Source organism: Ferrovibrio sp., from assembly GCF_046297595.1.
Classification (GTDB): domain Bacteria; phylum Pseudomonadota; class Alphaproteobacteria; order Ferrovibrionales; family Ferrovibrionaceae; genus Ferrovibrio.
In genome coordinates this window covers 57,672-113,074 of sequence record NZ_JBKBHT010000004.1, presented here as the reverse complement: position 1 = coordinate 113,074, position 55,403 = coordinate 57,672, and the positions used below count along the sequence as shown (strand labels likewise).

54 protein-coding genes (2 of these 54 cut by a window edge) are annotated in these 55,403 nt (G+C 62.5%); 22 read left to right on the top strand and 32 right to left on the bottom strand.

Going from position 1 to position 55,403, the window contains the following annotated elements; translation table 11 throughout:
* The 6 genes in view from ACK4FJ_RS12485 to ACK4FJ_RS12460 are tightly spaced (at most 23 nt apart) and all read left to right on the top strand, a layout consistent with a single transcriptional unit that may run on beyond the window.
* On the top strand, positions 1-309 hold the final stretch of the coding sequence (locus tag ACK4FJ_RS12485) for a C4-dicarboxylate TRAP transporter substrate-binding protein (protein WP_409766948.1). Its footprint begins 762 nt before the window's first position; the window shows 309 of its 1,071 coding nt (coding positions 763-1,071); the start codon falls outside the window, past its left edge; the stop codon is at positions 307-309.
* A gap of 23 nt (positions 310-332) precedes the next feature.
* Positions 333-827 carry a TRAP transporter small permease subunit gene (locus ACK4FJ_RS12480; RefSeq protein ID WP_409766945.1) on the top strand — a complete coding sequence of 165 codons (495 nt, stop codon included), beginning with the start codon at positions 333-335 and terminating at the stop codon, positions 825-827.
* Positions 824-2,137 (top strand): TRAP transporter large permease, encoded by a 1,314-nt coding sequence (locus tag ACK4FJ_RS12475; RefSeq protein ID WP_409766943.1) that lies wholly within the window; start codon positions 824-826, stop codon positions 2,135-2,137. Before ACK4FJ_RS12480 ends, ACK4FJ_RS12475 begins: the two co-directional genes overlap by 4 nt.
* A 1-nt stretch (position 2,138) precedes the next feature.
* Entirely contained in the window at positions 2,139-3,170 is a 1,032-nt protein-coding gene (locus tag ACK4FJ_RS12470; RefSeq protein WP_409766941.1) for an SMP-30/gluconolactonase/LRE family protein, read from the top strand.
* Complete coding sequence (locus tag ACK4FJ_RS12465; RefSeq protein WP_409766939.1) at positions 3,167-3,745, top strand: cupin domain-containing protein; 579 nt, start codon at positions 3,167-3,169, stop codon at positions 3,743-3,745. The genes ACK4FJ_RS12470 and ACK4FJ_RS12465 overlap by 4 nt, the downstream gene beginning before the upstream one ends.
* A gap of 17 nt (positions 3,746-3,762) precedes the next feature.
* Positions 3,763-5,748 (top strand): acetoacetate--CoA ligase, encoded by a 1,986-nt coding sequence (locus tag ACK4FJ_RS12460; RefSeq protein WP_409766937.1) that lies wholly within the window; start codon positions 3,763-3,765, stop codon positions 5,746-5,748.
* Here the strand turns inward: ACK4FJ_RS12460 and ACK4FJ_RS12455 are convergent.
* Complete coding sequence (locus tag ACK4FJ_RS12455) at positions 5,745-6,653, bottom strand: DMT family transporter (protein WP_409766935.1); 909 nt, start codon at positions 6,651-6,653, stop codon at positions 5,745-5,747. The genes ACK4FJ_RS12460 and ACK4FJ_RS12455 overlap by 4 nt on opposite strands.
* Positions 6,654-6,797: 144 nt before the next feature.
* On the opposite strand from ACK4FJ_RS12455, the gene ACK4FJ_RS12450 reads away from it, so the two are divergent.
* The gene (locus tag ACK4FJ_RS12450) at positions 6,798-9,044 is read left to right on the top strand and encodes a molybdopterin cofactor-binding domain-containing protein (RefSeq protein WP_409766933.1); all 2,247 of its coding nucleotides are present in this window, start codon (positions 6,798-6,800) and stop codon (positions 9,042-9,044) included.
* Here the strand turns inward: ACK4FJ_RS12450 and ACK4FJ_RS12445 are convergent.
* The 6 genes from ACK4FJ_RS12445 to ACK4FJ_RS12420 form a co-directional block, all read right to left on the bottom strand.
* Positions 9,041-9,418 carry a DUF1850 domain-containing protein gene (locus ACK4FJ_RS12445; RefSeq protein ID WP_409766931.1) on the bottom strand — a complete coding sequence of 126 codons (378 nt, stop codon included), beginning with the start codon at positions 9,416-9,418 and terminating at the stop codon, positions 9,041-9,043. The genes ACK4FJ_RS12450 and ACK4FJ_RS12445 overlap by 4 nt on opposite strands.
* Before the next feature lie 13 nt (positions 9,419-9,431).
* A complete protein-coding gene (locus tag ACK4FJ_RS12440) occupies positions 9,432-11,501 on the bottom strand; it encodes a TRAP transporter permease (RefSeq protein ID WP_409766929.1) in 2,070 nt (689 codons plus the stop codon).
* 81 nt (positions 11,502-11,582) lie between these two features.
* Positions 11,583-12,545: a TAXI family TRAP transporter solute-binding subunit gene (locus ACK4FJ_RS12435; RefSeq protein ID WP_409766926.1), complete on the bottom strand. Its 963-nt coding sequence runs from the start codon at positions 12,543-12,545 to the stop codon at positions 11,583-11,585.
* 48 nt (positions 12,546-12,593) lie between these two features.
* Positions 12,594-14,435, bottom strand: a complete 1,842-nt coding sequence (locus ACK4FJ_RS12430) for a glycoside hydrolase (protein WP_409766924.1) — start codon at positions 14,433-14,435, stop codon at positions 12,594-12,596.
* A 50-nt stretch (positions 14,436-14,485) separates the two neighbouring features.
* Entirely contained in the window at positions 14,486-17,125 is a 2,640-nt protein-coding gene (locus ACK4FJ_RS12425; RefSeq protein ID WP_409766922.1) for a glycosyltransferase, read from the bottom strand.
* A gap of 189 nt (positions 17,126-17,314) precedes the next feature.
* Entirely contained in the window at positions 17,315-17,800 is a 486-nt protein-coding gene (locus ACK4FJ_RS12420) for an Lrp/AsnC family transcriptional regulator (RefSeq protein ID WP_409766920.1), read from the bottom strand.
* A 128-nt stretch (positions 17,801-17,928) separates the two neighbouring features.
* On the opposite strand from ACK4FJ_RS12420, the gene ACK4FJ_RS12415 reads away from it, so the two are divergent.
* Genes ACK4FJ_RS12415 through ACK4FJ_RS12405 form a run of 3 tightly spaced genes read left to right on the top strand, consistent with a single transcriptional unit; the run spans position 17,929 to position 20,493 of the window.
* Entirely contained in the window at positions 17,929-18,903 is a 975-nt protein-coding gene (locus tag ACK4FJ_RS12415) for a DMT family transporter (RefSeq protein WP_409766918.1), read from the top strand.
* 11 nt (positions 18,904-18,914) lie between these two features.
* Positions 18,915-19,292 carry a VOC family protein gene (locus ACK4FJ_RS12410; RefSeq protein ID WP_409766916.1) on the top strand — a complete coding sequence of 126 codons (378 nt, stop codon included), beginning with the start codon at positions 18,915-18,917 and terminating at the stop codon, positions 19,290-19,292.
* 7 nt (positions 19,293-19,299) lie between these two features.
* Complete coding sequence (locus ACK4FJ_RS12405; RefSeq protein WP_409766914.1) at positions 19,300-20,493, top strand: pyridoxal phosphate-dependent aminotransferase; 1,194 nt, start codon at positions 19,300-19,302, stop codon at positions 20,491-20,493.
* Position 20,494: 1 nt separating this feature from the next.
* Here ACK4FJ_RS12405 and ACK4FJ_RS12400 read toward each other — a convergent pair whose 3' ends face one another.
* The gene (locus tag ACK4FJ_RS12400) at positions 20,495-21,688 is read right to left on the bottom strand and encodes a class I SAM-dependent rRNA methyltransferase (RefSeq protein ID WP_409766912.1); all 1,194 of its coding nucleotides are present in this window, start codon (positions 21,686-21,688) and stop codon (positions 20,495-20,497) included.
* Between the two features lie 75 nt (positions 21,689-21,763).
* On the opposite strand from ACK4FJ_RS12400, the gene ACK4FJ_RS12395 reads away from it, so the two are divergent.
* The 3 genes from ACK4FJ_RS12395 (at position 21,764) to ACK4FJ_RS12385 (ending at position 23,613) form a co-directional block, all read left to right on the top strand.
* Positions 21,764-22,174 (top strand): HIT family protein, encoded by a 411-nt coding sequence (locus tag ACK4FJ_RS12395; RefSeq protein WP_409766910.1) that lies wholly within the window; start codon positions 21,764-21,766, stop codon positions 22,172-22,174.
* A 17-nt stretch (positions 22,175-22,191) separates the two neighbouring features.
* Positions 22,192-22,485 (top strand): SemiSWEET family sugar transporter, encoded by a 294-nt coding sequence (locus tag ACK4FJ_RS12390; RefSeq protein ID WP_409766908.1) that lies wholly within the window; start codon positions 22,192-22,194, stop codon positions 22,483-22,485.
* Between the two features lie 96 nt (positions 22,486-22,581).
* The gene (locus ACK4FJ_RS12385) at positions 22,582-23,613 is read left to right on the top strand and encodes a TAXI family TRAP transporter solute-binding subunit (RefSeq protein WP_409766906.1); all 1,032 of its coding nucleotides are present in this window, start codon (positions 22,582-22,584) and stop codon (positions 23,611-23,613) included.
* Here the strand turns inward: ACK4FJ_RS12385 and ACK4FJ_RS12380 are convergent, their stop codons facing one another.
* Positions 23,614-24,276, bottom strand: coding sequence for a glutathione S-transferase family protein (locus tag ACK4FJ_RS12380; RefSeq protein ID WP_409766904.1), 663 nt, complete (start codon positions 24,274-24,276; stop codon positions 23,614-23,616).
* A 109-nt stretch (positions 24,277-24,385) separates the two neighbouring features.
* Between ACK4FJ_RS12380 and ACK4FJ_RS12375 the strand changes: the two genes are divergently transcribed.
* Positions 24,386-25,759 carry a leucyl aminopeptidase family protein gene (locus ACK4FJ_RS12375; protein WP_409766902.1) on the top strand — a complete coding sequence of 458 codons (1,374 nt, stop codon included), beginning with the start codon at positions 24,386-24,388 and terminating at the stop codon, positions 25,757-25,759.
* 114 nt (positions 25,760-25,873) lie between these two features.
* A complete protein-coding gene (locus tag ACK4FJ_RS12370; protein WP_409766900.1) occupies positions 25,874-26,065 on the top strand; it encodes a hypothetical protein in 192 nt (63 codons plus the stop codon).
* Here the strand turns inward: ACK4FJ_RS12370 and ACK4FJ_RS12365 are convergent, their stop codons facing one another.
* Positions 26,066-26,524 (bottom strand): TfoX/Sxy family protein, encoded by a 459-nt coding sequence (locus ACK4FJ_RS12365; protein WP_409766898.1) that lies wholly within the window; start codon positions 26,522-26,524, stop codon positions 26,066-26,068.
* Between the two features lie 304 nt (positions 26,525-26,828).
* Complete coding sequence (locus ACK4FJ_RS12360) at positions 26,829-27,596, bottom strand: GGDEF domain-containing protein (protein WP_409766896.1); 768 nt, start codon at positions 27,594-27,596, stop codon at positions 26,829-26,831.
* Positions 27,597-27,780: 184 nt separating this feature from the next.
* Between ACK4FJ_RS12360 and purE the strand changes: the two genes are divergently transcribed.
* The 3 genes from purE to ACK4FJ_RS12345 all read left to right on the top strand — a co-directional run bounded on the left by purE (position 27,781) and on the right by ACK4FJ_RS12345 (position 29,935).
* Positions 27,781-28,290 (top strand): 5-(carboxyamino)imidazole ribonucleotide mutase, encoded by a 510-nt coding sequence (gene purE / locus ACK4FJ_RS12355; RefSeq protein ID WP_409766894.1) that lies wholly within the window; start codon positions 27,781-27,783, stop codon positions 28,288-28,290.
* 1 nt (position 28,291) lies between these two features.
* Entirely contained in the window at positions 28,292-29,377 is a 1,086-nt protein-coding gene (locus tag ACK4FJ_RS12350) for a 5-(carboxyamino)imidazole ribonucleotide synthase (protein WP_409766892.1), read from the top strand.
* Positions 29,378-29,521: 144 nt separating this feature from the next.
* Positions 29,522-29,935 (top strand): hypothetical protein, encoded by a 414-nt coding sequence (locus tag ACK4FJ_RS12345; protein ID WP_409766890.1) that lies wholly within the window; start codon positions 29,522-29,524, stop codon positions 29,933-29,935.
* Between the two features lie 9 nt (positions 29,936-29,944).
* Here ACK4FJ_RS12345 and ACK4FJ_RS12340 read toward each other — a convergent pair whose 3' ends face one another.
* Together ACK4FJ_RS12340 and def are read right to left on the bottom strand one after the other, a co-directional pair.
* Positions 29,945-30,592 carry a COQ9 family protein gene (locus tag ACK4FJ_RS12340; protein ID WP_409766888.1) on the bottom strand — a complete coding sequence of 216 codons (648 nt, stop codon included), beginning with the start codon at positions 30,590-30,592 and terminating at the stop codon, positions 29,945-29,947.
* The gene (def, locus tag ACK4FJ_RS12335) at positions 30,592-31,125 is read right to left on the bottom strand and encodes a peptide deformylase (protein WP_409766886.1); all 534 of its coding nucleotides are present in this window, start codon (positions 31,123-31,125) and stop codon (positions 30,592-30,594) included. The genes ACK4FJ_RS12340 and def overlap by 1 nt, the downstream gene beginning before the upstream one ends.
* Positions 31,126-31,341: 216 nt before the next feature.
* Here def and rpsU point away from each other — a divergent pair, with 216 nt between their 5' ends.
* The gene (rpsU, locus tag ACK4FJ_RS12330; RefSeq protein WP_144069020.1) at positions 31,342-31,548 is read left to right on the top strand and encodes a 30S ribosomal protein S21; all 207 of its coding nucleotides are present in this window, start codon (positions 31,342-31,344) and stop codon (positions 31,546-31,548) included.
* Positions 31,549-31,659: 111 nt separating this feature from the next.
* Complete coding sequence (locus tag ACK4FJ_RS12325; protein WP_409766884.1) at positions 31,660-33,321, top strand: PAS-domain containing protein; 1,662 nt, start codon at positions 31,660-31,662, stop codon at positions 33,319-33,321.
* On the opposite strand, the gene ACK4FJ_RS12320 is transcribed toward ACK4FJ_RS12325, so the two are convergent.
* The 16 genes from ACK4FJ_RS12320 to ACK4FJ_RS12245 form a co-directional block, all read right to left on the bottom strand.
* Complete coding sequence (locus ACK4FJ_RS12320; RefSeq protein WP_409766881.1) at positions 33,310-34,524, bottom strand: cytochrome-c peroxidase; 1,215 nt, start codon at positions 34,522-34,524, stop codon at positions 33,310-33,312. The genes ACK4FJ_RS12325 and ACK4FJ_RS12320 overlap by 12 nt on opposite strands.
* Entirely contained in the window at positions 34,521-34,922 is a 402-nt protein-coding gene (locus ACK4FJ_RS12315) for a hypothetical protein (protein ID WP_409766878.1), read from the bottom strand. Before ACK4FJ_RS12315 ends, ACK4FJ_RS12320 begins: the two co-directional genes overlap by 4 nt.
* An 8-nt stretch (positions 34,923-34,930) precedes the next feature.
* Positions 34,931-35,776, bottom strand: coding sequence for an amidohydrolase family protein (locus ACK4FJ_RS12310; RefSeq protein WP_409766876.1), 846 nt, complete (start codon positions 35,774-35,776; stop codon positions 34,931-34,933).
* A gap of 112 nt (positions 35,777-35,888) precedes the next feature.
* Complete coding sequence (locus ACK4FJ_RS12305; protein ID WP_409766874.1) at positions 35,889-37,094, bottom strand: acyl-CoA dehydrogenase family protein; 1,206 nt, start codon at positions 37,092-37,094, stop codon at positions 35,889-35,891.
* Positions 37,095-37,480: 386 nt separating this feature from the next.
* Positions 37,481-38,071: an HD-GYP domain-containing protein gene (locus ACK4FJ_RS12300; protein WP_409766872.1), complete on the bottom strand. Its 591-nt coding sequence runs from the start codon at positions 38,069-38,071 to the stop codon at positions 37,481-37,483.
* A gap of 6 nt (positions 38,072-38,077) precedes the next feature.
* Positions 38,078-39,301 carry a methyl-accepting chemotaxis protein gene (locus ACK4FJ_RS12295; protein ID WP_409766870.1) on the bottom strand — a complete coding sequence of 408 codons (1,224 nt, stop codon included), beginning with the start codon at positions 39,299-39,301 and terminating at the stop codon, positions 38,078-38,080.
* Between the two features lie 14 nt (positions 39,302-39,315).
* Positions 39,316-39,885, bottom strand: a complete 570-nt coding sequence (locus ACK4FJ_RS12290; protein ID WP_409766868.1) for a PAS domain-containing protein — start codon at positions 39,883-39,885, stop codon at positions 39,316-39,318.
* Positions 39,885-42,968: an efflux RND transporter permease subunit gene (locus ACK4FJ_RS12285; protein WP_409766866.1), complete on the bottom strand. Its 3,084-nt coding sequence runs from the start codon at positions 42,966-42,968 to the stop codon at positions 39,885-39,887. The genes ACK4FJ_RS12290 and ACK4FJ_RS12285 overlap by 1 nt, the downstream gene beginning before the upstream one ends.
* Entirely contained in the window at positions 42,965-44,053 is a 1,089-nt protein-coding gene (locus tag ACK4FJ_RS12280; RefSeq protein WP_409766864.1) for an efflux RND transporter periplasmic adaptor subunit, read from the bottom strand. The genes ACK4FJ_RS12285 and ACK4FJ_RS12280 overlap by 4 nt, the downstream gene beginning before the upstream one ends.
* Positions 44,050-45,174, bottom strand: a complete 1,125-nt coding sequence (locus ACK4FJ_RS12275) for an efflux RND transporter periplasmic adaptor subunit (RefSeq protein WP_409766862.1) — start codon at positions 45,172-45,174, stop codon at positions 44,050-44,052. Before ACK4FJ_RS12275 ends, ACK4FJ_RS12280 begins: the two co-directional genes overlap by 4 nt.
* Before the next feature lie 15 nt (positions 45,175-45,189).
* Entirely contained in the window at positions 45,190-45,834 is a 645-nt protein-coding gene (locus ACK4FJ_RS12270) for a TetR/AcrR family transcriptional regulator (protein WP_409766860.1), read from the bottom strand.
* A 283-nt stretch (positions 45,835-46,117) separates the two neighbouring features.
* Positions 46,118-46,654 carry a PAS domain-containing protein gene (locus tag ACK4FJ_RS12265; protein WP_409766858.1) on the bottom strand — a complete coding sequence of 179 codons (537 nt, stop codon included), beginning with the start codon at positions 46,652-46,654 and terminating at the stop codon, positions 46,118-46,120.
* A gap of 323 nt (positions 46,655-46,977) precedes the next feature.
* Positions 46,978-47,457, bottom strand: coding sequence for a PAS domain-containing protein (locus ACK4FJ_RS12260; protein ID WP_409766856.1), 480 nt, complete (start codon positions 47,455-47,457; stop codon positions 46,978-46,980).
* A gap of 7 nt (positions 47,458-47,464) precedes the next feature.
* Positions 47,465-48,832, bottom strand: a complete 1,368-nt coding sequence (locus ACK4FJ_RS12255; protein ID WP_409766854.1) for a methyl-accepting chemotaxis protein — start codon at positions 48,830-48,832, stop codon at positions 47,465-47,467.
* Between the two features lie 22 nt (positions 48,833-48,854).
* Positions 48,855-49,388, bottom strand: coding sequence for a PAS domain-containing protein (locus ACK4FJ_RS12250; RefSeq protein ID WP_409766852.1), 534 nt, complete (start codon positions 49,386-49,388; stop codon positions 48,855-48,857).
* 75 nt (positions 49,389-49,463) lie between these two features.
* On the bottom strand, positions 49,464-50,477 hold the full coding sequence (locus tag ACK4FJ_RS12245; protein ID WP_409766850.1) for an alcohol dehydrogenase catalytic domain-containing protein: 1,014 nt from the start codon (positions 50,475-50,477) through the stop codon (positions 49,464-49,466).
* A 186-nt stretch (positions 50,478-50,663) separates the two neighbouring features.
* On the opposite strand from ACK4FJ_RS12245, the gene ACK4FJ_RS12240 reads away from it, so the two are divergent.
* On the top strand, positions 50,664-51,347 hold the full coding sequence (locus ACK4FJ_RS12240; RefSeq protein WP_409766849.1) for a TetR/AcrR family transcriptional regulator: 684 nt from the start codon (positions 50,664-50,666) through the stop codon (positions 51,345-51,347).
* Positions 51,348-51,744: 397 nt separating this feature from the next.
* Here the strand turns inward: ACK4FJ_RS12240 and ACK4FJ_RS12235 are convergent, their stop codons facing one another.
* On the bottom strand, positions 51,745-51,993 hold the full coding sequence (locus tag ACK4FJ_RS12235) for a hypothetical protein (protein ID WP_409766847.1): 249 nt from the start codon (positions 51,991-51,993) through the stop codon (positions 51,745-51,747).
* Positions 51,994-52,081: 88 nt separating this feature from the next.
* Here ACK4FJ_RS12235 and ACK4FJ_RS12230 point away from each other — a divergent pair, with 88 nt between their 5' ends.
* Entirely contained in the window at positions 52,082-52,780 is a 699-nt protein-coding gene (locus tag ACK4FJ_RS12230; protein ID WP_409766845.1) for a TniQ family protein, read from the top strand.
* Between the two features lie 334 nt (positions 52,781-53,114).
* Here ACK4FJ_RS12230 and ACK4FJ_RS12225 read toward each other — a convergent pair whose 3' ends face one another.
* A complete protein-coding gene (locus ACK4FJ_RS12225) occupies positions 53,115-54,377 on the bottom strand; it encodes a hypothetical protein (protein ID WP_409766843.1) in 1,263 nt (420 codons plus the stop codon).
* A gap of 484 nt (positions 54,378-54,861) precedes the next feature.
* On the bottom strand, positions 54,862-55,403 hold the 3' end of the coding sequence (locus ACK4FJ_RS12220; RefSeq protein ID WP_409766841.1) for an AAA family ATPase. 559 nt of this gene lie beyond the right edge of the window; 542 of the gene's 1,101 nt are visible here — the last part of the coding sequence; the start codon falls outside the window, past its right edge; the stop codon is at positions 54,862-54,864.

Sequence of the window (55,403 nt, the reverse complement as noted above, 5' to 3'; positions counted from 1 at the left end):
GACAAGCTGCCCAAGGATGCACAGAAGATCGTCATGGAAGTCGGCGCGGAATACGACGCCAAGTTCGCCGCCACGCTCACCGCCACCTCGGCCACGCTGATGCAGAAGATGGTGGAAGGCGGCGCCAAGGTTCGTGAACTGAGTCCTGCGGAGCGCAAGCAGTGGGCCGCCGTGCTGCCCAACGTGGCGCTGCCCTGGGCCAAGGACCTCGACTCCAAGGGCCTGCCGGGTACCCAGGTGCTGAATGCCTTCGTTGCCGAGATCCGCGCCGCCGGCGTGCAGTTCCCGCGCGACTGGAGCAAAGAGTAATCCGCTTAATCGGTGGTGCCGCGATGTATGCCCGTCTGCTGGGGGTGATGAACGCCCTCGGCACCGTGTGGATTTTTCTCCTCATGGTGCTGATCAACTCCGACATCCTGGGGCGGGAGTTGTTTTCCAGTCCCGTGCGCGGCACCACCGAATTGCTGTCCCTATCCATCGTCGGCATCGTGTTCCTGCAGCTTGGCCATGCCCTCATGGTCGGCCGCATGACACGATCCGACATGGTGATCGAAACGCTGCTGGTGAAAAATCCGCGTTTCGGCCGCGCCCTCCAGGGTCTGTTCGCCCTGCTCGGCGCGGTATTCCTCGCCATCATCTTCTGGGGCAGCATCGCGCCATTCAATGAGGCCATCGAGATCGGTGAATATGTCGGCGCCGCCGGCGATTTCACCGCGCCCACCTGGCCGATCCGGCTACTGATCTTGATCGGCTCGGCCGCCACCGGCCTGCAATACCTGATCATGGCCTGGCAGGATTTCCGTTTCGTTTTTACAGGTGATCAATGACCGGCCTGGAGATTGGCTTCCTCACCCTGGCCGGCATGCTGCTGCTGATCTGGCTCGGCCTGCATGTCGCGGTCGCACTCGGCCTCACCTCCTTCGTCGGCGTCTGGCTGCTGAAAGGCAGTCCCGATGTCGCCATGTCGATGCTGGCCCAGGGCGCCTCGGATTCGATCGCCAGCCACATCTTCGGCGTGGTGCCGCTGTTCGTGCTGATGGGCTTCCTGGTCTCCATCGCCGATATCGGCAAGGACGCTTTTGAAGTCGCCAACCAGGGTCTGCGCCGGCTGCGCGGTGGCCTGGGCATTGCCACCGTGGCCGCCAATGCCGTGTTTGCGGCCATCACCGGCATCTCCATCGCCTCGGCCGCCGTCTTCACCCGGGTCGCCGTGCCCGAGATGCTGCGTTACGGCTACAAACCCGGTTTCGCCACCGGCGTGGTGGCCGGCTCTTCCGTGCTGGGCATGCTGATCCCGCCCAGCCTGCTGATGATCCTCTACGGCTTCCTGGCCGAGGTCTCGGTCGGCAGCATGTTCATGGCCGGCGTGGTACCGGGGCTGCTGCTGGCCCTCACCTATGCCGTCGGCATCATGCTGATGGCCCGCTTCTGGCCCAGTTACGTGGGCGGCCGCGCGGAAGGCGATGCGGCGGGCGAAACCCTGATGGGCGGCGCCGAGATGGCCGCCAAGCTGCTGCCGATCCTGCTCCTGATCGCCGTGGTGCTGGGCGGCATCTATGCCGGCTTCTTCACCGCCACCGATGCCGGCGCGGTGGGCGCCGCCGGCGCGCTGCTGATCGCGCTGTGGAAACGCAAACTGGACCCGAAGAAATTCTGGCAGGTGCTGGTCGAAACCGGCCATGTCACCGTCGCCGTTTCCTTCCTGATCATCGGCGCCAGCCTGTACACCCGCATGCTGGCGCTCTCCGGCGTGCCGCAATTCCTGGTCGCGGAGATCAGCGCTGCCGGACTCGGCCCCTTCGCCTTCCTGGCCGTCTATATCCTGCTGATCGTCATCCTCGGCTGCTTCATCGATTCCAGCTCGATCCTGCTGATCGTGCTGCCGCTGATGCTGCCGATCGCCAGCGGCTTCGACATGAGCCTGATCTGGTTCGGCATCATCACTATCGTGGCCGTCGAGATCGGCCTGCTGACGCCGCCCTTCGGGTTAAGCGTCTTTGTCATCAAAAGCACGCTGAACGATTCACGGATCACCCTGCGCACCATCTTCGTCGGCACCCTGCCATTTGCCGCGATCATGCTGCTGACCCTGATCGTGCTGGTGCTTTTCCCCAAACTCACCCTTGCCCTGGTGTGACATGCCCACCGTCAATCCGCTGAAAGGATTCCGCCTCACCCGTGATGACCTGAGCTTCATCGGCCACGACCTGCAGCGGCCGGAATGCATCCTGGCCGAACCCGATGGCACGCTGTGGTCGGCCGATGCCCGCGGCGGCGTGATGCGCATAGCCCCCGACGGCAGTCAGCGCCTGATCGCCCAGCAGGCCGACAGCCACTTCGCCGGCACGTCCGACTTGGCCAAACGCTTCACCGAGGGCACGCTGCCCAACGGCCTGGCCTTCGCCCGCAATGGCGACATCCTGATCTCGAATTTCGGCACCGACCGGCTGGAAGTGATGGACCGCGAGGGCCGCAGCCGCGTGCTGTATGACAGCATCGACGGACGGCCCATCGGCAAGGTCAATTTTGTGCTGCGCGATTCCAAAGACCGCATCTGGCTCACCGTCTCCACCCGCATCAAGAACTGGATGGAGGCCATACGGCCCGGCATCGACGATGGTTTCATCGCCCTGGCCGATGAGCGCGGTCTGCGCATCGTGGCCGACGGCCTGCATTTCACCAACGAAATCCGCTTCGATGCCCGCGAGGAATATCTCTACGCCGTGGAAACCTGCGGCCGCCGCATCACCCGCTTCCGCGCTGCTCCTGACGGCAGCCTGGGAAACCGCGAGGTTTTTGGCACCGGCGATTTCGGCCCGGCCGGCTTTCCCGATGGCTGCGCCTTCGACTCCTATGGCAATCTCTGGGTCACCCTGGTGATGGCGGAAAAACTGATCGCGCTCACACCCGAGGGCGAGATGCTGACCTTGTTCGATGACGGCAACCCGCAGGCCATTGCCGCGCTGGAAGCCGCCTATCAGGCCGGCAAGGCCACACCCGATCTGATGATGGCGACCCGCAGCAGCGTCACGCCCTGGATCGCCAGCGTCACTTTCGGCGGCCCCGATCTGCGCAATGCCTATATCGGCACCCTGTTCGGCACCAACATCCCGTGGTTCCGCAGCCCGGTTGCCGGCCTGCCCATGGTGCACTGGAAGGACCGCCCATGAACCGCACACCCCGCCGCATCGTCACCGGTCATGATGCCAACGGAAAATCCGTCGTCACCATGGATACCGCCATGCAGCCGACCCTGGAAAAGCCCGAGATCGGCGTCGCCTTCTACGAAATCTGGAACACCGCCGGCAGCCCGGTGCGCGTCGATAATGGCGCCGACCCGACGTCTCGCCCGCTGCAGATCGAGCCACCCAAACAGGGCAGCATCATCCGCTTCGTCGATTTCGGTCCGAAACAGGCCGCCCGCCCACCGATGACGCGCGAGATGGCGGAAGCCGCCTTCGCCCTGGTCGGTTCGGCCCATGCCGCGACCTGGAAACCCGACAGCCCGCATCCGATGATGCACCGCACGGAATCGGTGGATTACGGCATCGTGGTGTTCGGCGAGATCGTGCTGGTACTCGACGACGGCTCGCGCACGCATCTGAAGGCCGGCGACGTGGTGGTGCAGCGCGGCACCGACCATGCCTGGGAAAATCCGTCCGAGATCAATCCGGCACGCATGGCCTTCATCCTGCTGGATGGTGCATTTTCTCCCGAGATCGCTAAGCTGATCGAAAAGGCTTGAGAATCCCCGGAGGAAACATGAGCGCGAGCGACGCCCCAGCCCTGTTATGGTCCCCCTCGGCCGAACGGATCGGCCGCAGCCGGCTGCGCCATTACATGGTCTGGCTGAAGCGCGATCGCGGCCGCGATTTCGCCGATTACGACGCATTGTGGCGCTGGTCGGTCAGCGACCTGGAAGGCTTCTGGGCCTCGCTGTGGGATTATTTCGAAATCAGGGCGCACAAGCCCTATACGAAAATCCTGGGCAAACGCGAGATGCCCGGCGCGGAATGGTTCACCGGCGCCGAGGTGAATTTCGTCGACCAGGTGCTGCGGCACGAGACCGATGCGCGGCCGGCCATTCTTTATGCCTCGGAAACGCAGCCGCTACGGCAGATGTCCTGGCGCGAACTGCGCGAAAAGGTCGGCAGCATGGCTGCCTATCTGCGTGGCCGGGGCATCGGCCGCGGCGACCGCGTGGTGGCTTATGCGCCGAACACGCCGGAAACCATCATCGCCTTCCTCGCCACCGCCAGCATCGGCGCGATCTGGTCGGTCTGCTCGCCCGACATGGGCCTGAATGCGGTACTCGACCGCTTTCGCCAGATCGAACCCAGGGCGCTGTTTGCCGTGCCGTCCTGCGACTATAACGGCAAGCATCATGACAAGGGCGACGTTCTGGCCGAGATGGTCGCCGCCCTGCCCAGCCTGAGCGACCTGATCCTGATGCCGGGCAGCACGAGCCAGCTAGTACCCGCCAATGTGCAAACCGGCAGCTGGGCCTCCATCGTTGCCAGGCCCGCCGAACTGAAAGTCGAACCCGTGCCCTTCGACCATCCGCTCTGGGTGGTCTATTCCTCTGGCACTACCGGCCTGCCCAAGCCGATCGTGCATGGCCATGGCGGCATCCTGATGGTCATCATGGCGATGATGGCCCTGCATAACGACATCGGCCCCGACGATGTCTTCCACTGGTATTCCAGCACCGGCTGGATCATGTGGAACGCCCAGGTCTCGGGTCTGCTGGTCGGCGCCACCATAGCGCTGTATGACGGCGCGCCCAGTTATCCGGACTGGACCACGCTCTGGCGTTTTGTCGGCGAGACGAAAGCCACCTTCTTCGGCGCTGGCGCCGCCTTTTACGCCAATTGCCAGAAAGCCGGCGTGAAGCCACGGCAGATCGCCGACCTGTCGCATCTGCGCAGCGTCGGCTCGACCGGCTCGCCATTGTCGAAAGAGTCTTACGCCTGGATTTACGGTGAACTCGGCCAGGATGTCTGGCTCACCTCGATTTCCGGCGGCACCGATTTCGCCGGTGCCTTCGTGGCCGGCTGCGTCATGCTGCCGGTCTATGCCGGCGAGATGCAGGTGCGCTGCCTCGGCGCCGACATCCAGGCTTATGACGACCAGGGCAAGCCGCTGGATAACGAAGTGGGCGAACTGGTCTGCGTCTCGCCCATTCCGTCGATGCCGCTGTTCCTGTGGAACGACAAGGACGGCCAGCGCTATCGCGACAGCTATTTCGACATGTATCCCGGGGTCTGGCGCCATGGCGACTGGATCCGGATCACGCCACGTGGCGGCGCGGTGATCTATGGCCGTTCGGATGCCACCATCAACCGCTATGGCCTGCGGCTGGGCACGGCGGAAATCTATCGCGCGGTCGAGGAACTGCCGGAAATCCTCGACAGCCTGGTGATCGACCTCGAATATCTGGGCCGCGATTCCTACATGCCGCTGTTCGTGGTGCTGCGCCCGGGAATCACGCTGGATGCCGCGCTGAAGGATCGTATCAACCAGGCGATCCGCAAGGCGGTGTCGGCACGCTTCGTGCCGAACGATATCTTCCAGGTGGCGGAAGTGCCGCGAACATTGTCGGGCAAGAAACTGGAAGTGCCGGTGAAGAAGATCCTGCTCGGCCAGCCGGCCGAAAAGGTCTCCAATCCTGGCACCATGGCCAATCCCGGCAGCCTGGCCTGGTTCGTCGATTTCGCGGCGAAGCGCGCGGCCAGTTCGGCGGCCTAACCGGCCTTGATCTGCGCGCGGCGCGCCAGCAGGATACCGCCCAGCACCACCACGCCACCCGCGACCTGCAGCGGCTGCAAGCCCTCGCCCAGCCAGAGCCAGCCGAAGAAGGCGGCAGCCACCGGCTGGATCAGCACCACCAGCGAGGAAAACGATGCCGGCAGGTGGCCCAGCGCATAGGCGATCAGGCTCTGGCCCAGGGCATGGCTGATCCAGGCCAGGCCGAACAGAATGGCCCAGCCGGTCAGCGTCGGCGGCAGCAGGCCCTCGCCCATCACCCATACCATCGGCAGCAGAGCCAGGCCGCTGACTAGGCTGGACCACAGCATCAGTTGCTGCGTGCTGTGCCGGCCGCGCAGCTTGGCTACCGCGATCATGTATGCGCCATAGAAGATGGCAGTGGTGAAGGCGAGCATGTCGCCGAACACATAATCGCCGCCAAGCTGGAAGCTGGCGCCGACCAGCATCAGCGCGCCGCAGATCGACACCAGCAGGGCAACCAGGAAGGATGGCGTGATCTTCTCGCGCAGGACCAGCCAGGCCCCCAGCGTCACGATCACCGGCGCGAAGTTGCTCAGCAGCGTGGCATTGGCCACCGTGGTGTACTGGATCGACAGGTGCCAGAAGAACAGGTCTCCGGCGAACAGCAGGCCGGGAATCAGGATCAGGCCCAACGGCGGCAGGCCCGGTGTGTCCATGCTTTTTGCACTGGCGGGCCGGAACTGCCAGAACAGCCAGAGCGGCGGCACGGCCAGGATGGTGCGATAGAAGCCGGTCGCCGTCGGCCCCACTTCCGACAGGCGCACGAAAATTGGCGAAAAGGCGATGGCAAGCGCGCCGATCACCAGCCCGGCCAGGGCAAGGCGCTGGCCGCGGGTGACCACTTTGACAGACGGGGACGACATGGCGAACGGTATCGTTATGAATGATGCACCGGCTTAGCCCTGCCGCGGCGGAAACACAACCGCGACAATGTCCGCAGATTGCATCTTTGCGTATGTCATGGCTGGCCTGTATCCTGTCCCGGTCCGTCGCCCCGGGAGATGCCGATGCCTTCCGCACGCTCCGAGAACCGTGCCGCTTCATTCTCGCCCACCCGTCGCGGTTTGCTGCGTGGCGCCGGGCTGACGGCGGGCGGACTGCTGATCGGGATGTCGCTGCCGCCCGTGGCGCGCGGCCAGACCGCGGTATCGGTTCCCCTGGTCGCCCGCCTCAATGCCTGGCTGCATATCGGCCGCGACGACCGCATCACATTCCTGATCGACCGTTCCGAGATGGGCCAGGGCGCCCATACCGGGCTGGCCACCCTGCTGGCCGAAGAACTGAACGTCGATCCGCTGAAGGTGATCATCCGCAATGCGCCGGCCGACAAGGCCTACCGCAACGTCTACATGATCAAGAGCATGTTGAGCGGCGGCAAGGCCGAAAGCCTGAGCGGCCTGCCGCTCTGGGGCCTGGAACAGCTCGGCCGCCTGATCGGCCAGCAGGTGACCGGCGGTTCGACATCGATCCGCGGCGGCTTCGACAGCCTGCGCCGCGCCGGTGCCGAAGCCCGGCTGCGTCTGGTGCAGGCTGCCGCCGAGCGCTGGGGCGTAGCGCCTGCCGAATGCGAGTCCGCCGACGGCATGGTGCGGCATCCATCCAGCAACCGCAGCCTCAGCTACGGCGCGCTGGCCGATGCTGCCTCCGCGCTGGATGTGCCCGACAATGTCGCGCTCAAGCCGCGCGCGGACTGGCGCTTGATCGGCCGGCATGATCGCCGCGTGGATACGTTTGAAAAGATCAATGGCGCCGCCGATTTCGGCCTCGATGTGCGCGAGCCCGATCAATTGTTCGCTGCCATTCGCTGGGCGCCGGCTTTCGGCGCCACGCTGAAATCGCTCGACGACAAAGCTGCGCTGGCCCGGCCGGGCGTGCGCGCCGTGGTGCCGCTGGCTGACGGCTTCGCCGTGGTGGCCGACAACACCTGGCGTGCCATGCAGGCCTGCGATGCCGTGACGGCGGAATGGACCCGGCCGGAGGTGGATGGCGGCTTCGACGATGCCATGCTCTGGCGCCGGCTGAATTCGATGGTCGACACCGAAGGCAAGGAAGCGCATAAGGCTGGCGATGTCGACAAGGCTCTGGGCGCGGCAGCCACCGTGATCAGCGCCGATTACCGTTTGCCTTTCCTGGCGCATGCCACCATGGAACCGATGAATGCCACCGTGCGCATCGGCCCCGATGGCGTCGATGTCTGGGCGCCGACCCAGGCCCAGACCATGGCGCAGAAGGCGGCCGCCGCGGCGACCGGCGTGTCGGAAGACCGCGTACGCATCCACACCACCTATCTGGGCGGCGGTTTCGGCCGGCGCGCCGAAGCCGATTTCGTTGCCGTTGCCGCCGCCGTGGCCAAGGCGGTGACCGGCAAATCGGTACAAGTGATGTGGCCACGCGAGCAGGACATGCGGCGCGATTTCTACCGCCCCGCCGCCCTGCACCGGGTGAAGCTGGGCCTCGATGCCCAGGGCCGGCTGGTGGCGTGGAAACACGCGCTGGCATCGCCCTCGATCATGAAGCGCATCTTCGCCGCCGCCACCTGGCTGGGCCCGGACGAGACCGCCATCGAAGGCTGTCTGGACGGAACCTATGCCATTCCCAATACGGCGGTGAAATACGTTGCCGTCGACACACCGGTTCCGGTCGGCTTCTGGCGTTCGGTCGGTCATTCGCATTCCGCCTTCGTGAAGGAAAGCCTGATCGACGAGGCCGCCCATGCCACGAAACAGGATCCGCTCGAATACCGCCTGCAATTGCTCGCCAGCCGGCCGCGCCATCGTCGCGTGCTGGAACTGGCCGCGACAAAAGCCGGCTGGGCCTCGGCGCTGAACGAGGGCCAGGGCCGCGGCATCGCCCTGCATGAAAGCTTCGGCAGTATCGTCGCCATGGTCGCGCAGGTGGCCATCCGCGATGGCAATCTGGCCATCGAGCGCATCACCGTCGCCGCCGATGCCGGCACGGTGGTCAATCCTGCCATCGTGAAGGCGCAGCTTTCCGGCGGCGCCATATTCGGCCTGACCGCGGCTCTGCATGGCAGCATCACTCTGAAGGATGCCGCCGTGCAGGAAGGCAATTTCGATACCTATCGCATGCTGCAGATGGCCGACACGCCGCCTGTCGAGGTCCATCTGGTGGACAGCGACGCGCCGCCCGGCGGCATCGGCGAGCCCGGCGTGCCGCCGGTGGCGCCAGCGCTGACCAATGCGATCTTCGCCGCCAGCGGCAAACGCCTGCGCGCCCTGCCGGTCAGCCTCTAGGGACAGGGCTTGAGTTTCGCGTCCTGATCCGGCGCGCTGCCCGGAAAATAACTGCCAACCGCGCGGCAGGCGCCGTCGATGCAGATATGCCAGTCGCTGCCGGTGAAGCCGGAGCGGGTCAGGATCATTTCCGGCTGCGGCGGTCGCTGCGGCCGCCAGACCCAGAAACCATTCTCCAGCACGGCATTCTCGCCCGGCTCCATGCCCGCGCCGCTGCCCTGCACGGCGGCACGTTCCAGCCGCAATCCTTCGGGCGTGGCGCGCCAGGTCTCGCGCCACTCGGTCTTCTGCACGCTGTGGGTCCAGCGCAGCTCTGCCATGTCGGCGCCGAGCGCGACAATTGCCGCTCCCAGCGCCAGGCAGAGCCCCGTCATCGCGTACCCGCCATCAGGCGGCCGCCTTGCTCCGCCTGGTCTTCCACCAGTGGAAAGCCAGGAAGCCGACGGTAAGCGCAGCGGCGACCTCGTCGGTGACCGGCAGGGCCACCACGAACATGAAGGCCGCCACCGTGGCCCAGATGCGCTCCGGCCAGTTCATGGGGCCAATCAGCCAGGCGCTGGCCGCCCCACCCCACAGGGCCACGGCGATCACTGCCTTCACCAGTACATAGGCGGTGTCATACCATTCGCCGCCCTGCAGCATCAGCGCCGGCGTATAGACCGCCATGAAGGGCACCACATAGCCGGCAATGCCGATCTTGGTTGCCGTGAAGGCGATCTTCATGTGGCTTTCCTTGGCGATTGACGACGCGGCCAGGGCGGCGAGCGCCACCGGCGGCGTCAGGTCGGCCATGATGCCGAAGTAGAACACGAACATGTGCGCGACCAGGATCGGCACGCCCATCTCGGTCAGCACCGGCGCGGCCATGGCGCTGGTGATGATGTAGTTCGGAATGGTGGGAATGCCGGTTCCCAGGATGATGCAGGTCACCATGGTCATCACCAGGGCCAGCAGCAGATTGTCGCCGGCCACGGCCAGGATGCCGCGCGCCAGCTCGTTGGCCAGGCCCGTCATCTGCGAGATGCCGACCAGGATACCGACCAGCGCGCAGGCCATGCCGACGCCGAGCGCGCCTTTGGCGGCATCGGCGAAGCTGAGCATCAGCATCTTCTGGGTCTCGCGGCCGCCCTTGGTGAACCAGGTGAGCGCCACCAGCAGGCCGATCATCACCACAGCCAGGCTTTCGATGCGCAGGCCCGAGAACCGGTACAGCACGGCGGCACAGACACCGAGGCCGAGCCAGAACAGGACGCGGTACCACATCACCTTCATCTGCCCGCTGGCCTGCTGGCCGAGGATCAGCACGGCAGTCAGGGCCATGCCCATGGTGCCGGCGAAAAGCGGCGTGAAGCCGGAGAACAGCAGGTAGACCAGCACGGCCAGCGGCAGCAGCAGGTACCAGCGGGTGAACAGTGCCTGCAGCGCGTTCGGGCATTCTTCCTTCGGCAGGCCCAGCAGATTGGCGCGGCCGGCTTCCAGATGGACCATCCAGAACGCCGAGAAGAAATACAGCAGCGCGGGAATCACCGCCGCCAGCGCGACTTCGGAATAAGGTATGCCGATGGTCTCGGCCATGATGAAGGCCACGGCGCCCATCACCGGCGGCATGATCTGGCCACCCATCGAGGCGCAGGCCTCCACCGCGCCGGCGAAGCGCGGGCGATAGCCGAACCGCATCATCAGCTTGATGGTGAACTGGCCGGTGGTCAGCACGTTGGCGACGCCGGAGCCGTTGATGGTGCCCATCAGGCCCGACGAGATCACCGCCACCTTGGCCGGCCCGCCTTTCTGGTGGCCCACCGTGCCGAGCGCCAGGTCGTTGAACAGGTTGATCATGCCGGCGCGCTCAAGCAGGGCACCGAACAGGATGAACAGGAAGATGAAGGTGGCGGAGACAAAGGTCGGCGTGCCGAGGATGCCCTCGGTGCCGAAATAGAGCGTGTCGATCACCTGCTCGAAATCGAACCCGCGATGGACCAGGAAGCCGGGCAGGTCACGGCCGAACAGGGCATAGGGAATGAACAGGGCGCAGAGCAGCGGCAGTTCCCAGCCCATGATCCGGCGCGCGCCTTCCAGCACCAGCAGGGTGGTGATGGCGCCGATCACCAGGTCGACGGTGTTGGGATCGCCCGCCCGCAGGATCAGGTCGGTCTCGAAAATCCAGTGATAGAAGGCAATGGCGAAACCGGTCAGCGCCAGCACCCAGTCATACCAGGGCGCGCGGTCGGCATAGCTGCCGCGCTTGGCGCGGAACAGCAGGAAGGTCAGCAGCAGCAGGAAACCGACATGCACGCTGCGCAGAACGATCGACGAGATCGGGCTGAAACCCGCCGTGATGATCTGAAAAAAGGAGAAGACGATGGCGAACAGGATCACCGCGCGCCCCTGCCAGCCGGCCAGGGCCGCGCCATGTCCGGGATTCTCGCGATCGGCGATCGTTGCTGTCTCGTTACTCATTCGACTTCCCCTCGGCTTCTCAAAAAAACGCCGGCGCCTATCGATGATCGGCGCCGGCGTGCACTCATTCGCGGTCGCTGCTTACTTCAGCAGCCCCGCTTCCTTGTAGTACTTCTCCGCACCCGGATGCAGCGGCACCGGCGGGTTGGCGGCCATCTTGGCCTTCACGATGCCCTTGGCGGCGGAATGCGCCGCATAGAGCTGGTCCAGGCCCTCGACCATCGACTTGGTCATCTTGTAGGCGAGATCGTTGCTGACCTTGTTGGTGGTGACGAAGTAGTTGCCCACAGCGGCGGCCGGCACGGCGGCATCCTGGCCCTTGTAGGTGCCTGCCGGGATCGTGTCGGTCAGATAGGCCGGATCGCCGATCTTCTTCACCACATCGGCCGGAACCGGCACGATGACGATGTCGATCGAGTTGGCGAGGTCGCGGATCGAGGCGACGCCCAGGCCGGCCGACTGCAGCGTGACGTCGATCTGGCGGTTCTTCATCAGGTCGACCGATTCACCGAAGCCGAGATACTCGACCTTAGCGAAATCCTTGTAGGTCAGGCCGGCGGCACCGAGCACGGCGCGGGCATTGATCTCGGTGCCCGATTTCGGCGCGCCGACGGAGATACGCTTGCCCTTCAGGTCGGCGAGCGTCTTGATGCCCGAATCCTTGCTGGCGACGATCTGGATGTAGTTGTTGTAGGCGGCGGCAATCACCCGCAGCGATGTCAGCTTCTGCGGGAAGCCGGCTTCGGCGTCGCCCTTCCAGGCATTCGACAGCGTGTCGCCCAGCGTCAGCGCGATTTCGCCCTTGCTGGTATTGAGCAGGTTGAGATTCTCGACGCTGGCCTTGGTCGGCTGCACCTGCACCTTGGCGTTCGGAATCGCCTTGGTGTAGACGTTCGACAGCGCAACACCGATCGGATAATAGGCGCCCGAGGTGCCGCCAGTCAGAATGTTGACGAAATCCTGCGCCTTGGCCGAGCCCGCGGCGACGGCAAGGGACAGGGACAGCGCCGCAGCGGCGACAAATGTCCGGCGGGTATGGCTCATAAGGTTCCTCCCAGAACTTACGTTACGTCAAACGGGTGAGCGTCGGTTTTACCGGCTGGGAGGGGATAGGGCAATTGCTTTGTCCGCCGGGCCGGCCCCGGATCCGGCAGCGTTTCCGGCCATGCTGCGGCCCATCAACAGGTTACCCAGCAGCGGCACCGTGTAGAGGACCATGATGGCACACCAGTATATTGCCTCGCGGTTGTGCAACGTTTCGATCAGGAGCACCAGTACTGGCAGGCTCAGCAGCAGGAAGACCAGCACCGCCTCCCAGCCCATCCGCAATCCAGAGTCAGATGCCGCATAAGGGCGCGCGAAGCCTGCGGCCAGGGCGAACCTCACCAGGCCGCCGTCACGCCCGCCACTGAGCAGGCGCAGCATGAGAAAGCCAGCAATCGGCAGCAGGAAATAGTCGATCGGAAAATCCCGGTAGCGGCCGGCGACGACCAGCATGATGCCGTGATAGACGGCCCAGAGCGCCAGCACGCCGTAAAGCCATTCCGCCAGCCGCGCGCGCTGCAGCGCCGCGAAGCTGGCGAGCGTGTCGGCGTCGGCCCGCGCACGGCCGAATCCGAATTGAAGCGGCCCGAAACGGCGCAGCTCGGCAAGGCTGTGGCCCAGGCTGCGCAAAGGTGTCGCTGATCCGCGCCCAGCCAGACGATCGAGCAGCTCGGCAAACAGCAGGGCGGCGAACACGCCCTGCATCGCGGCCAGCACCGCGAATTCGATCAGGTGGCGCGGTGAATAATTGTATTCCAGGCCATGCTCGATGGCGGCGCCCAGCAGGGCGCCAAGCCCCTGCGCGAACAGCACGGCAGTCAGCATCGCACGCGGCGGCAGGGCCGCCAGCTGCTGCGCGCGCACCACCATCAGGATCAGGCCAATCAACAGCGACAGGCCGGCGAATAGCGGCCATTGCGGCAGGTTGGATACCTTGCCGCCGATCTCGAATTTTGGCTGCCGCACTTCGTCCAGCACGCCCCAGGCCGCGCCGACGGTGCCCTCCAGGCGTTCCTTCCATGGCTGGTCGAAAGCCTCGACCAGGTTGTAGGAAAGATTCTCGCGTTCGGCCAATTGCAGAAAGTCGGTGATGAAGCCGGCGGCCTCGATGGGCGACGGGATAGCCTCGCGGCGCGAACGGCCCTGGCTGGGCCAGCCTACTTCGCCGATCACCACCGGCTTGCCCGGCAGCCTGGCCTGCACGGTGCGATAGACATCCATGATATGCGGCATGGAATGGGCGACACCGATCGGCATGTCTTCCCAATAGGGCAGGAAATGCACGGTGACGAAATCGACCTCGTCCAGCAGCTGCGGGAAGCGCAGCCAGAATTCCCACACATCGGCATAGGTCACGGGCTGCTTCACGGCCGCCTTCACCTTGCGAATCTGCGCGATCAGCTGATCGACCGTGAGGTCCTTGCGCAGCAGAACCTCGTTGCCGACGATCACCGACTTGATGGTATCGGGATACTGGTTGGCCAGCTTGATGCCCGCCTCCACCTCGGCCGCATTGATATCTGCTTCGCGGCCAAGCCAGATGCCCTGCATCACCTGCAGCCCGTACTTGCCCGCCTTTGCCGGTACGACTTCCAGCCCTTCGCGTGCCGTATAGGTCCGCACGCCGCGGGTGATGCCCTGCAGGCTGGCCAGATCCTCTTCCACCTGTTCGGCGGAAGGATAAACTTTATTCAGCGGCCCCTGCCCGCGCCGGAATGGCGCAAAGGACAGGCTTTCGATCATGCCGATCTTGGGTCCGGCGGGATCGTGCCCCACCTGCACCGGCCGGTTCGGCAGCCACCAGGCCAGAATGGTGAGGCCCGCCGCCAATACGACGCTCAACAGCAGCAGCAGGAAGCGGGTGGCCGGCTTCGGTGTCGGCGCATGCATGTCTGGATCCGTTACGCTAGAGAACAGCCGAGATCATAACCATGGCCCGATCATTGGGCTGGCGTGCCTTCGGCGGGTGTGGCGGCAGCGGTCGTATTCTGGACCGGTGCGGTTGCCCCCTTGCTGGGGGGCTTCGGCGCGGTGCTGATTCCCGCCAGAACCAGCGAAGCCCAGTACGGCACGGACTGCGCCCACATCACGATGGCCCAGAGCCGCGCCTCGGGATCCTCGCCGCCCTGGAAATTCCACATGCCGATGCCGGCCAGCACCAGCAGAACCGCCAGCAGCACCTCTTCCTGCGCCATGATCAGCGCCTGCACGAAAGCGGCCTGGTCCTCGTGTTTGGGCGTGCGGATGAAGGGCAGCTTGGAGGTGAATAAGCCATACAGCATCGCCTTGGCGATGGTGTAGGTCAGCGCCAGACCGGCAAGGCCGGCGCCCAGGCGTTGGCGCAGGGTGCAGGGCACGCGGATTTTATAAAGCCAGAGGAACTGCGCCAGCTTGGCGCCGAACACCGCCACCACCGGCAGCAGGAACAGGGCCAGCGGCAGCTCGAAATATTTCGGCAGCACCAGCACGCCCACCGTCCAGACCAGTGAGGCGATGGCGAAGACCAGACCCAGCGCATCGGCGAACCACGGCATCCAGCCCGTGATGAAGTGATACCGCTGCATCGGATCGAGCTTGCGTTCGTCGCCCGGCAGCATGTCGCGCCAGTGCCGCTTGATGATCTGCACCGCGCCATACGCCCAGCGGAAACGCTGGCTCTTGTAACCGCCGAAACTGTCTGGGGTCAGGCCGTAGCCGAAGCGGCGGTCGGTGTAGACCGAATGCCAGCCACCGGCCAGCAGGCGCAGGCCCATCTCGGCATCCTCGCAGATGCACCACTCGGCCCAGATGCCGACATGATCGATGGCGGCCTTGCGCACCAGGGTCATGGTGCCGTGCTGGATGATGGCGTCGCGCTCGTTGCGCTGAACCATGCCGATCTGGAAGAAACCGGCATATTCCCAGTTGATGAACTCCTTGAAGGTATCGTCCTTCCAGTCGTAATGGTCCTGCGGCGCCTGCACGAAGCCGATATCGGCGCGGTCGAAATACGGCACCAGGGACTTCAGCCAGTCGGGTTCGACAAGGTAGTCGGCGTCGATCACGCCGACGATTTCGGCATCTTTTGCGGTATGCCGCAGGGCGAAGTTCAGCGCGCCTGCCTTGAAGCCCTTCAGCGGCGAGACGTGGAAGAAGCGGAAGCGTTCGCCCAGTTGCCGGCAATATTCCTCGACCGGCCGCCAGACCTTCTCGTCCTTGGTGTTGTTGTCGATCACCAGCACTTCGAAATTCTGGTAATCCAGCCGCGCCAGGGCATCGAGGGTTTTTTTCAGCATCTCCGGCGGCTCGTTATAGGCCGGAATATGGATCGAGACCTTGGGCCAGTTGCGTTCGATATCGGTCTTGAAGGGCAGGAAATGGCGCTGGCGCCGGTTGGCCCAGATCACTTCCGACAATTCCAGACCCTCGGCCAGCACCACCATGAACAGCAGCAGCAGCAGCGGCAGCAACATCGCCCACATCAGCGCGATGCCGGGGCTCATGTAACTGCTTAGGCCGGAATCCACCACCATCACCAGCGCACTGGTCACGACCTGGATCAGGGCGATGAAGAAGAAGCGGCCGGAGAAGCGCAGGTCGGCCCAGCGTGCCAGGAACCAGGCCATCAGCGGCAGGGCCAGCAGGATCGAGGCGGCGGCAAGTTGCGGCCAGTGCGGCCGGTCGCTGACCGGCCCCACCATGGGGAATTTCGGTGTGCGGTCCGCGTTATAGACGCCCCAGTAGGCACCGACCGAACCTTCGATGTTGCGCTTCCATGGCTGGTCGAAGGCTTCCTGGATGAAATAGTCCAGGCCGCGCTGGTTGGCGATGTTGAGGAAGCCGCGCAGGAAGCCGGCCTGGCTGGTCGGGCTGGGCACGGCATCGCGGCGGATGCGGCCTTCCGATGGCCAGCCGATTTCGGTGATCACCACCTTCTTGGTCGGGAAGGCATCCTTCACCTGCTGGTAACGCGACAGTGCGTATTCCACGGCCTTGTCCGGCGCCTGGCCTTCCCAGTAGGGCAGCAGGTGAATGGCGATGAAATCGACCTCGCGGCCGAGCTGGGGATAGCGTAGCCAGATGTCCCAGGTTTCGGCGGTGGAAACCTCAATATTCTTGCCGGCCAGTCCGGTGCGCACGCGGCGGATATAACCGACCAGATCCTCGATCGGCATGTCGGCGCGCAGCAGTGTTTCGTTGCCGACCAGCACGCGGCGGATGTTGCTGTGGCTGCTAGCAGCGGCGATCAGCGCCTCGACTTCCTGCTCGTTGCGCTCCAGCCGGCCGTCGAGCCAGATGCCCTGCATCACTTCCAGACCATAGCGGCCGGCGATCTTGGCGATCTCGCCCTGGCCGTCCAGCATCGAGTAGGTGCGGATCTGCTTCACCTGGCCGGACAGCAGTTGCATGTCGCGGTCGATCTCGGCCTCGCTGGGGAAACGGTTGTTGCGCGGATCCTGGTCGGCACGGAACGGCGAGTAGTCGACGCCGTTGATCACCTCGCCCCAGGGCCGCGGCTCGATCGAACGGTTCATGTAGGCCCAGCCGGCCAGATTGAGGATGGCGACCAGGAAAAGGACAAGAAGTCCCGAATAGCGCATGACGGCCTGCAGCAGATACGAACCACGATCCCGACCGGCAGCGCTCCGTATCGTCCCGCCCCGCTCCGTGCCGTTTCCGGCGGCGCAGTGATTAGGCAGGCAATATGGCGGCTTTGCGGCGGTCGCCGGACTATACGGTGACGTCCGAAAAGAGTCGAGGGGACGGCGGTTTATCCGGCCCGGCGACGGTCAGTCCCGACCCAGATGCCCAAGCGGCAGCGGCGCGTCGATCTTGACCGGCCGGATCACGAAATTCGAACGCACATCCTTCACCATCGGCAGGCTCAGGAGCCGTTCGGTCAGCAGTTCCTCATAGGCCGCGAGGTCGGGCACCACCACCTCTGCCACGAAATCCGCGTCGCCCGACACCATATGGGCCGCCACCACTTCCGGAATCGCCTCCAGCAGGCGCTGGTGCATGGCGGCATTCTCGGTGGAATGCTTCTCGACCTTGATGTCCACATAGATGGTCAGGCCCAGCCCGACCTTGCGGCGATCCAGCACGGCGCGATAGCCGCGGATATAGCCGTCCTGTTCCAGCCGCTTCACCCGCCGCAGGCATGGCGACGGCGACAGGCCGACTTTTTCCGCCAGATCGACATTGCTGAGCCGGCCGTCTTCCTGCAGGGCGGCAAGAATCTTGTGGTCGAAGGCGTCGAGCGAGGAGTTTGGCATGATATGCCTAAAAGTGAACTTGAATTGCGTGGATATTGCTCAAATCATGCCACAACAGGCAGGAATAGCAAGGACATGCTCAGGCATTGCGGGCCATTCTGCCGTCACCTCAACCACGGAAATGCATCATGACCACCCATAGCAGCCTCGCTGCCTCCGGCTCACAGGCCCAACCGGAACCGCGCCATGTCGAGCCGGCCCGCCTGCTGGGCGCGGCGACCGCCCTGTTCACCGTCATCCTCTGGGCGGCCGGCCTGGTCGCCACCCGCTTCGGTGTCACCGGCAGCCTGACGCTCTGGGATGTGATCTTCCTGCGCCTGCTGCTGCCGGCCCTGGTGCTGCTGCCCGTGCTGTTGCGCCATCCGCCGCGTTCGGCCACAGAGCCGCGCCACCCCCTGCTGCTGGCCGTGCTGGTCGGCGGCGCCGGCCTGCCCTTCATCCTGACCAGCAGCGGCGGCATGGTCTTCGCGCCGGCCGCCCATGCCGGCGCCCTGCTGCCCGGCATGATGCCGCTCTTCGCCGCCCTGCTGGCCGTTTTGCTGCTGGGCGAGCGGTTCACGCCGTCGCGCCGGCTCGGCATGGGCCTGATGCTGGCCGGCGCCATGGCGGTCGGCGGCTGGCAGGTGCTGCATGACGCAGGCGAGACCTGGCGCGGCGATCTGATGTTCGTGGCCGCCGGCGCCATGTGGGCCTGCTACACCATCGCCATGAAGAAAAGCGGCCTGGGCGTCTGGCAGGCCGCCGCCCTGGTCTATGTGGTTTCCTTCCTGGCCTATCTGCCGGTCTATCTGCTGGCGCTGGACAGCCGGCTGCTGGCCGCGCCGCTGTTCGAGATCGGCGTGCAGCTTTTCCAGTCGGTCGCCTCCGGCCTGCTCAGTATGGCGGCCTATGGCTTCGCCGTGCGCCGGCTGGGTGCCGCCCGCGCTTCCGCCTTCGGCGCGCTCACGCCCGCCCTCACCGCCCTGCTCGCCATTCCGCTGCTCGGCGAATGGCCCGGTCCCGTCACCTGGGCCGGCATCGCCGCCGTCAGCCTCGGCGTCGCGCTGGCCAATGGAGCATTGTCTCTGGGGGCCTTTTCCCGCTACATTCCTCCTAACCGTTAAGGAGGTTATATATGTTCGACCACATCTCCATCGGGGTGCGCGACCTGGCCGCCTCGGGCCGCTTCTACGATGCCGTGCTGCAACCGCTGGGCTACACGCGGCTCTATGAAGGCGCGCATGGCCTGGGCTATGGCCGCGGCCGGCCGCAATTCTGGCTCGATGCCAGCCCCAGCCCGGTGCCCGACAATCCGAAATCGGGCCTGCATCTGTGTTTCGAGGCCGGCACACGCGGCGCCGTGGATGCCTTCCATGCCATTGCGCTGGCCCAGGGCGGCCGCGACAATGGCGCGCCGGGCCTGCGCCCGCAGTATACGCCGACCTATTATGCCGGCTTTGTTTTCGACCCCGACGGCTATCGCATCGAAGCCGTCACCTTCTCGGTGGATTGATATCAGCATGCTCGCCAGCGCCGACCGCGTTTTCTCCACCCCCTCGGCTTCACCCCGCAGCGATGTCGATATCTACCAGATGTGGGAGATCTTCAAGGCGGTGAATGCGCGGGTGAAGGCCGGCGGCACGGTGGTGAATCTGCTGGTGGGCGAACCGACCCTGCCGCCGCCGCAGGCCGCCATTGCCGCCGCGCAGAAAGCGCTGAACAGCGGACGGCAGCTTGGCTACACCGAGGCGCTCGGCATCATGCCTTTGCGCGAGGGCATCGCGAACCTGTATCGCCGCCGCCATGGCCTGGCCGTTCCGGCATCGCGCGTGGCCGTCACTATCGGCACCTCGTCGGGCTTTATGCTGGCCTTCCTGGCCTGCTTCTCCGCGGGCGACACCGTGGCCGTGGTCGAGCCCAGCTATCCCGCCTATCGCGGCACGCTGAAGGCGCTCGACCTGATCCCGCATCGCGTTGCCACCGATGCCACCACGCGTTTCCAGGTCACACCGGCGATGATCGCGGCCTTGCCGCCGCAGGTGAAGGGCATCGTGGTGGCCAGCCCGGCCAATCCCACCGGCACCATGCTGTCGGCGGCCGAACTGCGCGCAATCTATGACGCCTGCCATGCGCGCGGCCTGTGGCTGATCGTCGACGAACTCTACCACGGCGTCGCCTACGACCAGCCGGCCGCCACGATCCTGTCTGCCGGCGACGACGCCATCGTGATCAACGGTTTCTCGAAATACTGGGGCATGACCGGCTGGCGGCTCGGCTGGCTGGTGCTGCCCGAGCGGCTGGTGCCGCGCATCGAGGCGCTGCATGGCAGCCTGCAGATTTCCGCGCCCACACTCTCGCAGCTTGCCGGCGTTGCTGCGCTCGATGCCGACGAGGAATTGCAGGCCCGCGTGCTGGCGTATAAACGCAACCGCGATGCACTGCTGGCCGCCCTGCCGCGCTTCGGCATCACGCGCTTCGCGCCGCCCGATGGCGCTTTCTACCTCTATGCCGATATCGGCGATTTCAGCGACGATTCCGTGGCCTTTTGCAAGCGCATGCTGGAAGAGACCGGCGTGGTGACGGCGCCCGGCGTCGATTTCGACACCGCCGACGGCCGCCGCTTCCTGCGCTTCTCCTTCTGCATGGATGCCAGCGTCGTCGACGAGGCGATCCGCCGGCTGGAGCCGTGGTTCAGAAGCCTGAACCGGCGCTAGTTCAGTCGAGCTGCAGAATCTGCCATTTCAGGTAGGCGCTTTCCGGCAGGTGCGGATGCACCGGATGATCGGGCCCGGCGCCGCCCTGATAGAGAATGCGGCCGCTACGGCCGGCATTGCTCAGGCCGATCGCCACTTCCTTGGCGAACAATTCGCCCGGCAGCAGATGGGCGCAGCAGGCGACGAACCACAGGCCGCCCGGCGCCACCAGCGGCGCGGCCAGTTTGGCCAGCTTGCGGTAGGCGCGGCTGCCCGGCCCAAGGTCCTTGCGACTTTTGACGAAATTGGGCGGATCGGTGACGACGACGCCGAAACGCGCGCTCGACTGGTTCAGTTTCTCCAGCGCATCGAAGGCATCACCCTTCTCGAAGCGCGCCGCTTTCACCAGGCCGTTCTGCTTCGCGGCATCCGTCGCCTGCGTCAGCGCCAGTTCGGAACGGTCGATGCCCAGCACGCTTTTTGCGCCGGCCTTTGCCGCGGTCAGTGCGAAGGCGCCGGAATTGCAGTAGCAGTCCAGTATCTCCTGCCCTTTTGCAAGTGAAGCCAGAATGCTGCGCGCGCCGGCCAGGTCGAAATACCAGCCGGTCTTCTGCCCTTCCAGCAGGTCGAGGGCGAAACGCACGCCGCCCTCCTCCACCATCGCCGGCTTGTCCAGCGCGCCGGCTGCCAGCCTGATCTCCTGCTCCAGGCCTTCCAGCTTGCGCACGGCGGAGTCGTTACGCAGCACGATGGCGCGCGGCTTGAACTGGTCCTGCAGCGCTTCGATCAGGAGCGGCGTCAGCGCTTCGGCGCCAGCCGTGTTGGCCTGCAGGCAGAACACATCGTCGTAACGGTCGATCACCACGCCGGGCATGCCATCGGCCTCGGCATGCACCAGTCTGTAATACGGCGACGGGAAACAGCGATCCCGGAGCGTTTTTGCGGATTGCAGCCGGGCGCTGAAGAAAGCTGCGTCTATGCGCGCTTCGGTGTCGCGCGACCATAAACGCGCGGCAATCAGCGAATGGGGATTGAAGCTCGCGACACCGATACCCGCACCATGAGCATCGAACAGGCGCACAAGAGTACCGGGTTGTAGCGCTTTCGCCGTGGCGTCGAGTTCCAGTTCGTTGGAGTACACCCAGGGATGTCCACCCTTCACACGGCGCTCCTCGCGCGCTTTCACGCGCAATACGGGCAGCGTTTTCGCGGCCATGGACAAATCCTCTGTGAATGGTTTATCAGCGCGATACACGACGCGTATCGCTCGTTCAGAAAGCGAAGATAGACGATGTTCACCCTGCATGACCAGTTGCGCCGGGATACTCTTCCGGTCTGCCGCATGAAACTCTGCCTCGTGCAGCTGATGAACGACGCCCAGTATCCCTGGCTGGTGCTGATCCCGTCGGTGGAAAACATCACCGAGATCCACGAGCTGAACGAAAAGCAGCGCAAGCTGCTGATCAACGAGATCGCCCAGGCCCAGCGCGTGCTGCAACATTGTTTCGAGCCGCACAAGCTGAATGTCGGCGCCCTGGGCAACATGGTGCCCCAGCTGCATGTCCACGTCGTCGCCCGCTTCCGCGAAGACTCGGCCTGGCCGGGGCCGATCTGGGGCAAGCTCCCCGCCCGGCCCTACGAGGATGCTGCCCTGCGCAGCACCATCGCCCGGCTGCAGAACGCCTTCATCACCCGCGTCTGACCGCGTATACTGCGGTGATGTCCGCTGAACTCGTCGAATCGACCGGGCTGGTCGCCGGCTTCCTGACCACGCTGGCCTATGTGCCCCAGGTACTGAAGGTCTGGCGCAGCCGCACCGCGCGCGACATCTCGCTGATCATGTTCCTGCTGATGAATCTCGGCATCGCGCTGTGGCTGGTCTACGGCCTGCTGATCGGCTCGCCCGGCCTGATCGCCGCCAACATGGTCACGCTCTGCCTGACCGCAGCCGTGCTGGCCGCCAAGCTGAAATTCGACCGCCCCTTCAGCCGTTCCGGCAGCCCCCGGGAATAGGCCCGCGCCCACCGCGGACCATGCCGGTGCTGTCACGCCAGATCTGTCACGCAGGCGTTGCTGGCCAGCCGCCGACACCGGGCGTATAAACGATTCATGCGTCGCCGCGACTTCCTTTCCACGTCTCTTGCCACGGGCCTGGCGCTGGGCCTTGGCCGCGCCGACGCCCAGGACCAGCCCGCACCCGCGGCGCCGGTCACGGGCGGATTTTTCCGCATCCTCACCGGCTCGGCCCATACCACCGCCTTTCCGGTCGGCGTCACCATCGCCTCGGCCATCTCCAATCCGCCGGGTAGCCGGCCCTGCGAAAAAGGCGGTTCCTGCGGCGTGCCCGGCATGATCGCCGTGGCGCTTTCCAGCGCCGGCTCGGTCGCCAACCTGGCCGCCGTGGGCAACGAAAGCATCGAATCCGGTTTCGCCCAGGCCGATCTGGTCTTCAGTGCCTGGCAGGGCGAAGGCCTGTATTTCCGCCGCTCCAAGCAGGCCAATCTGCGCGTGCTGGCCAACCTCTATCCCGAAACGGTGCATCTGGTGGTCCGCCGGGGCAGCGGCATCGCCGAAGTCCGCGACCTGATTGGCAAGCGCGTCTCGATTGACCGCAGCGGCTCGGGCACGCGCTTCAATGCCGAAATCATCCTGGCCGCCTATGGCGTGCGGCTGCAACAGGTGAAGGTGCTGGAGGTCGACCCGGGCGAAGCCGCCGACCTGATGGCGCGCGACGAACTGGATGCCTTCTTCCTGATCTCGGGCCAGCCGGCGCCCACGGTGGGCGACCTGACCGACCGCAAGATCGCCGATCTGGTGCCGCTGGCCGGTAAGCAGATCGAAGGCGCCCTGCGCCGCCACCACTTTTTCAACCGCGACCTGATCCCGGCTTCCACCTATGCCGACGTGGACCAGACCGAAACCGTCAGCATCGGCATGCAATGGGTGGTGCCGGAAAGCCTGGATCCCGACCTAGCCTACGAAATCCTGCGCGCCCTGTGGCATCCGCAGAATCGCCGCATCCTCGATGCCGGCCCGGCCATGGCGCAGAGAATCCGCCTTGGTACCGCCCTGCTCGGCGTTTCCACGCCGCTGCATCGCGGCGCGGAGCGATTCTATCGCGAGATGAAGCTGATCACCTGATCAGGCCTCGGGCAGCGGCTGTTCCTTGGCCGAGGCGGCGATCCATTCCTGCATGGCAGGATGGGCGTAGATCGCGTCGACATAGGCTGCCGAAACGGCATCCAGCGGCACGTTGTAGCTGCGCAGCCGCGTTGCCACCGGCGCATACATGCAGTCGGCCAGGCTGAAACGGCCGAACAGGAAATCGCCGCCCCCATTCTCCCCGCGGGTGCCGAAGCGGCCGCGGCAATCCTGCCAGATCTGCTGGATGCGGGCGATGTCGCGCCGGGCTTCATCCGAGGGAATGCCCGGCACCTTGCCCAGGCGGCAGATATCCATTGGCAGGTCGTTGCGCAGGGCGACGAAGCCCGAATGCATCTCACTCATCACGCTGCGCGCGACGGCACGGGCGCGCCGATCCTCGGGCAGCAGCTTCGCCTCGGGCCAGGTCTCGGCGATGTATTCGCAGATCGCCAGACTGTCCCAGATCAGTAGATCGCCATGCTTCAGCACCGGCAGCTTGCCGGCCGCGGAATGGCTCAGGATTTTTGCCTTGCTGTCGGGCTGGCGCAGGACGATCAGCACCTCGTCGAAGGCCTGGCCGGCGGCCTTCAGCGCCAGCCAGGGCCGCAGGCTCCAGCTCGAGTAGTTCTTGTTGCCGATGACGAGGGTCAGATCGCTCACGAGGGACTCCTGATGATGGCCGCGTATTTCGTTCCGGACGCGCAGCCCTTATAAACGAGGCAGGCCCATTCGCCCAGATACTGTCCATCATTCCGCTTCCGAGGCTAACGTGACCGCCACCCTTACCGCCAAGGCCGCCGCCGCCATCCCCGTCGAGACCTGCACGGCCAAGCAATGGCCGGCCCGGTTGGCCCGCGAGAAGGCGCCTGTGACCGGCCTCGCCGAAACCCAGGGTTTCAAGGCAAAACCCGGCCAGGTTCTGGTGCTGACCGATGGCAAAACCGGCAGGCCCGCGCGCGTGGTCGCCGGCCTGCCCGAACATCCCGACCTGTGGTCCTATGCCGCCATCGCCGCCGCTCTGCCCGGCGGCGAATATCGGCTCACCGATGGCAAGGCGGGCGACGCCGCAGCCCTGGGCTGGGCACTCGCGAATTACCGTTTCGACCGCTACAAAAAGATCGAGAAGAAATCCGCCCGCCTGATATGGCCGGCCAAGGCGAACAAGCAGCGCGTGGTGGCGCTGTATGACGGCATCGTGCTGGCGCGCGATCTGATCAACACGCCGGCCGGCGACATGGGCCCGGCCGAACTGGCCGAGGCGGCCCGCGCCGTCGCCCTGATCGGCGGTGCCGAATTCAACTGCATCATCGGCGAGGAATTGCTGGAGCAGAATTATCCGATGATTCACGCCGTCGGCCGCGCCTCGCATCGTCTGCCGCGACTGATCGACATGCGCTGGGGCAATCCGAAGCATCCGAAACTCACCCTGGTCGGCAAGGGTGTGTGTTTCGATACCGGCGGCCTCGACCTTAAGCCTTCCGCCGGCATGCTGCTGATGAAGAAGGACATGGGCGGCGCGGCCGTGATGCTGGGCCTGGCGGCCGCGATCATGGCGATGCAGCTGCCGGTACGCCTGCGCGTGCTGATCGGCGCGGTGGAGAACAGCGTCTCGGGGAATGCCTTCCGCCCCGGCGACGTGCTGCACAGCCGCAAGGGCCTGACGGTGGAAATCGGCAATACCGATGCCGAAGGCCGCCTGGTGCTGGGCGATGCGCTGGCCGAAGCCGATGCGGAAAAACCCGACTGGCTGATCGATGCCGCCACGCTGACCGGCGCCGCCCGCGTCGCCGTCGGTCCCGACCTGCCGGCGCTGTTCTCGACCGACGATGCCATGGCGCAGGCCCTGCTGGATGCAGGCCTGAGCGCGGGCGATCCGCTCTGGCGCCTGCCGCTGCACCAGCCCTATCGCGATTATATCGAAGGCAAGGTGGCCGATCTCAGCAATTCGGGCGACACGCCTTTTGCCGGCTCGATCACGGCGGCGCTCTTCCTGAAGGAATTCGTGACCAAAACGAAATCCTACGCCCATCTCGACATGTTCGCCTGGAACCCGAAGGCCCGGCCCGGCCGCCCGCTCGGCGCCGAGGCCACCGGCCTGCGTGCGTTGTATGCCGCTATCGAGAAACGCTACGGCAGGAAATAAACGACGCGCCTGATTCGATCAGGTCACAGCCTGGTCACAGGGGTCACAGCCTTGTCGGCGGCGCATCGGCACTGCCGCGTCTAGTCTCCGCGTATTCTTTTTGTGGAGACCGCCATGACCTCCCCCCGCAACACCCCGGGCGCCGCCTTCTTCGTCGCACTCGCCATTATCCTGTTCTTCTTCGTGGCCGACGGACTGGTCAGCTGGGGCGCACTGGACTGGACCGCAGCCGCCGGCCTTGCCGCCCTGTTCAGCGCCCTGCCGCTGCTCCAGGCCATGCGCGACGCGCGCCGGCAGGAAACCTGATCACGTCGACCGGGAACGCCGTTTCGCCACGGGCTTTTTCACAGCCGGTTTCTTCACAGCCTTCTTCACGGCCGATTCTTTCGCGGCAGGCTTTTTCACCCGTGCCTGCTTCGGCTTTTCCGGCTTCGCCGTGCGGCGCGATGCCGCCAGCGCATCGTGCACCCACTCGCGCAGGTCGGCCGCATCGAGCAGCACATCCTCGGGCAGTTCGTACCAGCGCTCGATCGATCGCTGCACATCCTTGCGGCTGTAGCGGAACGGTCCCATCCCGGCATCGATGAAGCGCGGCCGGGTCTGGTCGTCGACCACAAAGAACAGCGTGCCACGCAGGATCACGCCGAACAGTTCCCCATCGATGCGCAGCCCGCTGCCGCTGAACAGCCGCTCGCGCGTCACCGGCCCGACCCGGGCGGCATTCAGGCAGTCCATCACATAGGCGGTGAAATCGTCCGCAGGCATGGCCTCTTGTCTCCGCAATATTGTTCCTTATATGTTCTAATCATCTTTTCCGCTGTTGGCCATCGTAAAAAACCAGCTCTTTCGCATACCGGGGTATTCGCCAAGCCTGTGCCGGGGCCGCTGCACTCCGCCGCTGTTGACGACAATTGGCGATGATTGGCGACAATTGGCAATCATTGGCGATCATTGTCGATCATTGGCCGGTTTTGGCGCGGCTTCAGGCCCGTGACTGGCCGGAATGGATAAGAGGAAATCCCGATTTTCGCCAATTTCACCCCGTATCAGCCCGGGGCAGGCCCCTTGATCACGCCCTGGCGGCGCGGCGGGCCAGTTTGTGGCTGTACATCATCTGGTCGGCGGCGGCCAAGGCGGAACCCGGATCCTCGCCGGGTTTGAGCGGATAGACACCATAGGCGGCATCCAGCGGCAGGCTTTTGCCTTCCCAGTGCAGCGGCCGGCGGCGGATCGCCTCGGCCAGATGGTCCGCCTTCTCGCGGCCTTGCTGGGCATCGGTCTCGCTCAGTATCACGCCGTATTCGTCGCCGCCGAGACGGGCGATCACATCCACCTCGCGGGTGTTGTCGAGCAGGATCTGGCCCACCTGGATCAGGGCGGCATCGCCGGCGGCATGGCCGTATTTGTCGTTGATTTCCTTCAGGCCATTGAGGTCGAAGTAGATCAGGCAGGACGGCCGGTTGTAGCGCTCCACATGGGCCATGGCGCGCGACAGCTCGCGCACGAAGGCGCGGCGGTTATACAGGGGTGTCAGCGTGTCGCGATCCGCCAGGCGCTCCAGTTCGGCCAGGCGGTGACGCGTGCGGTTCAGCTCGTTGCGCAGCTGGTCCACCTCACCCATCAGCCGCATGATGGCATCGCGCACGCGCGGCGTGAGTTCGGGTTCCGGGATGCCCATCACCGTGGCGGTGGCCGCCGGCTGGGTCGTGGCCTGCGCCGGCGTCGCAACCTGCTGGTTCGCCGTCACGGCAACCGGACGCGCGCCGCCGGCCGACGCCCCGATGGGCGCGGTGCCGGGCCCCAGCCCCACCGGTCGACGATCCTCGATCTTTGCCATGCTCCGCCTGGTTGGACGGTATTCCGCCTTAGTCTTGCCTTGGCAGTCGTTAACAAAGCATGGATCGGCCAGGCTGGCCACCTTGGCCGGCCATGTGGCATCCCGGGTTATCGGGGCGGCGGGCATGCTTTACAGGCCGACCCCGCCCCCTATAATCCGCCGCTTTCCGCGACAGGAGCAAACGATGGCGGCGCGTAAAGGTTCGTCCGGTCAGAAGCCTTTGGTCGGCATCATCATGGGCAGCCAGTCCGACTGGGCGACCATGGAACATGCCGCCGATGTGCTGAAGGCCCTGAAGGTGCCGGCCGAACATCGCATCGTCTCGGCCCATCGCACCCCGCAGCGGCTTTATGATTACGCGCATGGTGCGGCCAGCCGCGGCATCCAGGTGATCATCGCCGGCGCCGGCGGCGCCGCGCATCTGCCCGGCATGGCTGCCGCCATGACGCATCTGCCGGTGCTGGGCGTGCCGGTGGAAAGCAAGGCGCTCAAGGGCCTCGATTCCCTGCTCTCGATCCAGCAAATGCCCGGCGGCATCCCGGTCGGCGCGCTGGCCATCGGCAAGGCCGGCGCCATCAATGCCGGCCTGCTGGCTGCCGCCATCCTGGCGCTGAACGACCCGGCCCTGTCCAAACGCCTGCAGGCCTGGCGCGCGAAGCAGACCAAGGCCATCAAGCTGAAGCCGACCGCCTGAGATGAGCGCGCTTCCCCCCGGCAGCATGATCGGCATTCTCGGCGGCGGCCAGCTTGGCCGCATGCTCGCCATTGCCGCCGCGCGGCTGGGCTATCACTGCCACATCTTCTGCCCGGAAGCCGATCCGCCGGCGGCGGAAGTCGCCGCGAAACACACCCGCGCCGACTACACCGATGCTGCTGCCATGGCCGCCTTCGCCAGAAGCTGCGCGGTGGTGACCTACGAATTCGAGAACATTCCCTTCGAGCCAGTGCAGGCGATCGCCGCCCTGGTGCCGGTGCGGCCGGGCACCGAAGCCCTGCGCATCACGCAGGACCGTTTGTTCGAGAAGGATTTCTGCACCGGCCGCGGCATCCATACCGCGCCCTATCGCGCCGTTGCCAATACAGATGATTTGCGCGCCGCCGCCACGGCGCTGGGCCTGCCTCTGGTGCTGAAGACGCGCCGCATGGGTTACGACGGCAAAGGCCAGTACAAGGTGGCCAGCACGGATGATACCGCGCCCGCCTTCGCCGCGCTGAAATCCGATGCGCTGATCGCCGAGGGCTTTATCAGCTTCCGTCGCGAATTGTCGGTGGTGCTGGCGCGCGGGCTGGATGGCAGCATCGCCTCCTGGGGCCCGGTCGAGAATATCCATCGCAACCATATCCTGTGGCGCACCCATGCCCCGGCCATGATCGCGCCCGACCTGGCGGCACAGGTGGAGCAACTCGCCACCAGCCTGGTCCAGGGCCTTGATTATGTCGGTGTGCTGGCGGTCGAGCTGTTCGACTGCGGTGACCGCATCCTGGTCAACGAACTGGCGCCGCGCGTGCACAATTCCGGCCACTGGACACTCGATGCCGCGATCACCTCGCAGTTCGAGCAGCATATCCGCGCCATCTGCGGCCTGCCGCTGGGCTCGCCCGAGCGCCTGTGCGATGCCGTGATGGAAAACCTGATCGGCGACGAGATCGAGGTCTGGCCGGCCCTGCTGGCCGAACCCAACGCCAAGCTGCATCTCTACGGCAAGGCCGAGGCCCGGCCCGGCCGTAAGATGGGTCATGTCACCCGGCTCTACCCGACCGGCAAGGCGCCACAACCTTAAGTCACAGCGATATTATCGTCTTTCTCTTGGCGGGCGGGACGAGGTGGCCTATATTATCCACAGATTATCTCCAGGCTGCCGAGAACGGCGGCCGGTGCCGGATTGAGCGCCAGAACTGCGCGGGCTCCGGGTGGAGTGAATGGCATGGCCATCGACAGCATCTCGTCCGGCAACATTGCGCCGCAGTTTCCGGTCCGTCAGCAGCCGAGCAATCCGGCCAGCGGAACCGATAACAATGCCGTGCGCGATTCCCTGCAGAACAATCAGCAAGACAACCGCTTCCAGGTGAACACGGCTGCCCCCACGCAGACCCAGACCACCAATGCCGTGCCGCAATCCAATGCTGGCCAGCGCAGCGAAACCGCGCAGCCGGGTGGCACCAATGATGGCGGTTCCATCATCAACGACCTGACCCAGCAGTTGCAGCAGCAACAGCCGCAGGCCGATGCCGAACCGCCGACCTCGCGCAATTCAACGATCAACTACAGCGCCAGCGGCACGCCGAATACGCAGCAGAACCCGAACCAGTCGGGCCGTCTGATCAGCCTCTCGGCCTGATCCTCATATTCAAACGCGGCGCGTGCGGCCCAGGGGATTGGGCAGGCGGTCGAACAGCTTGCCCAACCGTCCCTTGGCCTGCTGAATCCGCATCACATCGGCCAGCCGCCGATCCAGGAAAGCCGCCGTCGAGGCAAAACCTTCCGATTTGTCGTCCAGCCAGTGCAGCAGCGTGGCGGCATAAACGCCCGCCAGCAGCATGCGCTTGGTGTAGAAATTGAAATCCGTTGCGGTGTCGCCGGCCGCGTACCAGATCGCATCCACCGTACGATACAACTGCTGCAACGCCTTCGGCGCATGCTGCGGCAGAGCCTCCAGGCTCAGGGCACGGCGTACGGCCTCGCGATGGGGCGCCACAAGCTCAAGGCGCACCAGCACCGCGGTTTTCACCCGCTGGCCGGTTTTCATCGCGGCTAGGTCGCGGCCGTCCAGAATGCGCAGCATCGCGCGGTCGGTTTCCGCGACCCAGAAATCCAGCGCCTCGGCCGGGCCGTTGGGAAATGCCCGCGTCAGCAGGCCGGTGTCATAGCCGCAATCCTTCGCGGCCTGGGTCATCGCCTTCGTGGTCCAGCCATCGAAAGGCACATGGGTCAGCAAGGCGTCCAGCAGGGCCCGTTTTTCGGTCAGCAGATGCTCGTCCTTCATCACGGCCTCCATCAGTCTTCCTGCTCCTGCGGCTGCAGGCTGGCGCGATGCCGCAATTCGCTCTCGAATACCAGGTCCTTCAGATCGGTCATGCGCTGCGGATACAGGATGCCGTCCAGATGGTCCAGTTCATGCTGCGCCACGCGGGCGTGCCAGCCCTGCACCTCGCGCTGCAGCCGTCGGCCATCCGGCAGATCGCCTTCATAGGCGATGCGGGTATAACGTGGCACCAAGCCACGCAGGCCAGGCACCGACAGGCAGCCCTCCCAGGCCAGATCCTGCTCCTCGCCCAGCGGCCGCCAGCTTGGATTGACCAGAGTGACCAGCTCCCGCTGGCCATCGCCCTCGTCCGGGGTCAGAAACACCACCACCCGCAGCGGCACATGCACCTGTGGCGCCGCCAGTCCCTGGCCGGGGGCGTCGACCATGGTATCGACCATGTCGGCGATCAGTTGCCGGATTTCCGGGGCGGTGGGATCCGGGACCGAGTCGGCCGGCCGGGCCAGCACCGGGTGGCCCATACGGGCGATTTTCAGAATGGCCATGGGCCTAAACCTAAGCCAGGCCCCCCAGCCGGCCAAGAGGCAGCCCGGAATCCGCAAATAATTGCCGTAATAGGCCTTTTCCGGTTCCAATATTACCGCCCCGCGGGCCACAAAGCCGCTTCACAAAGCCGGGGGGGCATGCTAGAAGGCGCGACTTGCCGGGGCTGGCGCCCCGCAACCGGATTCTTATTGCCAACCCGAAAGGATGGGACCCACGTGCAAGTCCTGGTTCGCGACAACAATGTCGATCAGGCCCTGAAGGCGCTGAAGAAGAAGATGCAGCGTGAGGGCATTTTCCGCGAGATGAAGCTGCGCGGTCATTACGAGAAGCCGTCCGAGCGCCGGGCCCGCGAGAAGGCCGAGGCGATCCGTCGCGCCCGCAAGCTGGCCCGCAAGCGCGCCCAGCGCGAAGGTTCGATGTAAGGTCTCGTCCTATCGACGCAACAGGAATGAAGCCGCCCTCGGGCGGCTTTTTTCATGGCCTTTGGCCATCCCGGACCGGCCGGGATTATTCTAGACTGACCACGAACAACCATGGAGCTCGGCGGCTTGCACCAGAATGTGCTGCTCCTGCAGGGCCTCGATCATCTCGATCAGGGCATCAGCATCTTTGACCGGGACCTGAAGCTGGTTGCCTGCAACCGCCGCTATCTCGACCTGCTGGACTTCCCCGCCGAACTGGCCGCACCGGGAACGCCCGCCGAAAGCTTCTTCCGCCTGAACGCCCAACGCGGCGAATACGGGCCTGGCGATGTCGAGGTGCTGGTGCGCGAGCGCATCGAACTGGCCCGGCAGTTCCTGCCCCATCACCTGGAGCGCCTGCGGCCCAACGGCACGCTGCTGGATATCCGCGGCACGCCGCTGCCCGATGGCGGCTGGGTCACGATCTACAGCGACATCACCGCCGCGCGCCGCAACGAACAGGCCCTGCGGCAGGCGCATCAAGAGCTCGAGCGCAAGGTGCAAATGCGCACCGCCGAACTGCAGGACAAGAAACGCCTGCTGGATGTGGTGGTCGACAATATCAGCCACGGCATCACCCTGTTCGACACCGAGCTCAGACTGCTGATCTGCAATCAGCGTTTCATCGACCTGCTGGGCTACCCCGCCGAGCTTGCCCGGCCCGGCACGCATTTCGAAACCTTCCTGCGCTGGAATGCCGAGCATGGCGAATATGGCCCCGGCGATGTGGAGGCGATGATCCGCGAGCGTATCGACCTGGCACGCGCGATGACGCCCCATCGCATCCAGCGCCAGCGGCCGAACGGACGCACCATCGAGGTGATCGGCACGCCGATCCCCGGCGTCGGTTTCGTGACCTCCTATTCCGACATCACCGACCTGCGTCGGGCGCAGGACCAGTTGCGCGAACTGGCCGATACGCTGGAAGCCCGCATCGAAGAACGCACCGAGGCGCTGACGCGATACATCGCCGAACGCGAAGGCACCGAACGCGAACTGCTGCGCGCCAAGGAAATGGCGGAAGTCGCCAACCGTTCGAAAAGCGCCTTCCTGGCCAATATGAGCCATGAATTCCGCACGCCGCTGAACGCCATCATCGGCTTTTCGGAATCCCTGCTCGGCGGCTATTTCGGCGCCCTGTCGGAAAAGCAGACGGAATACGTCAACGACATCCACAAATCCGGCATCCACCTGCTGCAGCTCATCAACGACGTCCTCGATCTGGCCAAGGTGGAGGCCGGCCGGATGGAGCCGCATATCGAGATGGTCGACCCGTGGCTGACCATCGACGACAGCCTGGAGATGATGCGCGGTCAGGCCGAGCAGGCCGGTGTCGCCCTGACAGTGGAAATGCCGTCAGATCTGCCGCTGGTGCCGGCCGACGAGCGCATGTTGCGGCAGATCCTGCTGAACCTTTTAAGCAATGCCGTGAAATTCACGCCGCGCGGCGGCCGGGCCTGGGTCACCGCCGGGCTGGACAACCAGACGCTGCGCATCAGCGTGCATGACAGCGGCGTCGGCATGGCACCGCAGGACATCCCCAAGGCACTGGCACCGTTCGAACAGGTGCGCGGCGTTTTGACCCGGGAGCATCAGGGCACCGGCCTTGGCCTGCCGCTGGTCAAATCGCTGGCCGAGCTGCTCGGCGGTCAGTTCGATCTGGCGTCCGAACCCGGCCGCGGCACGGTCGCGACCATCACGTTGCCGCTGCGTCGGATCCCTTCAGGGACATGACCGGCGCGCTTCCATCTGAAGCGACTCATATCCTGCTGTCGCCTCGTCGGACGGTGCACTGAGGCTTTGCAGGAATGCGATCAGGTCGTCGCTTTCCTCGCGGCTGAGCCGCAGGGGCCTGAGGATCGCCTCGCCGTCGCTGTGCAGCCGATCCTCATCCAGTTCGGAATAATGCCGCACAACGGAGGCAAGATCGGGTTTGCTGCCATCGTGCATATAGGGCGCGGTGAACAGCAGGCTGCGCAGGCTGGGCACCTTGAATTCGCCCCAGTTGCGATGCTGCTGCGCCACGTGCCGCACCGGGATCACTGCCGGCGATAACGGATCGGCATTGTAGGGTCCGAGCCTGTTGTAGGGATTCTCCTTCAGGCGCGCGATGCCGCCATGGCGGCCGGGATCGACGCGACGGCTTCCGTCGGTCGCGGCAACGAAGAATGGCAGTCCGGTGTCATGGAACTCGCCGTTGCTGAAGCCCGGACCGCTGTGGCAGGTGGCGCATTGCCCGCGCCCGGTGAAGATCGCAAGTCCGCGCTGAGCAGCCACCGGATACCGCGCCATGCCGGCATGATCCTTGGCCAGCAGGGCATCGCGGAAATCATCGAATGGGGTGCGCGGACTGGTCAGCGTTTCCTGGAATGCCGCCAGGGCGCGGGCCGCCAGCACCAGCAGGGCCTCGTCATCTGGCGATGCCGCCGCTTCGCCGTCGGCCTGCCGGGCCAGACAGGCCAGCGTCGGATCGCGCCGCAGCAGGGCGGCTGTTGCGGCCGGACTGCCGCCCATTTCACGCGGATCGAGGATCGGGCGGATCGCGGCGGCCCACAGGCTGTCGCTGGCACCGTCCCAGCCGAACCAGCGCTGCAGCCGGCTGTCGAGTAGGCCGGGGGCGTTGCGCGCTAGCAATTCCAGGCCATGGCTGCGCGCAGCCGGTTCGGCCCATCCATGCTGCGGCTGATGGCAGGTCTGGCAGGCCAGCGCGCCGTCTTTCGACAGGCGCGGTTCGGCGAAAAGCACGGCGCCCAGGCGCATCGCCTCGTGCTGGCCAGACAGAGGGTTGCCGGTATCGGGACGGAAAGCCGGCGGCCATGGACCGAAGCTGCGGATCAGCCGAAGCTGCGCCGCATCGAAAGCCGGCGTTTCATCGGCTGCGGCAGGCAGCACAAACAGAACCAACAGCAGGCCGAGGCAGACGCGCAGCATGGTCATTCCGCGTCGAAGCGGAAACTGAGCCTTTCGTTCTGCTCCAGGCCGGCGAAGTCGAAGATGAATTCCCATTCGCCAGGCATATGCAGCAGAAAACCGTCGGCACGGTAATGCCCCCAGTCCAGCTTGGCGATGGTGGGGGCATAGTTCATGCCGTGGCGATGGGCCGGCATCCATGCATCGACCCGTACCAGCGGCGGCAACTCGGCCATGCGGGCATCACAAAGCCAGACATCAAGGGCGAAGGGCGCATTGAGCGGGATCGGCATCGGCTCGGACAGCACCACCAGCTTGAAGCGTGGCCCTTCGACCACCCGCGCCGCAGCCGGAACCGGCTCGCAGGCCCAGACGGGCAGCGACGCAGATACCAGCAATCCAGCGAATAGAAGCAAACGCAGCATCGGCCGGATCAATCGGCAGGTTTGAAGCCGGTGCGGGCGAACAGCGCCTCGGCATTGCGCCAGGCGATCTTCTCGGCCAGCGGCGTGGGCAGGTCGGCCAGCCAGCCGCGCGACCATTTCGCGTGTTCCTCGATATAGAACCAGCGCTCCGGCGTGAAGGTGTCGGTGCCGACCATGAAACGGTCCGGGAATTCCTCGAACAGGGCCCGCCAGGCCGGATCGACCTTGCCCTGGGCGGCATGGTCGTTGCGGAAGGCCAGGTCGGCCCAGAGCGTGGGATAACGCCTCAGCATCGCCCGCACCGCATCGGGCCGGTCGAAACCGGAATGCGCCCACAGGATCAGGGCCTGGGGATCGTGCCGGAACAGCCGTTCCACCGCATCGGCGTCGCTATGGGCATGCAGGAACAGCTTGTGCTGCCGCGCCAGGGCCACCACGCGTTTCAGCACCGGCAGGTCGGCATCCGCGCCATAGACATGGAATTCGCCGATCCCGACATACCTGTATTTCGCCAGCCGCGCCTCGATATGCTGCAGCACCGTCTCGTCGCGCATCCAGCTGCCGATCTCGCCGCGGCTGCGATAGGGGCGCAATTCCGGCACGATCAGGTCGGGGGCGGCCTCATAGAGCTTCTGGGTGCCGTCGTCGCTTGAACTGGGCACCAGCACCTTGCGCAGGCCGGCGCGGCGCAGGATGGCAATGGCATCGGCCGTGGGCACCATCTGCCAGGCATCGTGGCTGTAATGCACATGGGCATCGATCAACGGCAGATCGGCAGCGGGGCCATTGCGCGGCGCCAAAGCCACGCCGGCAACCACCGCCAGAACGGTCAGAAATACACGGATGCGAATCATGGTCTGCTCCACCCTGCCCCCGACCGTCATACGGGCCGAGTGTAGGGCAGAATCTAGGGTGGAGCCAGATCACGCCAAGGCCGGCCGGCAGGGAGCCGGCCGACAGGACAGGTCAGAGGCCGAGGATCAGCTTCGACATGATGTTGCGCTGGATCTCGTTCGAGCCGGCGTAGATCGTCACCTTACGCATGTTCAGATAACGCGGGGCGGCGCCGTCGGCATAATCCGGGCCGATGGTCGGCTCGTTCGAGCCCTCGATCAGCGGCGTGAAGGGCGAGGCGTAATAACCCACCGCTTCGGCCGACAGCTCGGTCACCAGCTGCTGCAGCTCGGTGCCGCGGGTTTTGAGCATCGACGATGCCGCGCCCAGATTCTGGCCGCTTTTGGTGCCGCCCAGCACGCGCAGCTCCAGCATCTCCATGGCCATGATGTCCATTTCGGCCTGGGCCAGCTTGGCGGCGAAATCCGGGTCCTGCGCCAGCGGCGCGCCATGAGCCTGTTCGGCCCTGGCAATCTTGCGCAGATGTCCCAGATGCCGCTTGAGATGACCGGAATAGGCATTGCCACGCTCGAATTCGAGCAGGTATTTGGCGCAGGTCCAGCCCTGGTTCAGTTCGCCGACCAGGTTCTCTTTGGGAACCTTCACGTCGTCGAAGAAGACCTGGTTGACCTCCTGCATGCCCTCGCTGGCTTCGTCGATGGTGACGATGGGCGAAACGGTCACGCCGGGCGACTTCATGTCGATCAGAAGGAAGGAAATGCCCTCCTGCGGTTTCTTGGTTTGGGCTGTGCGCACCAGGCAGAAGATCATGTCGGCATGCTGGGCCTCGGAGGTCCAGATCTTGCTGCCGTTGCAGAGGAAATGGTCGCCCTTGTCCTCGGCCTTCATCTGCAGGCTGGCCAGGTCGGAACCGGCACCCGGCTCGGAATAGCCCTGGCACCACCAGGTGTTGCTCGCCAGGATGTCAGGCAGGTATTTCTTCTTCTGCGCCTCGGTGCCGAATTTCATGATCACCGGCGCCAGCATGCGCGGCCCGAAGGGCACGACGATGGGTGCGCCGGCCGAACTCATCTCCTGCTCGTAGATATAGCGCTGAGTCGGCGTCCAACCCGGACCGCCATATTCGACCGGCCAGTTCGGCGCCAGCCAGCCCTTTTCGTTCAGCGCCTTCTGCCAGCGGATATGCAGGTGCTTGGCGATATAGCCGGTGCGGGTGCGGGCCATGGCCGCGCGCATCTCGCTGTCGAAATTCTGTTCGATGAACCGGCGGACCTCATCGCGGAAAGCCAGTTCCTCGGCTGTGAAATTCAGGTCCATTTCCTCGCCTCCGGATTTTCTGTTCGCGCCAGATTATCCCAGCCGCAGCCAGCCGCAAGGCGCGCGAAAGCTTGCCCCAGCGTCAAGCTAGGGCTGGTTTGATGCGCTGGCGAAACCGAAAAACCGCTTGTACCTTCTAAATCAGAATGACAGCGCGCATTAAATGGTTTCAATTTCTTGGTGGAAATTCTCTACTTTATTTTAGCCGAAGATTCCAATTTATTCTGTCGGTACTCGGTGATTTCTAAATCATTCTGTCTGGCGTTTTGACCGCCTACGCCTCTGCACGAGGCTTATACGTCACCTGGCCGAAACTTCGCTAAGGCGGGCGGCGGGCCCCGAAGCTATGTACGCCATAATCCAGGTGGCCGTCTTTCGGGCATAAGTCAAAAGTAAAGCGCTCCCACATCCCCCAGACGGCGATCGAATGCCTCGAGTACTCGGGGGTCGAAATTCTCCGGTGACGTTCGCCCATCACCTTTGGTGATGATATTGTAAGCTTCCTGGTGCGTCATTCCTGCCTTGTAGGGTCTTGCAGACCGAAGCGCATCGTAAACATCCGCGACAGCCACGATCCGGGCCGCAAGGGAAATATCGTTTCCCGACCTACCGAACGGGTACCCCCCTCCGTTGAACGTTTCATGGTGAGATAGCGCCACATCCGCCGCCAGGTCGAAAGCCGGGTGCCTCACGCTTTTGAGCAGTTCGTAGCCTTCGACAGTATGCTTTGAAACGATTTTCCGCTCGTGCTCATCCAGCCGCCCCCGCTTGAAAAGGATAGCGTCCGGCACGGCGTTCTTCCCGATATCGTGCAAGAGCGCCGATATGCCGACTTCCTGAATTGCCTCGTGGTCCAGGCCGATGCTTTCCGCCAGGATTTCACTAATTTGTACCAGCCGCTGGGCGTGGCCATCGGTGTCAGGATCATGCGCGTGGGCCACCCTGGCCACGAGCGTGGTGATTGGTTTCAGGATCATCGCAGTTCACATGCCTCGTACATAACCCAGAAAATCGACGACATGCCGAGACAGGTCATCAGATTTCTGGCGAAGACTCTTCGATGCCCCTTCAACGACACCTGCCGTCCCGGCAGTGTTCTGTGCGGCTTCGGAAATATCGGCAACATTTGTTGCAACCAATTCCGTTTTGGCTGCGGCACCTTGGATATTGTTCGAGATATCCGCTGTGGCGGATGACTGTTCCTGGACCGAATCGGTGATGGTCTTCACCCTGTCGTTGAGATTACCGGCCTGCCCTCGAATGACATGGATGGACTCGATAGTCTTTGAGGCTGCCAGTTTGATTTCTGCAATCTGCTCGGCGACGCTCTTCGCCGCTTCTGACGTCTTCTGCGCCAGGTTTCGAACCTCCTGCGCCACCACCGCGAACCCGCGACCAGACTCTCCGGCACGCGCTGCTTCTACGCTCGCATTCAGGGAAAGGAGATTGGTCTGGAAAGCGACGTTCTTGATAAACTCAATCACCTCGTCAATCTTTTCATTCGCCTTGTCCAGGGCGCGGACATTGTCATTCGCCCGATCGACCTCGCGCGCAACCGACTCGCTTGCCATTCTGCAGTCCGTGACCTGACGGGAAATCTCAATCACGCTGGCCGACAGTTCCTCTGCGGCAGCCGCAACGGCCTGCGTATTGTTTGTTGCCTGCATTGCTGCATCGGTAGATGCGACAGCCTTGGAGCGGACGCCCCCAATCTCACCCGACATGGAAACGGCATTCGCTTCGAGCAGTTCGCTGGCGCCCCGGACCGCATCGACCACAATCGATACCTTGGCTTCGAACTCGTCAGCCAACGACTGCCGCTGCCTCTTCGCGGCTTCAGTAGCTTCTTTTTTCTGCATTGCCATCTGCGCTTCTATCCGGATGGCTTCTTCGGCCCGAGCCTTCATGACCTCGCGCGCCGTATTGATGACCATCGCGCCTCGGTGAAAATCACCCGGCATACCCCGCAGAAGGAATGGCCTGTAGTATTTCTCATTAGAAGCGCACTCAAGCGATGCGCTGGATTCGCGGATATAGGCATCAGCTAGGTCGAGAATCCGGTTGACGTGCGCAAGCGCGTCTTTCAGTTCACCATATTTCTCGGTGTAAATAATCCTGGCAGACATGTCACCGCTCGCCGCACGTCTGCAAACCTCACCTATTTCAGCGAAGGCTTCACGGTACATTCTATTTTTCATTCCGAGCATCGCTGCATCTCCGCTTATTGCTTCACAATGCTGAACAGGAACTCGTCATATTCGAGACCCTTCTCACTCAGAAATGTCCGCAATGCCTGATTGGATTCTCTCAATCCCGCTCGCGGGTCCGGATTGCTGTTCTCGATCTGCAGCAGACGCGCATATACTGGCTCGATAGCCGAGATTGCATCGCGATCTGGCAGACGGCGATTCGAGTGGTAACCATCAATTGCGCCGTTGCGGTCGAAGCTGGGTGTTACATGGGCAAGAACCCAGTAATGGTCACCACTTTTGGCCATGTTCTTGACGATGGCAAAAAGCTCTCGACCGCTTTGTATGCGTTCCCACAGGAAATGGAAAATGCACCGCGGCATGTCTGGATGCCGGACGATACTGTGGGGCTGACCAATCAACTCTAATTCGGAGTACAATCCGACTTTACAGAATATACTGTTTGCGTAAGTCAGGCGGCCCTTGATGTCCGTCTTGCTGACAATGATATCGCTCTCCGCGAACACTCGTTCTCTGCCGGTTGGCTTCGGGCGATCGGATTGTTTGGCTTGCATCTTGTTTATACCCTGCTGATTCGGCATTACATTGGCGCCTTGATCCTGAACCACGCGACGTAAAGTGCGGGCAAGAACAGCAAGGTCAGCACTGTGCCAACAAGAATGCCGCCCATCATGGCGTAGGCCATCGGGCCCCAGAAAACCTCACGCGCAATCGGGATCAGGGCGAGTGTCGCGGCGGCTGCCGTCAACAGGATCGGCCGCATACGATGGCCTGTGGCTTCGATCACCGCGGTCCAGCCGTCGATCCCTTCGTTCCGCAGTTCTTCGATCTGCATCACCAGGATCACCGAATTGCGGATCAGGATGCCGACCAGAGCCAGCACGCCGAGGATGGCGACGAAGCCGAGTGGCGCGCCGCTGGGGAGCAGGGCCCCGACCACGCCGATCAGCCCCAGCGGTGCGACGACGACCACCAGGAACAGACGCTGGAAGCTCTGGAGCTGGAACATCAGGATCGTCGCCATGGCCAGAAGCATCATCGGTACCACAGCGATGATCGGCTGCTGCCCCTTGGCGCTTTCCTCGACCGCGCCGCCGACCGCGAAGCGGTATTCCGCCGGCAAGGTGTCCACGATGGGCTTCAGCTTCGGCTCGAGCTGCTGCACGATGGTGGCCGGCTGCACATCGCCGACAATGCTCGCTTTGAGCGTAATGGTCGGCAGGCGATGCCGCCGCCACACAAGCGGCTGCTCGGATTCGTAACTCAGATTGGCGATGGCAGCCAATGGCACGGTGCCGCCCTGATCCCTCCGGATCTGGAGGTTCTGCAGCATTTCAATCGACGAGCGGTCGATATCCCGTGCCCGCGTCACCACGTCGATCAGGTAGATCGAGTCGCGCACCTGTGTATTCACCGTGCCGCCGACAATACTGTTGAGGCTGATCGCGATGGCCTCGGAGGTGATGCCGAGCTGCCGTGCCTTGTCCTGTACAACGTCCACTTTCACGACACGCGCGGGCTCGTTCCAGTCGAACACCACCTGGCCCAGATCGGGATGCGTTCCCATGGCAGCCGCGATCTTCTGCGCCTGTTCACGTACACCCTGCAGATCAGGCCCACTGATGCGATACTGCACCGGACGCCCGACCGGCGGACCGATATCGAGCAGGTGGACATAGACATCCGTTCCGATGAAGTCTCGCCTGGCGATCTCGGTGAGCTTGGTCCGCAACCGCTCCCGGGCAACAAGGTCTTTGGTCACGATGACGATCTGGCCGAAATTCGGGGTACCCGGCTGAACATCGAACGACAGCAGGAAGCGCACGGCACCCTGCCCGACATACGAGGACCAGTGCGCCACATCCGCATCATCGGCAAGATGGCGCTCGAACCGGTCCATCTGCGCCCGCGTCTCGGTGATCGAGACATTCTGCGGTGCTGCCCAATCGACAATAAGCTCGACCCGATCCGAGGACGGGAAAAACTGCTGCTGCACAAAGCGCATCCCGAAGACCGATACGCCGAACAGTACGGCCGTCACCGCAATGGTGGCCCATTTCCGCTTCACGCAGAGACGCAGCAGGGCCTCGAAACCGCGCATGACGCGGCCCTTCTCGCCATGATGCTGCTTCATGGTCTTCGGCAGCATGGTCACGCCAAGCAGCGGCACGAACAGCACCGCCACGACCCAGGATACCAGCAGGGAGATCGCGATCACCACGAAGAGCGAGAAGGTGAATTCCCCGGCGCTGCCGTTGTTGAAAGCCACCGGGAAGAAACTCATGATCGTGACCGCCGTTCCGGTCAACATCGGAATGGCGGTATGCGAAAACACATAGGTCGCCGCCTGAGTGAGCTTGTCGCCCGCTTCCAGCCGGGCGATCATCATCTCGACCGCGATCATGGCGTCGTCCACCAGGAGGCCCAGGGCGATGATGAGCGCGCCAAGAGAAATACGCTGCAGCGAGACGCCGAACACCTGCATGCCGACGAAGGTGATGGCGAGCACCAGCGGGATGGTGATGGTGACCAGAAGGCCGGCGCGCAGACCGACGCTGATGAAGCTCACGGCCATGACGATCACAACCGCTTCGATGAGAGCCCGCACGAACCCCGAGACGGCATGGTCGACGAGCGCCGGCTGGTCCGAGACCTTGTGGATGCCGACGCCGACAGGAAGCTTGCCCTCGACCTCGTGCATCTTGGCGTCGAGCTGCTTGCCGAAATTCGTGAGGTTCGCCCCATTTTTCATGCCGATGGCGAGGCCGATGGCGGGCTGGCCCTTATATCGAAACAGCGGCTTTGGCGGATCGTCGTAGCCACGCGTAATGGTGGCAACGTCGCTGAGCCGGAAGAAGCGGTCGTTGATCCGCAGATTGATGCCGCTCAGGCTGTCCTCGGACTTGAAGGCGCCACTCACGCGCAAGCTGACCCGCTCGCTCTTGGCCTCGATGACGCCGGACGGCGCGATGGCATTCTGGCCGGCCAGGGCATCCATGATCATCGTCTGGGTGATGCCCAGCGCCGCGATCTGCTGGGTCGAGAATTCGAGGTAGATGACCTCGTTCTGGGCGCCGATCAGGTTGACCTTGCCCACATCCGCGATGGTCAGGATTCTGGAACGGACATCCTCGACATAGTCCCTGAGCTGCCGCTGCGTCAGGCCGTCGGCAGTGAAAGCATAGACATTGCCGAAAACATCGCCGAAGTCGTCATTGAAAAACGGTCCCTGCACGCCCGCGGGAAGCTCGCTCTTGATGTCGGATATCAGATTCCGGACCCGGACCCAGGTGGCAGGCACCAGTTTGCCCGGCGTCGTGTCCTTGAGGGTGACATAGATCGTCGTGCGGCCCGGCGCATTGATGCTCTTCGTATAATCAAGAGCCTCGATCTCCTCGAGCTTCTTCTCGATCCGCTCGGTGACCTGCGTCATCGTCTCGTCGATGGTCGCACCCGGCCATGTCGCCGTGATCGTCATCTGCTTGATGGTGAAGTCCGGGTCTTCCGCGCGGCCGAGGCTGAAATAGGCCATCAGACCCGCGGCCGCGAATACGATCATGAGATACCAGACCAGCGAGCGATGCGAGAGCGCCCAGTCGGACAGATTGAACGATGCACGACCCTCCTTGCGGTGGTCGGTTTGCGTTTGTGGCTGCGTGCTCATGCGACGGCTCCTTCCAAGATCCGCACAACCTGTCCTTCAGAGAGGCTATTGACGCCGGCAATCACGACACGGGTACCGGGCTCAAGACCGCGCGCGATGCGAAGGGTCTTTCCATTGCTTGCCGCGACATCCACGGCCGTGCTGCGCACCTGCATCGTGACGCCATCGACGACCCAGACCTGCGTCCTGCCGTCGCGCTCGAATACAGCACTGGCCGGAAGTTCGATGGCAGCCAGGCTTGCCACGGCATCCACGGGCGTCGCCGTGACGGTGGCGCCGATCCGGAATGAGGCGACAGCATGATCGAGCGTGATCTTGACGCGGCGCAGCCGGGTCGCCCCATCTGCCTCCGGCGCGACTTCGCGGATTTTCCCTGGCGCAGCGACCGAAACATCGGACTGCAGCCTGACCTCGAAGGATGCGTCGGGTACGAGCGTCCGCGCGATATCCGCCGGCACATCAACCACAGCTTCGCGAACATCTGTGCGTGCCAGCGTCATGACCTTCATGCCCGGCGCGGCCATCTGGCCGACTTCGGCATCGATCTTCGTCACGATACCATCCATATCGGCCGTCAGGGTCGTGTAGCTCAGGTCTTCCCGGGCCTTGGCAAGCTTGGCCGACGCCACGCGCAGGGCTGCCGTCGCTGCCGCGGCCGCCTCCTCCGCAGTATCGAGTTCGGCCTGGGGCGAGACCCCTCTCTCGACGAGGGTGCGCACGCGATCCTTACGCGCGACTGTCTTCTCGAGCTGGGATTTCGCGCTGACCAGATCGGCCTCGCCTTCGCGTAAGGCGAGCTGGTAGGCCAGAGGATCGCTCTGGGCGATCACCTGACCCTTCCTGACCGTGTCGCCAACCTCGACAGGGCGCGCGATGATGCGGCCCAGCACCTGGAATGCGCGGTCGGTCTGATATCGCGGCTCGATCACACCGGCGAAACCCGACTGCGGCTGGTTCGCCGGCGCGATCAGGACCGACAAGACGGGCCTAGCAATTGGAGCGGTTGGCTCGCTGCTATGACCATCACATCCGGCAACGGCAATCACACTGAGGCCGGCGAACAGAATTGCTGGCAGACGCTTCATAATCTGGCTCCCGAGGTATCCGTGCCGGCATGCTGAGGCGAGACGATCTCGCCGGGCCGGAGCAACTGCCCACCGCGGGTAACCACCAGCTCGTTCTCGCCAAGTCCCGCGCTGACGATCAGCTTGCCAGTGCGATAGCTCTGCGCGACCACCGGCTTGAGCGCGACGGCATGCGTTTGAGGGTCGACGACCCAGACCGCAGGCTTTCCCCGATCTGCGAAGAAGGCAGTCCAAGGCAATACGACCGTAGTGTGGTTGCTGGATGGGAAGACGCCGGATATCGGCGTGCCGAGGCCCATTTCCGCAGGCGCGCCGTCTATTTCGACCTTGACGCGGATGGTGCCTTTCTGGACATCGACCGTGGGAGCGATCTCTCGCACGACCCCAACCGCCTTGATCGCAGGGTTCGTGACCAAGGACAATTCCACCCGGCGGTTCGCGGCCGGGTTGGCCAGCATGGTCTCGAAGACTTCAAAAACCGCGTCCCGCGGCCCGTCCTTGGCCAGGGAATAAACCTTCTGCGCGACCTCGAGCACCTGCCCGACTTCCGCGTTACGCGCGGTGATGACGCCGTCTGCAGTCGCGCGAAGCTCGGCATTGGACAGGGTGTCGTCGGTCCTGGCGAATTCCGCCTTGCTGCGATCCACGTTCGCCATGGCGCTGTCCAGCGCCTGCTTCGCATCATCGAAGCGCGTCCGGGTCGTGAAACCCTGGCTCAGCAACGCGCTCTGGCGCTGGAATGTCGCCTGGGCTTCGCGCAGCGTTGCCTGGGCGCCGGCAAGCCGCGCCCGAGCCGCGCTGACATCGGCGGCCTGCTGGGTAGTCTCCAGCATCGCCAGCAGCTGGCCTTTCCTGACCCGGTCGCCGACCTCGGCGTATCGGGCAGCAACGCGACCCGCGATCCGGAAGCCAAGGTCGCTCTCGACCCGGGCCGCGACGGCACCGGTCAGGGTCACCGACGCGGGGAGCGTTACCACTTCTGCTGCCTGGACCTCGACGAGAGCAGACTGCTTCGGCTCGGTTTGGGCCACTTCATTGCATCCGCCCAGAACGGCGGCGGGCAAAGCTAGGGCGCTGACGAAGGCCAGAAGTCTGGTCTTCGCCTGAAAAGTCCTATTCATTTGAAGTCCTCTTAGCTAGTCAGTCGCTGTATGGGCTCTCAAGAAGGTCTCCACCGCGGCATCGACGATTTTGCGCATCCGTCCCGCTTTCGGCGGCGCCTCGATGCCGAACAGGCAGCGTTGCAGGATGTCGAGCAGGACCATGCCGACAAACTGCTGTGCAGCCGTATCCGCATCGCCGACCTGGATCTCGCCATTCCGGGCGGCTTCGGCCAGAAATGAGGCGACCTCGCGGTTGTTGGCCATTGGCCCGGTGGCGTAGACGACTTCGCCGATTTTTGGGAAGCGGGGGGTTTCGGCGACTGCGATCCGGTAGAGCGCGAGCGTGGACGGTTCCAGAACGGCTTCGAGCAGACGGATGCCGATCCGTCGTAGCGTCTCCTGGATTGTTCGCCCTCGCACCACTTCGGTGCGGGTCTGCGCCAGCATCTTTTCGCATTCGACGCGGACCACGGCACTGAACAGCACTTCCTTGTTGGGAAAGTAGGCGTACATCGTCGATTTCGAGACGCCGGCCGCCTGCTGGACAATGTCCGTCGTCGCGGCCGCAAAGCCATGTTCGAGAAAAACCCGGCGCGCACCGGCCAGAATCTGGTCAACCTTCGGGTTGAATTCAGAGAGTTCCGAGACTGCGCTGCCGTTACGGGTAGGTTTCGTCATACTGCTTCTCCATCAATCGAACCGCTCGGTTCGACAATGGCAGATAACTAAACCGCTCGGTTCGATTTGGCAAGGAGTTTTTTCACGACGCCGCCGTGATCGTGGTCACGCCCGCTTGATCAGCACATTCCGAGGAGGAGCAGGTTGAACCGCTTTGTTAAACGATGTCTCGTTGCCCCGATCATGCTGGGCTACCGCCTGCGCCGTCCGCATCGTGACGACGGTTCTGCGCGACTACGCGGAAATTGTCCTATCGGTTCGCGCGCATACCGGCTGGCGAGCATCAGGCATGTGCATAGGCCACACGCGGCGTATCGCGCGGATAGATTTGAGCGATCAACAGCCTGTCGATGGTGCCGCCGTCGTCGATCAGCGGCAGCAGCAGGTGTTCAACCGGATAGTTCTTATCGTCGATCCGGTGCACGGCCTCGGCCCGTACCGGTCGGCGCGCTTCAACGACCAGGCGGCAGATCTTGGGCCCCTGGGTCGCCAGTACCTGATCCTCGACCTCATCCACCCACCGGCCGGTGCGATCGCGTTCTCGGTGCTCGACGATCTCGGTGCCGATCAGTCGGAGTTTGAACCGCAGCTTATCGGGCGCTGGCCGCTCCACGCCGACGACCAGCAACCAACCGAGCAGGTAGTCCAGCTTCAAAGGATCGATGAACGTATGATCGGGCAGGCCATCCATACATCCTTCGGCCGCTGCCGCTGCACACCAGTCGGAATGGAGGCGGCGTAGCAACGGATGCTCAAGCTGCTCAACGGACTTGAGGATACCGTAGTGAATTTCAGTAAACTCGTCCCACGGCGCAGACATGGTCAACCTCGTGAAGTTGCACCTGCACGCAGCGATCCGGCACATTGGACCCGACCCACAGTTGAGCAATATCACAGAGAATTCTTTTCTTAACGTGGACTCTTAGTAACGTCCACCAAACCACACCACCTTTAGTGGTGCCCGGCGCACCTGGCGCCTCGTAAAGATGTCTAGTGGCACAAAAGACTAGTTCGGCTTTGATTGTCGAATGCCACAACCACGATACCGACGTAGCCGGCGCACACTTTCCTGCCAAATTGAGAGAATGCTCGCACAGTCGCCGTCGGAGTAAAGGCCGGTGCAGGTCTTGCAGAACAAGCTGCTTAATCCAGATAGATGCCGCCGAGCAGCATGTTGATTGTATGGCCATCCTCCGACAATGGGAGGATCAGTCTTTCATAGTGCCAGAAGCTGCCGTCTGTGCCGACCAGCTTCAGATGATCGCAACGAGGCCGGCGGTCCAGCAGCGCGGCCTCGTATTGCTGTTGGACAAGTGAGGCCACTTCCGGCGTCCGGATATCCATCGGAGATTTACCGGTCAGGTTTATGCCGTGAATCTCATCGACCTCGGTTCCTGTCAACCGGTAGCGGAATTCCAGGCCGGGCAGCACGTCGACCAGAAATAGATTTGGCAGAATGAAGCCGAGCTCCAGGGGCTCGATATCAGTGCGTCGCGGGAAGTTCTGCCGGTTCCGTTTGGCTTCCCAGTAATTGTGAAGTTGCAGCAGATGTTGTTTGCAGCCTGCAGCTCCCGCGTGACAGCGGGCGCACAGCGAGGCAGTTTCTGCGGTCAACGGAGACATGGCAGCTTCAGTCGGCAAAACGGAAAAAGCCCACGATGCTGCCGAGCTGGCGCGCCTGCTCCGAAAGCGAATGGGCCGCGACCGCGGTCTCCTCCACCAGCGCGCCGTTTCGCTGCGTCATCCCGTCAATATTGCCAACTGCGATATTGACTTCCTCAAGACCTACCGCCTGCTCAACCGAGGCCGCGGTTATCTCGGCAACGATATCGGCCACTTTGCCCACTGCAGTAACGATCTCAGTAAGCAAAGCGCCGGCATTGTTCACTAACGCTGTTCCGGTCTTTACCTGGGCATTCGACTGGGAAATCAGTGTTTTTATATCCTTTGAGGCATTGGCTGATCGCTGTGCCAGCGCGCGCACCTCCTGCGCTACTACGGCAAAACCCTTGCCAGCCTCACCCGCCCGCGCCGCCTCGACCGATGCGTTCAAGGCAAGCAGATTGGTCTGAAAAGCTATCTCGTCAATCAAACCTACAATGTTGAAGATTTGCTGTGCGCTTTCCTCTATCCGGTTCACGGCGCCGACGGCATCCTCCACCACGGTTCCGCCCTGCTGCGCAACTTTCAGTGCATCGAGGGCAAGCTGGCTTGCAGCTCTCGCGCTGTCGGAATTCTGCTTTACCGTCGTGGTAATTTCCTCCATCGCCGCGACGGTCTGCTCCAATGTCGAAGCCTGGCTCTCGGTGCGGGTAGCCAGATCGCGGCTGCCATTAGCGATCTGGTCTGCTGCAGCCTGCACTGCCTCTGCGTTGTTGCCGAGCTTGCCAGCGACGCCACGCAAGGTGTCGATCATGTGATTGACGTCGTTCTTTACCGTGCCGAAGATGCCTTCATAGGCTCCATCGATCCGCATCCCGAGATTGCCATGAGCCATGCCTGCGATCACGCTGGCGATGTCGTTGAAGCAATTGCTGGTGCGATCCACCAGCATATTGATGCCCTCTGCCAGTTGCCTCATAAATCCGTCCTTGCCCTCGAGCGTCAGACGTCGGCTGAAATCGCCAGATACCGCCGCTCCGACCAGATCAGAGACTTCGCCCTGCAACCTGGCAGTTTCCTCTGCGCGGATCTCCATCGCCTGTCGTGCGCTATTGATTGCATTCGCGCCCTGGCGGAAGTGCCCGACCATGCCGGCCGGCAGAAAAGGCCGGTAATATTTCCCTTCGGCGGCGTAGGACAACGATGCACTCGATTCCCGGATATATGCGTCGGTGAGATCGAGCAGCCGGTTGAAGGCGGCAAGTGTCGGCGCCAGATCACCGTACTGCTGTAAGTGCAGTATGCGTCCGGACATATAGCCCTGGGCAGCAAGAGCACAGATTGCGTCTATTTCGCGCAGGGCCTTCTTGTGCCGTGATTTTCCGAACCACATCATCGCGTTCTCCTTCGCAAGGGATCTACCTGCCGATGGCCGCAAGGCCGAGCACATAGCGGTCGTAGTCGAGATGACGCGCCTTGAGATCGCTCTCGATAGCCTCCAGCGCGGCGTGCATACCCTGCTTACGGTCGGGATGGCGCTCCTCGATGTCGCAGAGCCGGCGATATAGCGGCTCTATGTCCACCAGCGCTTGCCTTGCAGGGACGCGGCGGTTGGAATGATATCCTTCCAGCCTGCCCTGCAAATCGTGGCTCGGCGTCACATGCGCCAGTACCCAGTAATAGTCGCCGTTCTTTGCCAGGTTCTTCACATAGGCAAAGATTTCCTGGCCGGCCTGGATGCGTTGCCAGAGCAGATGGAAGATCGCGCGCGGCATATCCGGATGGCGCACTACGCTATGCAGCTGACCGAGCACATCCGCCTCGTCATACAGCCCGACCTTGCAGAAGACGTCGTTTACATAGGTGATCCGATCCTTGACGTCAGTCTTGCTGACGATGATCTCATTCTCGGCGAACGTGCGCTCTTGTGCAGTCGGGCTGGGCCGCTTCATTACACGTGACTCCTGCGATTTGGGGATTTCCTGGTGGTCGACGGTGCGCCGATAGCGCGGCCTCGACCTCGCGGCTCACGGCATGAGTATCGCGCGACCCGGCACCGCCTTGGCGACGTGATGGAAGGCCGTGGGTGCCGCGTCCAAGCGGGCTTTCAATCCGATGTCTGGCCGGAATATGCCGCGTGCAGCGAAATCGCCGATCCATTCCAGATCGCCTGGCTTCGGCTTGAAAATGGCCCATGAGAATGCCCGGCCTGGCGGAAGACTTCTGCGCACGGCCCGTTTCATTTTCATTATGGAGAAGGCGCCCTTGATAAAGCCCTCCGTATCAAGGATGGTCATCAGTGGGTGCACGGTTGTCGTGTGCCCTATGCCGGCAAGCGACAGTTTCGCCCGGGCTTCTGCATCGATATCCCAAGCGGCGAAGTTCACCGTGATGTCGTAACGATCGCTCCGCTGCGCGATCTGACTAGGATCATAGATGCTATGAGCCCCGGCCGCCCTGCAGGTTGCGTGCAATGCTGGCCAGGCAACTGCCGTCACCTTCGCGCCCCATTGCACCAGCATCTGCGTCGCGAGCACGCCCAACCCGCCCGCGGCGCCATAAATCAGAACACTTTTCCCTCGCCATTGCTCGCGTGGCAGGCGCAGAGAATCGAATGCCGACAGAACTGTCGCGGTGTTGTATGGCAGCGCGGCCAGGATATCATCCGGAACCGATTTCGGTGCGTGTCTGAGGTGTTTGGCCTTGAGGATCACCTTGCTCGCATGAGCACCCTGGCTCGACGGCGGCTTGCAGCCGAAGACACGGTCGCCCTCTTTCAGTCCTTTGATGCCACCGGACGGCGCGCCGGATACGAAGCCCACAATGTCGTTGCCGAGCGTCAAGGGGTAACGAGCCGCCCCCAGCAAACCGAACAGGCGGCGGCCGTATCCGTCGCGACGACGCACATCGATCGGATTGACCGTCGTGGCAGCGAGGCTCACGACCACCTCGTCGGCAGCCGGTTTGGGCAAGACATGCTCTTCGTAGGAAAAGCATCCATTGGATTGCCAACACGCGGATCGGGCTTTTAGCAGGCTCATAGCACCCCTAAGCATCCAGTAAGAGACTGAAATGCGGATTGTTTTGCTCCGCGCCTCTTTCTCTCACCACGATTACATAATGACGATATTGTCATTTTGACGATATTGTCATTATTAGGACTTGTCAACGAGCAAACATCAAGGCATCCCATTCTCCAGGTTCGCCGGAGGATGGAGATCAATTTAATGGCCGATCATCGTCTCAGGGTTGCAGCACTGCGGCGGGAACGGATGCGTCACCGTTTGCTTGAAAGCGCGCTGCAGTTGGTGGCGACCGTGGGACCAGGCGAACTTTCAATCGATGCCGTCATTGAAACGGCCCGCGTTTCGCGTGGTACATTCTATAAGTACTTTGCCTCGCCTTCCGAATTGGTGCAGACCGTCGCACAAGAGGTCACCGGGGAATTGCTGAGGGCGATCGATCAGATCGTCATCCAACGGCACGATCCTGCGGAGCGACTGGCAGTCGGTATCCGCCAGGTTCTCAGGATTGCCAAACGCTACCCAATTGTAGGCGGGTTTTTTGTCCGCCTGGGATGGCCTCTCGGGTGGCATGGTAGCGATACCGGGCAGTCCTTCTTCGAGCTTGTGCCGAGGGATCTCGAACTCGGTATGGCTCAGGGGACTTTCGTGCCGATGCACAGTTCTGTCCCGCTCAACCTCATCGCGGGCACTGTCATCGGCGGAATCCAGTCCATGTTAACGGAAACGCCGCCTGAGGATTATGGCGAACAGCTTGTGGCAGCTATTCTCAGAGGGCTCGGTGTAGATAAGCGTAAAGCGCTGAAGTTGGCTTATGCCGATCTTGAGGATGCGACCGTCGCATCCGACAGTTGCCTTGGCCGGGTGCTTTTCGTTAGCCGCGCTTAAGGTTCAGCCACGGCAATCGGATTGACGGCCCATCCTAATGAGATGCATGAGGCGTTCCTAGAATTGGATCTGTCTCAATTAAAAAGGCCATTGTTGCTCAGTGGTAAAACTATCCTCGCTACCGCGCTCGTTTCGCACTGATCTGATTTGCCGACTACGATTCGGCAATGTATCGCAATCGTTGAGTTCATTTTCTCAATCATTGCGATACGGAACACAATTGTACATTTAAATTTAGATTGTCATCGCACATGAAGGAAACTCAACGAATTACAAGATCCATTCAATTTTTGACTGTCTCAGATTTCTATCTTGCACAGCGGTGACTCTTTTCCAGTTTATTTTGGCAAGGCCAGTTTCAGTTTCCAAAGCGCCACCCTACAGGATAGCGAAGTGGCTACTCCCAATTCTCCTTGCCCACCAAGGGTCCCGTGGCCCACTCCGTCTCCTGGTACCCTGGCGGCAAGGCCGCGAGCATTTCGTCGAGGTAGTATGTTTTAAGGTCATCTACCTTTTTGAGGACCAACTCTCCGTCGACAATTTGAGCTTCTAAGACTCCATCGATGGGCAAACCGACGGCCTTCAATAAATCGACGGGCAGGGTTATTTCAACAGCATCTTTGATGGGCCGAACCGCTACTTCCATATTCGCGCTCCATTTTGTCTTTGAGAAAGCCAAATCTTATCTCAAAAAATCCGAATAAAATACTGCCTATGCGATTCGATATCTTCGGGTGATTGGCTTGCCTCTGGTTATTCGCGCCCCCCCGCTGCCAGAGGAGAGCTGTATTGGCTATTTGCTGCGCTTAAGCTCCCTGAACGGTTACAAAAGCCCCTTGTGGTTGTGGCCGACGTCGGGCTTTCATCCCCATGAAATAACGCCCAAGCATCTGACGACACTACCTTCCAGCATCGGAGTTCCACCCAAAGAATGGGGGACCTATTTCAGCCGGCGGCATCGGAAAGACACTGTCGTAGTACATGGCTTTGAAGTGCCGAAATGGCACGTTGATTACAAAAATCCTAAAATTTGTCCGCTGTGCCTTCGAGAGAAACCAATCTTATTGGCTAGGTGGGATTTAACACTTTGGACCGCGTGCGAACGTCACGAGATAATGCTGATCCGTGACTGTTCCAACTGCGGGTCTCCAATCCGCTGGGAGAGGGAAAAAGCACTTGAATGCGGAAAATGCGGCTCTGCATTTTCCAAGTCAGACCACAAGAGAGCCGCCGAGAAAACACTACAGTACGTTAAGCTCCTTCGCGAACGCATGTTATCGTTGGGCATAAACCAAGTGCGATTTGATGAACATACGTTTATGCAGCTAGACTTTGATTGCCTACTAGAGTTTTCATTTGAAATTGCTCGAATGAGCTACAAATCCGCTGAAGGTTATTCAAGGATACCATCCAAAAAATTCCTCCTTTATTGAATCAATCGCTAGCGATGTGGTGACGATCTTTGCAAGTTGGCCCGACTGGGTCTTCAATGAAGCTCATAAGGATACGCACGCGACTGAGACAAACGAAAATACTTACTTAGAAAGCGTCAAATCTATTCTCTCATATATCCAGAATGTCCGGCGCAGAAAGCCACGCAAGAAGTATCGTGAGCAAAATTCCGCCCCAGAGAAGTATGCACCCGCGGCGGATTGTGCGACTTCTGTGGATAACAATCATATCCGCGAGTATGACGCCATAATCTGGAACTCACCGCGATCACCGGGAAAAACTATAATTCTTTGACCTCGCGTTACGCGTCTCAGATCACCGAATATTTTTGATGACGGACAATCGCCATACGGCTGATATTCCCAGTATCGACGAAGACGAGACCACAGGCACCACTCCGGCATTCCGCGCGATTCGCATTACAGTTTTTGTGCTTGTCTTTAACTTGGTCGCAATTCCGGCTGTCATTATGTAATTGGAGTGAAACGCGGCGACGCTGCTTTCTAGAACGGACCGCTTCTCAAGCTCGCCGCCGGAAGATAGCTTTGCTTGTAAGCAGCCAGCTCTAACGAGGATCGGCACCATCCTCACAGCCAATCCCAGTCTCTTACTGACGTCTCGAACCGAGAGCGCCGCAGGTTCCCCTTCACTTCTTCTTAGCTGAAGCACGTCAGATTTCTTAACGTATATTTGTCGAAAGATCGGAACGCAGGCAGGAACGTGAAAAGCCGCAATCTGCCCACTAAGAATATGCTGCACGACCGATGCAATTCTCTGATGGCGCAGTGCCGTAACTTCAGATACCGGCATCACGTCCAGATTCGAATTTGAGTTTCTTGGTATGCAAATTGACTTAGTATTTGAACATAATTTCTCTAGTGACTCGTCTGTAATCATGCCAACGCCATGAATACCGCATTTGACCTTAAGGAAGCCGTCTTTCACCAACAATGCCACTTGATGGATGCTTATCCCAAGCAGCGCCGCCGCGCCCTCTTTAGAGGTGAGCTGTTCTGAACTTCCATTTTCCAAGGATGATTTTTCAATAAAGGTAAGCCTTCGGGCGCCTCGCATAGTGCTTTGGCCTTTGAGCGCACCAGATGACCAGAGACTACTGATTCTCTCTGGTCGCACCTTCAAAAACCTGGCCGCCATTGCCGCGGGCATGAGCCGCTTAGCGTCATCGGATAACCCAAAGAATGCGCCATTCCTAAGGGGAAGCCTGCCGTCGGTTCGGTCCAAGTATTTTCGAACCTCGACAAAAAGCAAATCTGCCCCTTCAATCTTCTGAAAAGTCGTCCGAAGCCTATACAATATCCTTTCGGCATCCTGCTTCGAGCATCCCACATGAAATGGAAGTGCTAATTTTAGCCAATGCTGCAGCTCCAGTGGCCAACTCTCGAAAACCAGTGCCCCACGCGATGCATCTATCCCATCTGAAGATGCAGAATTCTTTGAAATGTATAACTCACGCCAATTGGAATCATGAGGATTGATAGAGAAGAACCAAGCCATCGCTACAGCCAAAGGCAACGTCAATTTTGAGGCGACAGGAGGAACATTATTCTGTTCCACCATTAAGCCGTCGAGTTTAGCCAGAAGGTTACTTATTGTTTGTTCCGCCAGTGTGGAGGCTACACCAAGGCCTGATCCCACATCATGCCCACACCGGCAGCGTGCTATGCCTGGACGTCGCCACGTTAGACCTTCTCCACACCCTGGGCAGGCAAAGACCAATCTGCTCTTGTGTATATGGCAACTTCTGTATGGCTTGAGCTGCCACAATCTATCTAACGCATGCCTGCATTTGACGCATTCTGGACAGATTGGGTAGACCTCCTGTCTGACCAAGTTTTTGGCCAAGCGTAAATCTCCAAAGGAAACCTCCGCCCCCAAGTCTCTCAAATCGATACGACTGAGGTCTTGTCCGCTATAATTCTCTGCATACTCAGCCTTCCAATAAGAGCAGTCATGGCCATTCAGTTCAGCCAGTCGCAGATGGTACCCGCGCAGAGTCTCGCGACTTATTGGCAAACTTCTGACCAGAAGGCGGGCAGATTCCTTATTCCTGCGTAAGTGCATAGTTCACCGCAGCCTTTTGCGCCGCTCTGGCTTTTCTACTTGAGCGCACGCGAGGAGATGGTCGCAGTATCGTGTCGTCATCCAATGCTGGCGGTGCGCCGAATGAGAAAGTGCTGCAAAATGGATTCTCCATAGAATGGAGGTCTCGTCGGAATGCCAGCTCAAATGAATCGTACAGGAGCCCCTCGGTGACCGCTCCATGACGCTCCGGTTCCAGGGCTGCTGTGCGGACGGCGCGCTTCAAGAGCTTTTTAAGGTTTCCGATTACACCCTGCGATGCATAGAAAAACTTGTACGCAATAGCATCATCCGTGACATCGACTTCGAAAGGTATGGGGCACATATCTTTGAACGTTGCTAATATGCCCATAAATTGGTTTTGCTGCGTAATGTCGTCGCGACCATCCTTAAGCCGCCAGCGATAAGGTAAGATACGCAACTCGGCATCCCACCGCCTTTCAATCTGGCTATCTTGCTCGAATAAATAACGAAGCCGTCCCAGGCCCAGCAGAATTATCGCCA

Excerpts from the sequence above, each read along its gene's own strand:
- ACK4FJ_RS12475 (WP_409766943.1), top strand. The coding sequence starts at position 824 with ATGACCGGCCTGGAGATTGGCTTCCTCACCCTGGCCGGCATGCTGCTG.
- ACK4FJ_RS12395 (WP_409766910.1), top strand. The coding sequence starts at position 21,764 with ATGTTCACCCTGCATGACCAGTTGCGCCGGGATACTCTTCCGGTCTGC.
- ACK4FJ_RS12470 (WP_409766941.1), top strand. The coding sequence starts at position 2,139 with ATGCCCACCGTCAATCCGCTGAAAGGATTCCGCCTCACCCGTGATGAC.
- ACK4FJ_RS12270 (WP_409766860.1), bottom strand. The coding sequence starts at position 45,834 with ATGACGAAACCTACCCGTAACGGCAGCGCAGTCTCGGAACTCTCTGAA.
- ACK4FJ_RS12345 (WP_409766890.1), top strand. The coding sequence starts at position 29,522 with ATGGCCATCGACAGCATCTCGTCCGGCAACATTGCGCCGCAGTTTCCG.
- def (WP_409766886.1), bottom strand. The coding sequence starts at position 31,125 with ATGGCCATTCTGAAAATCGCCCGTATGGGCCACCCGGTGCTGGCCCGG.
- ACK4FJ_RS12440 (WP_409766929.1), bottom strand. The coding sequence starts at position 11,501 with ATGAGTAACGAGACAGCAACGATCGCCGATCGCGAGAATCCCGGACAT.
- ACK4FJ_RS12325 (WP_409766884.1), top strand. The coding sequence starts at position 31,660 with ATGGAGCTCGGCGGCTTGCACCAGAATGTGCTGCTCCTGCAGGGCCTC.
- ACK4FJ_RS12315 (WP_409766878.1), bottom strand. The coding sequence starts at position 34,922 with ATGCTGCGTTTGCTTCTATTCGCTGGATTGCTGGTATCTGCGTCGCTG.
- ACK4FJ_RS12390 (WP_409766908.1), top strand. The coding sequence starts at position 22,192 with ATGTCCGCTGAACTCGTCGAATCGACCGGGCTGGTCGCCGGCTTCCTG.
- ACK4FJ_RS12295 (WP_409766870.1), bottom strand. The coding sequence starts at position 39,301 with ATGCTCGGAATGAAAAATAGAATGTACCGTGAAGCCTTCGCTGAAATA.
- ACK4FJ_RS12310 (WP_409766876.1), bottom strand. The coding sequence starts at position 35,776 with ATGATTCGCATCCGTGTATTTCTGACCGTTCTGGCGGTGGTTGCCGGC.
- ACK4FJ_RS12420 (WP_409766920.1), bottom strand. The coding sequence starts at position 17,800 with ATGCCAAACTCCTCGCTCGACGCCTTCGACCACAAGATTCTTGCCGCC.
- ACK4FJ_RS12320 (WP_409766881.1), bottom strand. The coding sequence starts at position 34,524 with ATGACCATGCTGCGCGTCTGCCTCGGCCTGCTGTTGGTTCTGTTTGTG.
- ACK4FJ_RS12405 (WP_409766914.1), top strand. The coding sequence starts at position 19,300 with ATGCTCGCCAGCGCCGACCGCGTTTTCTCCACCCCCTCGGCTTCACCC.
- ACK4FJ_RS12455 (WP_409766935.1), bottom strand. The coding sequence starts at position 6,653 with ATGTCGTCCCCGTCTGTCAAAGTGGTCACCCGCGGCCAGCGCCTTGCC.
- ACK4FJ_RS12425 (WP_409766922.1), bottom strand. The coding sequence starts at position 17,125 with ATGCGCTATTCGGGACTTCTTGTCCTTTTCCTGGTCGCCATCCTCAAT.
- ACK4FJ_RS12265 (WP_409766858.1), bottom strand. The coding sequence starts at position 46,654 with ATGTCTGCGCCGTGGGACGAGTTTACTGAAATTCACTACGGTATCCTC.
- ACK4FJ_RS12360 (WP_409766896.1), bottom strand. The coding sequence starts at position 27,596 with ATGGCAAAGATCGAGGATCGTCGACCGGTGGGGCTGGGGCCCGGCACC.
- ACK4FJ_RS12400 (WP_409766912.1), bottom strand. The coding sequence starts at position 21,688 with ATGGCCGCGAAAACGCTGCCCGTATTGCGCGTGAAAGCGCGCGAGGAG.
- ACK4FJ_RS12290 (WP_409766868.1), bottom strand. The coding sequence starts at position 39,885 with ATGCCGAATCAGCAGGGTATAAACAAGATGCAAGCCAAACAATCCGAT.
- ACK4FJ_RS12260 (WP_409766856.1), bottom strand. The coding sequence starts at position 47,457 with ATGTCTCCGTTGACCGCAGAAACTGCCTCGCTGTGCGCCCGCTGTCAC.
- ACK4FJ_RS12415 (WP_409766918.1), top strand. The coding sequence starts at position 17,929 with ATGACCACCCATAGCAGCCTCGCTGCCTCCGGCTCACAGGCCCAACCG.
- ACK4FJ_RS12225 (WP_409766843.1), bottom strand. The coding sequence starts at position 54,377 with ATGGTGGAACAGAATAATGTTCCTCCTGTCGCCTCAAAATTGACGTTG.
- ACK4FJ_RS12245 (WP_409766850.1), bottom strand. The coding sequence starts at position 50,477 with ATGAGCCTGCTAAAAGCCCGATCCGCGTGTTGGCAATCCAATGGATGC.
- purE (WP_409766894.1), top strand. The coding sequence starts at position 27,781 with ATGGCGGCGCGTAAAGGTTCGTCCGGTCAGAAGCCTTTGGTCGGCATC.
- ACK4FJ_RS12370 (WP_409766900.1), top strand. The coding sequence starts at position 25,874 with ATGACCTCCCCCCGCAACACCCCGGGCGCCGCCTTCTTCGTCGCACTC.
- ACK4FJ_RS12275 (WP_409766862.1), bottom strand. The coding sequence starts at position 45,174 with ATGAATAGGACTTTTCAGGCGAAGACCAGACTTCTGGCCTTCGTCAGC.
- ACK4FJ_RS12250 (WP_409766852.1), bottom strand. The coding sequence starts at position 49,388 with ATGAAGCGGCCCAGCCCGACTGCACAAGAGCGCACGTTCGCCGAGAAT.
- ACK4FJ_RS12365 (WP_409766898.1), bottom strand. The coding sequence starts at position 26,524 with ATGCCTGCGGACGATTTCACCGCCTATGTGATGGACTGCCTGAATGCC.
- ACK4FJ_RS12235 (WP_409766847.1), bottom strand. The coding sequence starts at position 51,993 with ATGGAAGTAGCGGTTCGGCCCATCAAAGATGCTGTTGAAATAACCCTG.
- ACK4FJ_RS12480 (WP_409766945.1), top strand. The coding sequence starts at position 333 with ATGTATGCCCGTCTGCTGGGGGTGATGAACGCCCTCGGCACCGTGTGG.
- ACK4FJ_RS12385 (WP_409766906.1), top strand. The coding sequence starts at position 22,582 with ATGCGTCGCCGCGACTTCCTTTCCACGTCTCTTGCCACGGGCCTGGCG.
- ACK4FJ_RS12450 (WP_409766933.1), top strand. The coding sequence starts at position 6,798 with ATGCCTTCCGCACGCTCCGAGAACCGTGCCGCTTCATTCTCGCCCACC.
- ACK4FJ_RS12305 (WP_409766874.1), bottom strand. The coding sequence starts at position 37,094 with ATGGACCTGAATTTCACAGCCGAGGAACTGGCTTTCCGCGATGAGGTC.
- ACK4FJ_RS12280 (WP_409766864.1), bottom strand. The coding sequence starts at position 44,053 with ATGAAGCGTCTGCCAGCAATTCTGTTCGCCGGCCTCAGTGTGATTGCC.
- ACK4FJ_RS12240 (WP_409766849.1), top strand. The coding sequence starts at position 50,664 with ATGGCCGATCATCGTCTCAGGGTTGCAGCACTGCGGCGGGAACGGATG.
- ACK4FJ_RS12465 (WP_409766939.1), top strand. The coding sequence starts at position 3,167 with ATGAACCGCACACCCCGCCGCATCGTCACCGGTCATGATGCCAACGGA.
- ACK4FJ_RS12300 (WP_409766872.1), bottom strand. The coding sequence starts at position 38,071 with ATGATCCTGAAACCAATCACCACGCTCGTGGCCAGGGTGGCCCACGCG.
- ACK4FJ_RS12255 (WP_409766854.1), bottom strand. The coding sequence starts at position 48,832 with ATGATGTGGTTCGGAAAATCACGGCACAAGAAGGCCCTGCGCGAAATA.
- ACK4FJ_RS12350 (WP_409766892.1), top strand. The coding sequence starts at position 28,292 with ATGAGCGCGCTTCCCCCCGGCAGCATGATCGGCATTCTCGGCGGCGGC.
- ACK4FJ_RS12430 (WP_409766924.1), bottom strand. The coding sequence starts at position 14,435 with ATGCATGCGCCGACACCGAAGCCGGCCACCCGCTTCCTGCTGCTGCTG.
- ACK4FJ_RS12340 (WP_409766888.1), bottom strand. The coding sequence starts at position 30,592 with ATGGAGGCCGTGATGAAGGACGAGCATCTGCTGACCGAAAAACGGGCC.
- ACK4FJ_RS12410 (WP_409766916.1), top strand. The coding sequence starts at position 18,915 with ATGTTCGACCACATCTCCATCGGGGTGCGCGACCTGGCCGCCTCGGGC.
- ACK4FJ_RS12285 (WP_409766866.1), bottom strand. The coding sequence starts at position 42,968 with ATGAGCACGCAGCCACAAACGCAAACCGACCACCGCAAGGAGGGTCGT.
- ACK4FJ_RS12460 (WP_409766937.1), top strand. The coding sequence starts at position 3,763 with ATGAGCGCGAGCGACGCCCCAGCCCTGTTATGGTCCCCCTCGGCCGAA.
- ACK4FJ_RS12435 (WP_409766926.1), bottom strand. The coding sequence starts at position 12,545 with ATGAGCCATACCCGCCGGACATTTGTCGCCGCTGCGGCGCTGTCCCTG.
- ACK4FJ_RS12445 (WP_409766931.1), bottom strand. The coding sequence starts at position 9,418 with ATGACGGGGCTCTGCCTGGCGCTGGGAGCGGCAATTGTCGCGCTCGGC.